At 51.0% G+C, this 56419-nt stretch carries 62 protein-coding genes and 1 tRNA gene (2 of these 63 cut by a window edge); 36 read left to right on the forward strand and 27 right to left on the reverse strand.

The annotated features are described in order from the left end of the window. A protein-coding gene (locus tag NTE_RS10470; protein WP_148700966.1) for a hypothetical protein crosses the window boundary here: on the forward strand, window positions 1–222 show its 3' portion. Its footprint begins 612 nt before the window's first position; the window shows 222 of its 834 coding nt (coding positions 613–834); its start codon lies beyond the left edge, outside the window; the stop codon is at window positions 220–222. A gap of 60 nt (window positions 223–282) precedes the next feature. Here NTE_RS10470 and NTE_RS10475 read toward each other — a convergent pair whose 3' ends face one another. From NTE_RS10475 to NTE_RS10485, 3 genes are all read right to left on the reverse strand, one after another. Beyond that, window positions 283–669, reverse strand: coding sequence for a response regulator (locus NTE_RS10475; protein ID WP_148700967.1), 387 nt, complete (start codon window positions 667–669; stop codon window positions 283–285). 132 nt (window positions 670–801) lie between these two features. After that, window positions 802–3435, reverse strand: a complete 2634-nt coding sequence (locus tag NTE_RS10480) for a sensor histidine kinase (protein ID WP_148700968.1) — start codon at window positions 3433–3435, stop codon at window positions 802–804. 198 nt (window positions 3436–3633) lie between these two features. Continuing rightward, window positions 3634–3783 (reverse strand): hypothetical protein, encoded by a 150-nt coding sequence (locus tag NTE_RS10485; RefSeq protein WP_226986959.1) that lies wholly within the window; start codon window positions 3781–3783, stop codon window positions 3634–3636. 102 nt (window positions 3784–3885) lie between these two features. Here NTE_RS10485 and NTE_RS10490 point away from each other — a divergent pair. Further along, window positions 3886–4039, forward strand: a tRNA-Leu gene (locus NTE_RS10490). Window positions 4040–4100: 61 nt separating this feature from the next. Next, window positions 4101–4592, forward strand: coding sequence for a DUF192 domain-containing protein (locus NTE_RS10495; RefSeq protein ID WP_158385424.1), 492 nt, complete (start codon window positions 4101–4103; stop codon window positions 4590–4592). A gap of 159 nt (window positions 4593–4751) precedes the next feature. Here NTE_RS10495 and NTE_RS10500 read toward each other — a convergent pair whose 3' ends face one another. Further along, a complete protein-coding gene (locus NTE_RS10500) occupies window positions 4752–5429 on the reverse strand; it encodes an archaellin/type IV pilin N-terminal domain-containing protein (RefSeq protein ID WP_148700971.1) in 678 nt (225 codons plus the stop codon). A gap of 193 nt (window positions 5430–5622) precedes the next feature. Here NTE_RS10500 and NTE_RS10505 point away from each other — a divergent pair, with 193 nt between their 5' ends. Next, window positions 5623–7311, forward strand: a complete 1689-nt coding sequence (locus NTE_RS10505; RefSeq protein ID WP_148700972.1) for a TrmB family transcriptional regulator — start codon at window positions 5623–5625, stop codon at window positions 7309–7311. 239 nt (window positions 7312–7550) lie between these two features. Continuing rightward, entirely contained in the window at window positions 7551–9830 is a 2280-nt protein-coding gene (locus tag NTE_RS10510) for a methyl-accepting chemotaxis protein (protein WP_148700973.1), read from the forward strand. Window positions 9831–9872: 42 nt separating this feature from the next. On the opposite strand, the gene NTE_RS10515 is transcribed toward NTE_RS10510, so the two are convergent. Together NTE_RS10515 and NTE_RS10520 are read right to left on the reverse strand one after the other, a co-directional pair. Continuing rightward, complete coding sequence (locus NTE_RS10515) at window positions 9873–10067, reverse strand: hypothetical protein (RefSeq protein ID WP_148700974.1); 195 nt, start codon at window positions 10065–10067, stop codon at window positions 9873–9875. 69 nt (window positions 10068–10136) lie between these two features. Beyond that, window positions 10137–10370, reverse strand: a complete 234-nt coding sequence (locus NTE_RS10520; RefSeq protein ID WP_148700975.1) for a hypothetical protein — start codon at window positions 10368–10370, stop codon at window positions 10137–10139. 133 nt (window positions 10371–10503) lie between these two features. On the opposite strand from NTE_RS10520, the gene NTE_RS10525 reads away from it, so the two are divergent. From NTE_RS10525 to NTE_RS10565, 9 genes are read left to right on the forward strand one after another with little or no spacing between them, the layout of a single operon-like run. Then, the gene (locus NTE_RS10525; protein WP_148700976.1) at window positions 10504–11586 is read left to right on the forward strand and encodes a methyl-accepting chemotaxis protein; all 1083 of its coding nucleotides are present in this window, start codon (window positions 10504–10506) and stop codon (window positions 11584–11586) included. 42 nt (window positions 11587–11628) lie between these two features. After that, on the forward strand, window positions 11629–11811 hold the full coding sequence (locus NTE_RS10530) for a hypothetical protein (RefSeq protein ID WP_148700977.1): 183 nt from the start codon (window positions 11629–11631) through the stop codon (window positions 11809–11811). After that, a complete protein-coding gene (locus NTE_RS10535; protein WP_148700978.1) occupies window positions 11808–12311 on the forward strand; it encodes a chemotaxis protein CheW in 504 nt (167 codons plus the stop codon). The genes NTE_RS10530 and NTE_RS10535 overlap by 4 nt, the downstream gene beginning before the upstream one ends. Before the next feature lie 32 nt (window positions 12312–12343). Continuing rightward, on the forward strand, window positions 12344–12724 hold the full coding sequence (locus tag NTE_RS10540; RefSeq protein WP_148700979.1) for a response regulator: 381 nt from the start codon (window positions 12344–12346) through the stop codon (window positions 12722–12724). 11 nt (window positions 12725–12735) lie between these two features. Continuing rightward, a complete protein-coding gene (locus NTE_RS10545) occupies window positions 12736–13860 on the forward strand; it encodes a protein-glutamate methylesterase/protein-glutamine glutaminase (protein ID WP_148700980.1) in 1125 nt (374 codons plus the stop codon). Next, window positions 13857–15470, forward strand: a complete 1614-nt coding sequence (locus tag NTE_RS10550) for a chemotaxis protein CheA (RefSeq protein WP_148700981.1) — start codon at window positions 13857–13859, stop codon at window positions 15468–15470. The genes NTE_RS10545 and NTE_RS10550 overlap by 4 nt, the downstream gene beginning before the upstream one ends. Before the next feature lie 18 nt (window positions 15471–15488). Beyond that, window positions 15489–16097, forward strand: a complete 609-nt coding sequence (locus NTE_RS10555; protein WP_158385426.1) for a chemotaxis protein CheC — start codon at window positions 15489–15491, stop codon at window positions 16095–16097. Window positions 16098–16111: 14 nt separating this feature from the next. Then, window positions 16112–16621 carry a chemotaxis protein CheD gene (locus tag NTE_RS10560; protein ID WP_148700983.1) on the forward strand — a complete coding sequence of 170 codons (510 nt, stop codon included), beginning with the start codon at window positions 16112–16114 and terminating at the stop codon, window positions 16619–16621. A gap of 8 nt (window positions 16622–16629) precedes the next feature. Continuing rightward, entirely contained in the window at window positions 16630–17463 is an 834-nt protein-coding gene (locus NTE_RS10565) for a CheR family methyltransferase (RefSeq protein ID WP_158385429.1), read from the forward strand. Between the two features lie 9 nt (window positions 17464–17472). Here NTE_RS10565 and NTE_RS10570 read toward each other — a convergent pair whose 3' ends face one another. Next, window positions 17473–19152 carry a type II/IV secretion system ATPase subunit gene (locus tag NTE_RS10570; protein WP_193354070.1) on the reverse strand — a complete coding sequence of 560 codons (1680 nt, stop codon included), beginning with the start codon at window positions 19150–19152 and terminating at the stop codon, window positions 17473–17475. A gap of 129 nt (window positions 19153–19281) precedes the next feature. Beyond that, window positions 19282–20193 (reverse strand): TrmB family transcriptional regulator, encoded by a 912-nt coding sequence (locus tag NTE_RS10575; RefSeq protein WP_158385432.1) that lies wholly within the window; start codon window positions 20191–20193, stop codon window positions 19282–19284. A 229-nt stretch (window positions 20194–20422) separates the two neighbouring features. On the opposite strand from NTE_RS10575, the gene NTE_RS10580 reads away from it, so the two are divergent. The 12 genes from NTE_RS10580 to NTE_RS10635 all read left to right on the forward strand — a co-directional run bounded on the left by NTE_RS10580 (window position 20423) and on the right by NTE_RS10635 (window position 29823). Next, complete coding sequence (locus NTE_RS10580) at window positions 20423–21079, forward strand: archaellin/type IV pilin N-terminal domain-containing protein (protein WP_148700986.1); 657 nt, start codon at window positions 20423–20425, stop codon at window positions 21077–21079. Window positions 21080–21404: 325 nt separating this feature from the next. Continuing rightward, window positions 21405–22097: an archaellin/type IV pilin N-terminal domain-containing protein gene (locus tag NTE_RS10585; protein WP_148700987.1), complete on the forward strand. Its 693-nt coding sequence runs from the start codon at window positions 21405–21407 to the stop codon at window positions 22095–22097. 16 nt (window positions 22098–22113) lie between these two features. After that, window positions 22114–23643: a hypothetical protein gene (locus tag NTE_RS10590; protein ID WP_148700988.1), complete on the forward strand. Its 1530-nt coding sequence runs from the start codon at window positions 22114–22116 to the stop codon at window positions 23641–23643. Further along, window positions 23636–24106 (forward strand): hypothetical protein, encoded by a 471-nt coding sequence (locus NTE_RS10595; RefSeq protein ID WP_158385435.1) that lies wholly within the window; start codon window positions 23636–23638, stop codon window positions 24104–24106. The genes NTE_RS10590 and NTE_RS10595 overlap by 8 nt, the downstream gene beginning before the upstream one ends. Before the next feature lie 36 nt (window positions 24107–24142). Next, the gene (locus NTE_RS10600) at window positions 24143–24682 is read left to right on the forward strand and encodes a hypothetical protein (protein ID WP_148700990.1); all 540 of its coding nucleotides are present in this window, start codon (window positions 24143–24145) and stop codon (window positions 24680–24682) included. Window positions 24683–24688: 6 nt separating this feature from the next. After that, the gene (locus NTE_RS10605) at window positions 24689–25393 is read left to right on the forward strand and encodes an ATPase domain-containing protein (protein WP_148700991.1); all 705 of its coding nucleotides are present in this window, start codon (window positions 24689–24691) and stop codon (window positions 25391–25393) included. 24 nt (window positions 25394–25417) lie between these two features. Beyond that, window positions 25418–26920, forward strand: a complete 1503-nt coding sequence (locus NTE_RS10610; protein WP_148700992.1) for a type II secretion system F family protein — start codon at window positions 25418–25420, stop codon at window positions 26918–26920. Between the two features lie 161 nt (window positions 26921–27081). Then, window positions 27082–27366 (forward strand): NitrOD5 domain-containing protein, encoded by a 285-nt coding sequence (locus NTE_RS10615; RefSeq protein ID WP_148700993.1) that lies wholly within the window; start codon window positions 27082–27084, stop codon window positions 27364–27366. Beyond that, window positions 27363–27656: a hypothetical protein gene (locus tag NTE_RS10620; protein ID WP_148700994.1), complete on the forward strand. Its 294-nt coding sequence runs from the start codon at window positions 27363–27365 to the stop codon at window positions 27654–27656. The genes NTE_RS10615 and NTE_RS10620 overlap by 4 nt, the downstream gene beginning before the upstream one ends. 7 nt (window positions 27657–27663) lie before the next feature. Beyond that, window positions 27664–28416 carry an RAD55 family ATPase gene (locus NTE_RS10625; protein ID WP_148700995.1) on the forward strand — a complete coding sequence of 251 codons (753 nt, stop codon included), beginning with the start codon at window positions 27664–27666 and terminating at the stop codon, window positions 28414–28416. 36 nt (window positions 28417–28452) lie between these two features. Continuing rightward, complete coding sequence (locus NTE_RS10630) at window positions 28453–29262, forward strand: MASE3 domain-containing protein (protein ID WP_148700996.1); 810 nt, start codon at window positions 28453–28455, stop codon at window positions 29260–29262. A gap of 183 nt (window positions 29263–29445) precedes the next feature. Continuing rightward, a complete protein-coding gene (locus NTE_RS10635; protein ID WP_148700997.1) occupies window positions 29446–29823 on the forward strand; it encodes a hypothetical protein in 378 nt (125 codons plus the stop codon). Window positions 29824–29855: 32 nt separating this feature from the next. Here the strand turns inward: NTE_RS10635 and NTE_RS10640 are convergent, their stop codons facing one another. The 4 genes from NTE_RS10640 to NTE_RS10650 all read right to left on the reverse strand — a co-directional run bounded on the left by NTE_RS10640 (window position 29856) and on the right by NTE_RS10650 (window position 32341). Further along, a complete protein-coding gene (locus NTE_RS10640) occupies window positions 29856–30707 on the reverse strand; it encodes a TrmB family transcriptional regulator (RefSeq protein ID WP_148700998.1) in 852 nt (283 codons plus the stop codon). Between the two features lie 122 nt (window positions 30708–30829). Then, on the reverse strand, window positions 30830–30958 hold the full coding sequence (locus NTE_RS17355) for a hypothetical protein (RefSeq protein ID WP_264357905.1): 129 nt from the start codon (window positions 30956–30958) through the stop codon (window positions 30830–30832). Window positions 30959–31020: 62 nt separating this feature from the next. Beyond that, window positions 31021–31767, reverse strand: a complete 747-nt coding sequence (locus NTE_RS10645) for a prepilin peptidase (RefSeq protein WP_148700999.1) — start codon at window positions 31765–31767, stop codon at window positions 31021–31023. A 187-nt stretch (window positions 31768–31954) separates the two neighbouring features. Then, complete coding sequence (locus NTE_RS10650) at window positions 31955–32341, reverse strand: hypothetical protein (protein ID WP_148701000.1); 387 nt, start codon at window positions 32339–32341, stop codon at window positions 31955–31957. Window positions 32342–32567: 226 nt separating this feature from the next. Between NTE_RS10650 and NTE_RS10655 the strand changes: the two genes are divergently transcribed. Next, window positions 32568–33017: a pyridoxamine 5'-phosphate oxidase family protein gene (locus NTE_RS10655; RefSeq protein WP_158385438.1), complete on the forward strand. Its 450-nt coding sequence runs from the start codon at window positions 32568–32570 to the stop codon at window positions 33015–33017. Here NTE_RS10655 and acs read toward each other — a convergent pair. Then, window positions 33014–34912, reverse strand: a complete 1899-nt coding sequence (gene acs / locus NTE_RS10660; RefSeq protein ID WP_420835307.1) for an acetate--CoA ligase — start codon at window positions 34910–34912, stop codon at window positions 33014–33016. The genes NTE_RS10655 and acs overlap by 4 nt on opposite strands. A 76-nt stretch (window positions 34913–34988) precedes the next feature. Next, on the reverse strand, window positions 34989–35912 hold the full coding sequence (locus NTE_RS10665) for a DNA adenine methylase (RefSeq protein WP_226987273.1): 924 nt from the start codon (window positions 35910–35912) through the stop codon (window positions 34989–34991). A gap of 166 nt (window positions 35913–36078) precedes the next feature. On the opposite strand from NTE_RS10665, the gene NTE_RS10670 reads away from it, so the two are divergent. Further along, complete coding sequence (locus NTE_RS10670; RefSeq protein WP_148701003.1) at window positions 36079–36339, forward strand: hypothetical protein; 261 nt, start codon at window positions 36079–36081, stop codon at window positions 36337–36339. Here NTE_RS10670 and NTE_RS10675 read toward each other — a convergent pair. Beyond that, window positions 36336–36563, reverse strand: coding sequence for a histone family protein (locus NTE_RS10675; RefSeq protein ID WP_226986961.1), 228 nt, complete (start codon window positions 36561–36563; stop codon window positions 36336–36338). The two genes, NTE_RS10670 and NTE_RS10675, sit on opposite strands and share 4 nt — an antisense overlap. 59 nt (window positions 36564–36622) lie before the next feature. Here NTE_RS10675 and NTE_RS10680 point away from each other — a divergent pair, with 59 nt between their 5' ends. Genes NTE_RS10680 through cgi121 form a run of 3 tightly spaced genes read left to right on the forward strand, consistent with a single transcriptional unit; the run spans window position 36623 to window position 38472 of the window. Further along, a complete protein-coding gene (locus tag NTE_RS10680; protein ID WP_226986962.1) occupies window positions 36623–37396 on the forward strand; it encodes a TatD family hydrolase in 774 nt (257 codons plus the stop codon). A 38-nt stretch (window positions 37397–37434) separates the two neighbouring features. Continuing rightward, the gene (locus tag NTE_RS10685; RefSeq protein WP_148701005.1) at window positions 37435–37686 is read left to right on the forward strand and encodes a 30S ribosomal protein S17e; all 252 of its coding nucleotides are present in this window, start codon (window positions 37435–37437) and stop codon (window positions 37684–37686) included. Between the two features lie 6 nt (window positions 37687–37692). After that, window positions 37693–38472 carry a KEOPS complex subunit Cgi121 gene (gene cgi121, locus NTE_RS10690; RefSeq protein WP_148701006.1) on the forward strand — a complete coding sequence of 260 codons (780 nt, stop codon included), beginning with the start codon at window positions 37693–37695 and terminating at the stop codon, window positions 38470–38472. Between the two features lie 3 nt (window positions 38473–38475). Here the strand turns inward: cgi121 and NTE_RS10695 are convergent, their stop codons facing one another. From NTE_RS10695 to NTE_RS10710, 4 genes are all read right to left on the reverse strand, one after another. Then, window positions 38476–39006, reverse strand: coding sequence for a THUMP domain-containing protein (locus NTE_RS10695; protein WP_148701007.1), 531 nt, complete (start codon window positions 39004–39006; stop codon window positions 38476–38478). Further along, window positions 38999–39607, reverse strand: coding sequence for an L-threonylcarbamoyladenylate synthase (locus tag NTE_RS10700; protein ID WP_148701008.1), 609 nt, complete (start codon window positions 39605–39607; stop codon window positions 38999–39001). The genes NTE_RS10695 and NTE_RS10700 overlap by 8 nt, the downstream gene beginning before the upstream one ends. A gap of 1 nt (window position 39608) precedes the next feature. After that, a complete protein-coding gene (locus NTE_RS10705; protein WP_148701009.1) occupies window positions 39609–41738 on the reverse strand; it encodes a hydantoinase/oxoprolinase family protein in 2130 nt (709 codons plus the stop codon). A 138-nt stretch (window positions 41739–41876) separates the two neighbouring features. Further along, window positions 41877–42350 carry a hypothetical protein gene (locus NTE_RS10710; protein WP_148701010.1) on the reverse strand — a complete coding sequence of 158 codons (474 nt, stop codon included), beginning with the start codon at window positions 42348–42350 and terminating at the stop codon, window positions 41877–41879. Window positions 42351–42654: 304 nt separating this feature from the next. Here NTE_RS10710 and NTE_RS17160 point away from each other — a divergent pair, with 304 nt between their 5' ends. Further along, on the forward strand, window positions 42655–43068 hold the full coding sequence (locus NTE_RS17160; protein WP_226986963.1) for a hypothetical protein: 414 nt from the start codon (window positions 42655–42657) through the stop codon (window positions 43066–43068). 179 nt (window positions 43069–43247) lie between these two features. Here NTE_RS17160 and NTE_RS10715 read toward each other — a convergent pair whose 3' ends face one another. From NTE_RS10715 to NTE_RS10725, 3 genes are all read right to left on the reverse strand, one after another. Then, complete coding sequence (locus NTE_RS10715) at window positions 43248–43529, reverse strand: hypothetical protein (RefSeq protein WP_148701011.1); 282 nt, start codon at window positions 43527–43529, stop codon at window positions 43248–43250. Window positions 43530–44424: 895 nt separating this feature from the next. Beyond that, window positions 44425–45009 carry a hypothetical protein gene (locus NTE_RS16650; protein ID WP_158385441.1) on the reverse strand — a complete coding sequence of 195 codons (585 nt, stop codon included), beginning with the start codon at window positions 45007–45009 and terminating at the stop codon, window positions 44425–44427. 1137 nt (window positions 45010–46146) lie between these two features. Then, entirely contained in the window at window positions 46147–46710 is a 564-nt protein-coding gene (locus NTE_RS10725) for a V4R domain-containing protein (protein WP_158385444.1), read from the reverse strand. A gap of 209 nt (window positions 46711–46919) precedes the next feature. Between NTE_RS10725 and NTE_RS10730 the strand changes: the two genes are divergently transcribed. Next, complete coding sequence (locus tag NTE_RS10730; RefSeq protein WP_148701013.1) at window positions 46920–47396, forward strand: Lrp/AsnC family transcriptional regulator; 477 nt, start codon at window positions 46920–46922, stop codon at window positions 47394–47396. A 53-nt stretch (window positions 47397–47449) separates the two neighbouring features. Here NTE_RS10730 and NTE_RS10735 read toward each other — a convergent pair whose 3' ends face one another. The 4 genes from NTE_RS10735 to NTE_RS10750 form a co-directional block, all read right to left on the reverse strand. Then, entirely contained in the window at window positions 47450–48340 is an 891-nt protein-coding gene (locus NTE_RS10735; protein ID WP_148701014.1) for a nucleotide sugar dehydrogenase, read from the reverse strand. Window positions 48341–48647: 307 nt separating this feature from the next. Beyond that, complete coding sequence (locus NTE_RS10740; protein WP_148701015.1) at window positions 48648–48908, reverse strand: Sso10a family chromatin protein; 261 nt, start codon at window positions 48906–48908, stop codon at window positions 48648–48650. Between the two features lie 255 nt (window positions 48909–49163). Beyond that, the gene (locus NTE_RS10745) at window positions 49164–50468 is read right to left on the reverse strand and encodes an Ig-like domain-containing protein (RefSeq protein WP_148701016.1); all 1305 of its coding nucleotides are present in this window, start codon (window positions 50466–50468) and stop codon (window positions 49164–49166) included. Window positions 50469–50723: 255 nt separating this feature from the next. After that, window positions 50724–51482, reverse strand: a complete 759-nt coding sequence (locus NTE_RS10750) for an Lrp/AsnC family transcriptional regulator (RefSeq protein ID WP_148701017.1) — start codon at window positions 51480–51482, stop codon at window positions 50724–50726. Window positions 51483–51976: 494 nt separating this feature from the next. Between NTE_RS10750 and NTE_RS10755 the strand changes: the two genes are divergently transcribed. Then, window positions 51977–52648, forward strand: a complete 672-nt coding sequence (locus NTE_RS10755; RefSeq protein WP_148701018.1) for an Lrp/AsnC family transcriptional regulator — start codon at window positions 51977–51979, stop codon at window positions 52646–52648. 1106 nt (window positions 52649–53754) lie between these two features. Here NTE_RS10755 and NTE_RS10765 read toward each other — a convergent pair. Beyond that, window positions 53755–53988: a hypothetical protein gene (locus NTE_RS10765; RefSeq protein WP_148701020.1), complete on the reverse strand. Its 234-nt coding sequence runs from the start codon at window positions 53986–53988 to the stop codon at window positions 53755–53757. 26 nt (window positions 53989–54014) lie between these two features. Here NTE_RS10765 and NTE_RS10770 point away from each other — a divergent pair, with 26 nt between their 5' ends. Together NTE_RS10770 and glmS are read left to right on the forward strand one after the other, a co-directional pair. Next, window positions 54015–54563, forward strand: a complete 549-nt coding sequence (locus NTE_RS10770; protein ID WP_148701021.1) for a hypothetical protein — start codon at window positions 54015–54017, stop codon at window positions 54561–54563. Between the two features lie 275 nt (window positions 54564–54838). Then, on the forward strand, window positions 54839–56419 hold the 5' portion of the coding sequence (gene glmS / locus NTE_RS10775; protein ID WP_148701022.1) for a glutamine--fructose-6-phosphate transaminase (isomerizing). The gene runs 186 nt beyond the window's last position; the window shows 1581 of its 1767 coding nt (coding positions 1–1581); the start codon lies at window positions 54839–54841; its stop codon lies off the right edge, out of view.

Genomic DNA, 56419 nt, shown 5'->3' on the forward strand with positions numbered 1-56419 from the left:
ACTCCGTGGGCTTTTCTCTCTGCGTCACTTGCAATATTTGCGGTCGCTGACGTGGGCTTTGCGTATTATACTGCCTCCGGCCTTGACGGCCTGATATGGCACTGGGATCCCCTGTACAATGCAAGCTACATCATCATGGCCGCGACGCTTTTCTGGCACAACAGGTTTTTCATATTCGACAAGGGCCGGGCAAAAAAGATCTGGCAGCAGGATAACCTGTAAAGAGAAAGAGAGAGCAACAGTAATTGACAGTCATAGCTGCTGCCGGCAGGACACCCTGGATTACGGACCCATATTTCTTTTTATGAGATCCAAGAACTGGGCCAGGTTAAATGGCTTTGTTATTATTTCGCTGACTCTTAATTGGCTTTTGGCAGAATCTATCTCTTCCTTGGAAGGATCAAATGCCGACATTACAACGATATTTACTGCCGAGTTAAGCTGCCTGATGCCGTGAATAAAATCAAGACCGGACATTTGCGGCATGCGAAAGTCCGAGATTATCAGGTCGTATTTTGTAGGGTTAGTCTGGAACCACTCGAGAGCTTTTTTTGGATTTGTAAATGAATCCACGATTATGTTTAACTCTTGGAGCATCTGCTCGATGACCGTCAGGATGTCCTTCTCGTCGTCAACTATCAAAATACTCTTGGTGCCTGATTGCTCCATGTTGAAAAACGACCCCCATGATTATACCATACATTCCCGTGCTTCTTGGTATTAAACATCCATCCTTGTCTCTTCCCGTATTTGGAAAAACTCTACATAAAAAGTTCTTTCTTCACGCGTATCTGCTTGCGCCTATGGTTTGTGTATGGGCAAAGTAAAGGCAAAAGTCGCTCCTTTTTCATCATTAGAGCTGTTGTTGTTCTCCGCCCATATCCTTCCACCGTGAGCTTCGACGATGTTTTTTGCAATGAAAAGGCCAAGGCCCGTGCCTCCCCTTTCCCTGTCGGCTGAAAACTTGGTAAACAGCCTTGGAAGCACCTCTGCGCTTATCCCTGCTCCGCAGTCTTTGACTGATATAACAACTGCCATGCCATCATCATCGTCGCTATCCTTTCTGTCCGTCATAATTGTAATGACATCGCCTTCGGCTGAAAACTTGATTGCGTTTCTAATCAGATTAGAAATGACTTCAAACATTCGCAGTTTGTCGGCCTTGACAAGCAGCGGGATAGGATTTCCTGATTCATCCGATAATGGCTTGAATTGTATGTCTATGCTTTGACCTTGAGGAATCCAACTTTTGGCATCTGCAATCATGTTTTTCATCTTCTCATTGATGTCCATCACTTCCATATCCATCCTGAGCGTGCCTGCTTCAATCCTCGTGGCGTCCAGGATTTCAGAAGACAGCTTTTGAAGCCGCCTGGCGTTTCTGTCCATTATTGCCAGCTGCGTGGTTGTAAGTTCTACGTTGGCCGCATTGCCATTGGCAAATCTGCCTTTTAGCAGCTCGATTACTGCCAGAATTGGCTGGACAGGCGTCCTTAGTTCGTGCGCGGCAATGTTGATAAACTCGCGCTGCAACCTGTCTGATTCCTGCAATTTTGCAACAAGGCGAGTTTCGAGCCAGAGGCTCTCAAATATCCTGGCATAAGAAAGGACGATGGATCTGCTGGTTGAAAAAACAGACGTTCCAACGGCATCAGCAAAGCTTTCTTTCTCGTCATCTTTTAGCTCAATAACCAGCGATGTCCTATTGTCAATGATTACAACAGTCATTCTTGGAGCGCCTTCTTCTATTGCTTTTTGCGCGGGCTTGATTGAAAGATCGTTAACCAGGATGCCTTGCGATTCCAAGTCAATAATATCTTGCTTGTTCGCATCTTCTTTGGCGTAAACCAACACCCTTACTCTTGTGCCTTTTTTTGATGACGCTTCTTTTAATGAACCGATTATCCCTATTCTTTTATCCCTTGCAAACGCGTTGGCTGTTGGCAGGATTAGCATGATTTCGTGACTGGCTTCGTTTACAATGGCCTTGTAGACGCGCTCTGTCTGGTACTGACTGGATATTACTTCAGTCTCTTCGTTGATCCCGGCTTCAATGTCTTGGATCCTTTTTCTGGCATCGGCTCCGCTTTTCCACAATTCTTCAAACACGGATTTGAAATGCTGGACATACAATGGCTCCGTGCTGGTCAACAAGGTTTGAACCATCTTTCCGCCATCCATCGTCTCGATTGTGGCGTTGTACATTTTGTCGCTGACTGCAAAGTACATTGACGGCATGTTTTTCACGTGTCTTATTTCCATGCCAATGTCAAGAAATGTCTTGACAATGTCAATGCTGTCTTTATCGATAAACATAGCCCACCTGATGCCTTTATGCTTGTCGTTGGCCTTCTTTGCCATCAGCTTTTTGTAGATGCCAAAAAACTGGTTGTGGACGAGATGCAGTGCGCCAGTATTTGCGGCAACCATTACTTCGCCAGAGTTATCATGCAGCGCGATGATTCTGCCGCGGATATCCTCGAGATCCTTCAGGACTTTGGTTTCTACAGGAAATAATATTCCTTCTTCAATTTCCCTGATTCTCTGCTCCGCAGGAATCGCCTTTTTCCAAAAGCTGTCAAAGATGTATTGCTGCTGCTCCACCATTTCCTTTGAGTTGCTATACATCAACGCTGGCACGGGCTGGGCCTCGATTACAGTGGTGGCCGAGATATACTCTGTTTCGCTGACTCCGAAATTGCCGTAAAATCCGTCCACATGGCGCACTTGCGCATATTCCATCAGCTTTTTGCAATAAGGGAGATTGTCACGGGTTATCTCTGTTACCCATCTTGTCTTGACGCCTCTCTTTTTCATGTTCTCATAGGCATCCTTGAATACTGAGATAGCAATAGACGGCGCGGTTGAATTCGCGCAGGCGTCCATCCTTTCACGGCAATTGAGAAAAAAATGCATCACCCTTTCTGTCGTATCTTTTGCCTCGCGCAGCACTTCAGTCTTGGTAGCTGGTATATTTTCTTCCAGTTCTCTTATCTTCTGCTCCGCGGGAATTGCGTTGCTCCAAAATATGTCAAAAATATTCTGTTGCTGCTCCACCAGCTCCGGCATGTTGCTATAGACAACTACATCAAATGGTTCTGAAGCCAGGCTTTGCTTGAAAGCTCCGGCATATTCGGACTCGCTGACTGCAAAGCTTCCAGTTATCCCCGCTAAATGTCGAAGCTCTGCGACTTCCATTACTTTTTTGCAGCGTTCAAGATTTTCTTTTGTTATCTCTGTAAGATACCTTATCTTGACCCCTCTTGCCTTGCCATCAAGATAGCCTTTTCGAAGTTTGTCGCTGGCGGAAAGTGTGGGTATTGTCTTATCCGCACAAACGCACCACGTTTTCTTGGCATTTGATTGAAACCGTCGTATGGCCTTGATCGTATTTTCGACACCATAGAACACTTCGGTCTTGACATCAGGCTCCAAACTCGTGTACTAACTAGGTTCAGTGAGAGCAAGATATAAGATCTTGTGACTAATTGTTCTAGGCCAAGGACGCATACATACACGCAAGCGTGTACACAACTAGTTACTGTCGTAAATGCAGACGTACATATACACACACCACGTATGCGGGCGGATTACCCGTTCTAATTCCTACTATTATTATTTAAACAATAAAAGTCAGGTGGTTTCAAGTTTTGTCACGACTTGAGAAAATCCACAATCCGTACACACCACCTTGGTGCCTGCAACGGTCCTGTCGCGAACTTCATGTACAGTCTTTGTATGGCACTTTATGCAAAGCCTGTTTACGGTCTCGGGTTTTGCCATTCTCCCATTAACGGTTGTATGTACTGCCACATTAACTTTAAGGCGCAAGCATGAAATAAGGACAAAAGAGCAAGGCACCTACGCACACACGCACTACTTCGTGGAGGGGTAGCGAAGCCCGGTCAAACGCGCAGGACTCAAGATCAGATGCGCGCACAGGCGACATCATTTACTCCCGCAACACCGACACACGAGCGCGGGATGGGTGATCCCGTCCCTCAGGGGTTCGTGGGTTCAAATCCCACCCCCTCCACCACATTCCTTTTAAAAAAATAAAAAACAAAGGTTCAAATCCTTTTTTTGGCCCACCCAAAAACGTGGCGCGCAAGTCGGCAGTCCTCATCCCGGTCATAATCGCCGCCGTGGCAGTGGGTGGGCTTGGGCTTGTGTTTATCCCGCAGGACATCAAAAACAGAAGCCCGGATTTTCCAAAGGGCACGGTGCGCATAAACGACGACGTGATAACGGTCGAGATTGCGCAGTCGATTGCAGAAAAGCAGCGCTGGCTCACTTTTAGGCAGGACATGCTGCCAACTGACACTGCCATGCTGTTGAAGTACGACAAGCCCGACCTCTACGACATATGGATGCTCAACGTAAACTATAACCTTGACCTGATATGGTTTGACAAGGATGGCAACGCAGTCTATATGAAAAAAGACGTTCCGCCGTGCGGAAACGTGCTTGACCAGCAGGGCTGCACGTACAAGACGACCAAGCCAGCGATGTACATTTTGGCAGGGACCGCAGGGTTTGCAGACGCGCACAGAATAGACATTGGCACCAAGATGAACATCATCTCAGCCTGATTATTATTATAATAACAATATTGTTCAGGATTTTCTGCACGAGAATGTTATATTTTACTTTCATATCAAGAGCGAGAGGAGAAGGACGGGCGCCGGCCATTGGAAGTCAGAAGGTGGCGCGGAGTGGCCGGCGCCCAGTTTGTTTGTGTGTTTATGCAGCTAGCCCAATTCAACCACCGTGTCAGAGATCGATGGAACCATCCTCTTTACAGAGAGGAGCGCACCGGTGGGCACGATTACTTCGGTATTGACGGTGTCCAGCGAAGTCGGCCGGTCGCTATTTTTGAACATCATGAGCACCACGGCGTTCTCACCGATGTCAAGGATGGAATTGTTGTTCTTGTTGACGGTAAAGTAGACTATGGCAGATGTCTCGTTCAGGCCGTTCCCAGCCCACGGAAGCTGGTTTATCATGCCGGCGTTTTTGGCTGCCACGATGGCTGCCGTGCTGTTGGAGTATGTGCCGTTTGTGAGTATTCCCCTGTAGGTGCTCTCAAAGACGAGGTTCTTGCTGTAGTACCTTATGGCGGTGTTGCCTGTCTCGACGTTTACAGACTGTCCGCCTGGCGAGACCTTTATGGGCACGGCGTAGTAGGTGAGCCTGTTCTGCGTAACGTTTCCGTGGCCCGTCACTCCGCCCGTGATTTCCATTGCGCTGCTTGCCTCGTCCAGTCCTGACGCAATCGTAGTCTTTGCCTTTTGCGTGGTTGAGAAACCCATGTTCAAGATGACAAACGAGAGAGCTGCTGCCACCATGACAAAGGCGATCAGCACTATTGCGGATTCAATGCCGATCACGCCACGCCTGAGCTTTTGCCTTTGTTTTGACTTCTTCATATGGCACTGGATTAGGGCTCTGCAGAATTAAGCTCAAGTATGTACTCCAGAACGAGCTAAAAAAGGCAGGTCCTACCACCACTACTCTCGCAACAGGCTCTGCTGCGCCTTGTGCGCGGACGCTCGTCGCATGTATATGAATATTCATGCAAACCTTGTAAAATGCGGATAGCCACCGAGAAAACATACCGGCGTGTCGCTTGAAAATGTTACCAAAAGATTTGTAGATCTTGGACTCTCTGAAGAAGAGGCTGCGGTCCTAAGAGACCTGTACCTGGCAGGAGAATCCAAGGCAGGAGACCTTGCAAGGTCGTCTGGGCTTGCCAGGATAAAGGTATACAGGATACTTGACAGGCTGCAAGAAATGAGCATAGTAGAGTCCACCATGGGCAGACCGGTCATTTTTTCTGCCATTCCTCCGGACAGCGCAATTGAAAGGCTGATAGAGCATGCGGCAAGGAAGCTAGAGACGATGCAGGTCGCACGTGAGGAGGTCATGAAGGAGCTTGCCCGGTTCAAGCTGCAGGCAAGGCCGCAGATTGAGGCCAAGTACAGGATAATCCAGGGCAAGCAGCAGATCTATCCGTGGATAGCCAAGATGGCCGCCTCTGCCGGCACGGAAATCCTAGCATATATCGAGCGGGAGGATCTGAGAAAGATCTACTACACGGACGTTCTTGAGGAGCTTTCAAAGGCAAGAAAGAGGGGAGTAAAGGTCAGGATACTGACAGACGTAGACTACTCGCTTGCAGCGACTGTCAAGGACTACGCTGGATATGCAGACATCAGACACACCAGGATTCCCGGAATGAGCATCCTGCTCGTCATTGACGAATCAGAGCTTGTGGTGTCGGCCACGACGAGGGCAGAAGGGGCGTCAGACGTGGCCCTGTGGATGAACGGCAAGAATTTTGTGGCAGGAATAAAAGGACTCTTGGGCGAAAGCTGGGAAAACGCCATCAGCGCCCAGACAAGGATAAACATCATGAAGGAAGGGGGCAAGGCCCTCCAGGACATCCTCATAGTCAGGGGCACGCAGTCGATAGGCGAGTTCTACAAGGGTATGCTTTCAAGGGCCAAAAAGAAGGTGTTGCACGTCTCTGTTCCGTACGATACCGAGTTTTTTGGACCCCTTGCAAGCGATGCGCTTGCGTGGGCGGGCAGAAAGGTGGACATGCAGGTCCTGACTGCAATCGACAACTCATCCCTTGGCGACGTAAAAGACCTTGGCGGCAACAAGTGCAAGGTCCGGCACATAGACGCAAAGGCAGGGGTCAACATCACAATCGTCGACGGAGAGGAAGTCATGCTTACGCCGGCGGCCGGAGGAGCGAAGAGCCGCAGCCAGAGCGCGATATGGTCAAACGTGCGCGACTATGTCGAGCATTACAGGATAATGTTTGACAACCTCTGGTCTTCTTCATCAACTGAAATGGCTGACAGGATAGCGCTTGTGGAGGCACAGGCAAAGGCCGAAGAGATGGCATTGCAAATGCGCCGGACGCTTGAAAGCGCGGGCTTTAAGATTCAAAAGGCGATAAAAGGCACAAGCGGCCTTGTGCACGAGTTTTCCATCGTGGCTGCTGCAGGAGAGCACGACGCGGCCGCTGCTGCCGTCGTAGTCGACATAGCCGGTATTGAAAAGCCCGACCTGCAGACGGCAGTGATAGGATTTGTCGTCAAGTGCATGGACATAAAGGCAGACCACAAACTCCTAGTCACGCTTTTTGACCCTGCACAGGTGCAGGCGCCAGCAAGGTCCCTCAACAGCGATATCACGATTGCAAGTGCACAAGACGCCGAAAAGACGCTCAGAAAGATGCTGGGAATGAAGCAGCAGCCTAAACAACAGCAGATTACCACGACAGCATTAATTGATTAAGTGGGTTCGTGTGCATATTTTTGCACGCGTTTGCATGTATGTCCGTACGGATTTTGACACAATCCCCGTTTTATCCTTGGGCCCGTAAATCATAGACGATATTACGCCATGAGTAAAGCCAGTCTCAAAGATACCATCGTACATCATCATAGACAACAACACGAAAAAATATCACGACAACAACGACAGCAACACGTTTTTGGGCTCAACGCCCTGCGTAAGGGAGGCGGGCACGAATAATGAAGAATCCTCTTTCTCACAGCCTGAACGGGCGTCTGATCTCCCTCTTTGTAGCAATGTCCGTAGTTCCGCTAGTGGCAATCGCCATGCTCAGCTTCAACGCCGCCCAGGGAGCACTGAGTAACAAGATAAGCAACGAGCTGCATTCGCTTGCGGTAAGCAGGGCAGAGGCAGTGGAAATCCTGAACGAAATGCGCGTACAGCAAGCGTCAACCTTTGCCGCAGGAGAAAAGGTACAAGACCTGTTCCAGCTCTACAATGCCAAAGAAGCAGGGACTGGCGTTGACGAATCGCAACTGAAAGAGGCATCGAACACCCTTCTTGGCGAATTTTCCGAGTTCAAGGAAGCGACAGGAGGAAACGACGGATTCTACAAGATAAAGATGGTTTCAATGAAGGGCACGGTATTCTTTTCCTCCGACAGTTCAGAGGTAGGAAAGAACCTTGCGCAGGATGCGACCTTCCAAAAGGCAAAGCAGCAGCCGGTGTCGTTTGTAGAGTACGACGCAGACAAGAAGGAGGGCGCCCGCACGGTACTGGTCCCGGTGACCGCACACGGCGGACAGGACGTAATAGGCGTGGTGTACACCAGCGTGCCAACCCACGTTGCATCGCAAATTCTTCTGAACAGGGAGGGTCTTGGCGAAACTGGCGAGACGTACCTCGTAAACAGCGAGGGCCTGATGATATCAGAGTCAAGGTTCGTCCAGGGGGCCGCATTTAACCAGAGGGTCAACACCCTGCCAGTCACGGAGTGCTTTGAGAAAGGCACAACTGTAAACGGCATCTACCCAGACTATAGGGGAATACCAGTCTATGGCGCCTCGGCTTGCGTAAAGGAAGCAGGCATGGTGCTGCTTGCAGAGTATGATGTCGCAGAGATCAACGCGCCAATCACGCAGCTACAGAACCAGTACCTCCTGCTTGGAGGGCCTATAATGGGAGCAGTAGGCGTCGCGGCGTTTTTCATTTCGCGGTCGATTTCAAGGCCAATAGCCGTCATCAGCAAGGCGGCGCAGCGTGTAAGCGAGGGCAACCTGACCGTAAAGATGGGCGAAATAAGGTCCAAGGACGAGATCGGCGTGCTTTCCAAGTCGTTTACCGACATGGTCGCAAGCATACGCGAACTTGTGAGGCAGGCCCAGGACAATTCAATCACCATCTCATCCACTGCAGAGCAGATGGCCGCGTCGACCGAGGAAGTGAACGCATCCATCAACCAGGTATCAACTAGCGTACAGCAGATCGCAAAGGGAACGCAGGACCAGGCCAAGAGGCTTGAAGAGAACAACAGGATCGCAGAAGATCTAAGGACTACCATGAAAGGCGTGTCCAGGTCAGCAGAAGAAGTCGCAGGGCAGGCCATGCAGACAGGCAAGACGGCGCAGGCAGGCCAAACGGCCGCTTCTGACGCGGCACAGAGGATGACAAAGATACACGACTTTGTCAGCAAGGCAGTATCAGACATCAAGGGAATAAGCGAAAAGTCTGCCCAGATTGCATCTGCCCTTGGCGTCATCAACACCATCTCTGACAAGACCAACCTTCTTGCCCTAAACGCCGCCATAGAGGCTGCCAGGGCAGGAGAGGCGGGCAAGGGCTTTGCCGTCGTGGCAGACGAGGTAAAGCGCTTGGCCGAAGGGTCGCTCAAGGCATCTGAAGAGATAGCCAAGCTGGTAGACGAAATCAAGACGACCATCGAGGCGTCGGTGCAGAACATCGAGTCCGGCTCCAAGGAAGTGTACGAGGGAACAGACATCATAAACAGGGCCCTCTCGTCCCTTGAGGCCATATCCACGGAGGCGCTGCAGACTGCCAAGAGGGTTCAGGAAATAGCGTCGAGCACCCAGAACCAGGTCAGGGCGGCTGAAAACGTCACCAAGCTGACCGCAGAGGTGGCATCAGTTGCCGAAGAAACCGCAGCCTCGGCAGAAGAGGTTTCAGCGGCGACAGAGCAGCAGACGGCCAGCATGCAAGAAGTCACAAACGCGGCGCAAGAGCTTGCCAAGATAGCCGAAAAGTCGCAGGGTCTGATAACCAAGTTCAAGACCGACCACGCGGATGACGAGCAGCAAGAAAAAGAAGAAAAAAAAGCAACCGCCTCTTCCGTCCCTGCTGCCTCTGCTGCTGAAGAAACAGCCAAGTCAGGAGGACGCAAGCCGCTCAAGCTAAAGGCTCCTTTTGTAGTAAAGAAGGAGGGCCAGAAGCCCATGCTTGGCCAGATCAAAGTATTACATGGAAGGGGAGGAGATAAGGAAGAAGAAGAAGCAGTGAACTAGGGGTAAAATAACCACAGTCCCTTTTTTCCGCAGTGCCAGGAATCAGGCGTCGCTTGAAAGCCTGGCACTATTGCGGTATTCCACGATTGCTTCTCGTATTGAATCAAGAAGGTGCTTTAGCGCAGAATTTGAAAGCAGATAAAATTCGTCCACAGGAATGCCCAGCTGCCTGAACTCCTGGTACATCATTTCCCGCTCACCGCTACTGTTACCACTATTACCATTTTCTTTCATCATCAATGCAGGCAACCAACAAAATCGTATATTTGAATTTTATTATAGTATTCTCTATAACAAACCCGTACACTAGACATGCCACTTCAAGTAGCACGACTCGTCGCTTGTCTGGGCCACATAGTCCCGGCAGTCCATGCTCGCCCGGAACTTTAGAGCGACAAACGCGACGGGGTTGCTCTGAGTATCTAGGCCCAGCCTGGCCGCCAGGTCGGCCATATGGTACATGGCTGTAAAGAACGTGTAAAACCCAAGGATGCAGTAGGCGACAAGGTACAGAATCCCACGGGAGGCGCTCTTTCTCAATGTACTTGTACGTATGTTTTTTGACAGCCCAATTGTTATATACTTTTTTACCGGGCCACTTGCGCGCGGCGGTTGTCAAACCGTATTAGACATACTTTTCTTTTAATCGCCATTTGTCTACTGCCAACCTTATATGCACGTGGAACATGCACAGGAAAACACCAGGGACAACTCTTCGCTAGAGACCGTGGCCAAGCTGTCTGAGATGCTTTCGTCAAAGACAGAGACTGCAATCAACGAGATTGACCACATCAACGGGGAAACTCAGGTCCTTGCCATAAACGCGTTGATAGAGGCAAGCAGAGCGGGGGAGGCTGGCAAGGCCTTTAGCGTTGTGGCCGAGGAGATGAGCAGGCTTTCTCGAAAAATAGTAGACACCACTGACAAGCTGAGAAAAGAAAGCAGGGGCACCATAAGTGAGCTAAAGAACCTTATCAAGATGCAGGCGACAAACATCAGGGGCGTACGGCTCTCTGATCTTGCCTTGACCAACATCGACCTCATAGACCGCAACCTGTACGAAAGGTCGTGCGACGTCCGCTGGTGGGCAAAAGACGCAAGCATGGTCGCGGCGCTATCTGAAAAGACGCAGGAAGGGCGCGACATGGCATCTACGCGCCTTGGGGTGATACTGGATGCTTATACGGTATATTTCGACCTGGTCCTGTGCGACATTGACGGAAACGTCATTGCAAACGGCAGGCCGCAGCAGTTCAGGTCGCAGGGAACGAACCAGCGCAACGCCGCGTGGTTTGAATCGGCCATGAGCACCGCTTCAAACGACCAGTTTGGATTCCAGGCGGTACACAGGTCTCCTCTGGTAAACGACCAGATGGCTGTCATCTTTTCATGCTGCGTCAGGGAAAACTGCCAGAGCAACGGCAAGGTGCTTGGCGTCCTTGGAACGGTGTTCAACTGGGAGGCGCTGGCGCAAGAGATCGTCAACAAGACTCCTTTGAGCAGGGAAGAAAAAGCCAACAGCAGGGTTTGCATAGTAGACGGAAAAGGCACCGTCCTTGCGGACACCGACGGCAAGGTGCTTGAAGACAGCATACACTTTGCCGGAGACGCAGAGGTGTATGGCACAAGCAAGGGTTTTGTGATGAAAAAGTACAACGACAACGATTCCTGCATCGCGTACGCGGCTTCAACCGGCTATGAAACCTATTCTTCTGGCTGGCATTCAATAGTCATCCAAAAGCTGAATTCAAGGTGATTTTCCACCATGCAGGTTATTTTTGCGCGGTCGGCTGGCGGTTTGTCACGTGCGCGATTTGACATACTTGGCCATATTAACGCCAGCGCCTACAGGATAAACGTGAGTGAGATGGTCGTCGTCGGCAGCAACAAAAGAACGATAACGCGTATAACAAACAACAGCAAAAAGATGCGTCATAATCGCACCCCGCACATGCTGAAGGAGGGACGGCGCACATCATGAGCGCAGCGTCAACGGCCCTGGCAGCGGCGGCAGACGGCTCGTCGCAGATTCTAGTATTCAGCCTTTTTGAAGAAGGGATGTCAAGGAGAATGGACTATGGGGTCGAGGTGGGCCAGGTCCAAGAGATCGGGCTTTTGGAAAACATCAGCATGGTGCCAAACGCTCCGGCGTACGTAAAGGGAGTCATGAACCTGCGCGGCAAGATAATCACCATAATTGACGTCAAGCAGAAACTTGGCTTTCAGGCCATAAAGGAGGTCAACGCCTACACAAGAATCCTGATAGTGGGAGTGGGTTCGACACTCACAGGCCTGCTTGTGGACGAAGTGGACGAGGTCATACGCATATCCGCAAGCAACATCGAGCCAAACCCTGCCAGCGTTGCGGAAACGTCCCCGTACGTCAAGGGGATAGCCAAGATCCAAGACAGGCTTGTCGTCATACTTGACCTGAAGATGCTGCTTGGCGAGGGCAATAGCGGCGGCAGCCAGGCAACATAGAACACACATACAGGAGGGGCAAAAAAGACAAAATGTCATCAAGAAGTTCGACAAAAATCCTCGTGGTTGACGACGCTCTCTTTATGAGGACGATACTCAAAGACATACTCCAGTCCAACGGTTTTACAAACATACTTGAAGCAGGCGACGGCGCTGCCGCTATAGACGCGTACCGCAAGAACAAGCCAGACCTTGTCACGATGGACATCAACATGCCCGGAACAGACGGCATACAGGCGCTCAAGTCGATAATCTCGATAGACCCTACGGCCAAGATAATCATGGTCACTTCTGTTGAGCAAAAGCAGATCATGCAGGAGGCCATCAAGGTCGGCGCCAAGGACTATGTGGTCAAGCCGTTTGACAGGGCAATGGTGGCTGCGGTGCTGAACAAGGTCATGAGGGGCAGGTGACTGGCAGGAAAATGATGACTTCGTCATCCACAGCCTTTGCAAGCGGCAATAGTAGCAGTAGTAACGACAAGATTCAGGTCATGATAGTCAACGATTCGATGTACATGCGCAGCCTGTTTAGCGACTTGATATCCACAAGCCAGAGGCTCCAGGTGTCTGACACCGCAAACGACGGAGTCGATGCCTTGAGGAAGGTCCGCAAGAGCAGGCCGGATGTAGTGCTCCTTGACTTGGAGATGCCCAACATGGACGGGCTTTCGTTCATAGAAAACGTCATGCCCGCAGACCCTCTGCCAGTGGTCCTTGTGAGTAGCTACGGGCAAAAAGGAGCGGACGTGGTCTTTGACGCTTTGGAAATGGGCGCAGTGGACTTTGTGCCAATACCGCAGGACGACCCAGAAAAGATGCGCGACCTCCGCAGCACGCTTGTATCAAAGTTAGAGATAGCCGCGCAGACAAAAAACCGCCTGCGGCTGAAGATGGCAAAGGCTGCGCGCAAGCAAGCAAGCACGGCTGTACGTGCTCGTACGCCGCCTTCTTTAAAGACTATGGCCAATGGCCATGAAGATTCTGCAGTTGTGGTCATTGGCGCTTCCACAGGAGGCCCAGGCGTGGTAGGCGAAATAATGTCCAGGCTTTCTGCAGACTTGCCGGCAGGAGTCCTCATAGTGCAGCACATGCCCGAAGGATTCACAAAGAGCTTTGCAGACCGCCTTAACGGGATTTCCAAGATGCCAGTACGGGAGGCAAGAGAAGGTGACGCCATCAGGCCAGGCACGGCGCTGCTTGCGCCGGGGGACTACCACCTGCTGGTCAAGCCGTCTCGCGTAGTGGAGCTTAACAAGTCTCCAAGAAGGTTCGGGGTCAGGCCGGCCATAAACATGAGCATGGTTTCTGCCTCGCAGGTGTATGGCCGCAAGACTGTCGGGGTGCTGCTGACAGGCATGGGGCATGACGGAGCCTTTGGCATGAAGATGATCAAAAGAAAGGGCGGGATGACTGTCGGCCAGGACGAGTCTTCTTCGGTCGTCTTTGGCATGGCCAAGGCGGCGGCAGAGATGGACGCAGTGGACCGGCTGCTTCCAACAGAGTTGATACCAGAAGAGATCGAGAGGATGGTGGCAAGCGTACAATGAGCGACGACAAATCTGCGTACAGGGACCTCTTTGTGCAGGAGGCGCACGAACACGTGCAGAACATGAACCAAGCGCTCCTAAAGCTCGAAGAAGATCCAAAGAACAAGGAGCACCTAGATTCCGCTTTCCGCTCGGCCCACACGCTCAAGGGAATGGCAGCGACTATGGGCTATGACCAGATAAAGGAGCTTTGCAAGGCAATCGAGGAGCTGTTTGACAAGTTCCGCAAAGGCGAAGAAAAGATGTCGTCAGAGATGGCCAGCTACCTCTTCAAGTGCTTTGACGCCGTGCAAGAGATGGTAGACGACGAGAACAAGAAGGTAAACATCGAGCAGTACCTAAGCGACCTGCGCAACCCCGCGGCGATGGGCGGCGGCAACGCCGCAGGCCAAGAGGGCGCCTCTCAACAGCAACAGCAACAGCAGCATTCTGCCCTCCCCCAGACCATAAGGGTCAAGATGCAGGATCTGGACGCGCTCGTGGACCTCGTGGGCGAGCTTTTGATAGCCAAGATGCGCCTTGAGCAGATGGTCGGCAACACCACGACTGACAACAGGGTGCGGCATACCTTTATGAGCCTTGGAAGGCTCGTCTCTGACCTGCAGTACCAGACCATGAAGCTGAGGCTGGTGCCGGTTGAGCAGATCTTTAACAGGTTCCCCCGCATGATAAGGGACCTTTCTTCAAGTCAGGGCAAGAGCGTAAAACTGGAAATTGAGGGTCTTGGGATAGAGCTTGACCGCACCGTCCTTGACGCCATCACCGATCCGCTCCTCCACATGCTGAGAAACGCCGCGGACCACGCCATAGAAATGCCGGAAGAAAGAGAGGCCGCCGGCAAGCCTCAGACTGGAACAATCAAGCTGATCGCTTCAAAGGTGGGCGACAGGGTCATGATAACCGTTGAAGACGACGGCAGGGGCATAGATCTTGAAAAGGTCAAGGCAAAGGCAATAGAGAAAAAAATAGTCACCAAGGAAGAGGCAGACTCGATGTCAGAGCAGGACGTCCTTGACCTGCTAGGCACCCCGGGCCTGTCCACCGCAAAGCAGGTCACCGACATATCCGGCCGCGGAGTCGGCATGGACGTCGTGTTCAGCCAGATCGAGTCAGTTGGAGGCCAGGTCAAGATTGAAACCAAAAAGGGCCAGGGAACGCGCTTTACCATGATAATACCACTCAGCCTTGCCATAATAGGCGGGCTTTTGGTCACGATAAGCAACGAAAAGTACGTGCTGCCACTGTCAAGCGTCATTTCCACGATGCGCGTGGACAAAAAAGACGTCAGAATAGTCCACGGCAAAGAAGTGATACTGTTCAGAGAACAGGTGGTCCCTCTGCTCAGGACGGGCAAGACCTTGGGGATATCCCAACAGCAACAGCAGCAGGCTGACAACAATAATGATGATGACGACAACCGCTACCTGACGGTTGTAATAGTAAACAAGAACGGCAGGCCGTACGGCCTTATCGTTGACGAGTTTGAGAGCAAACAGGAGATAGTCGTAAAGCGCCTGGATAGTTCCAGTGCCCCATCTTCAGTGTCGTCTGAAGCTACGATACTTGGCGACGGGAAGGTGGCGCTGATACTGGACCCGGCGCGGCTGTAGATATGGAGGATAATGGTCATGATGACATCACTAAGTGAAATGGAACTGAAAACACTGAAGGAACTGCTGAACTCGTACATACGTACAAAGACGATGCCGGCATTTTCGATGATCCTGGGCGAGGAAGTCGAATACTCTGTGCGCAGCATGAACATGCTGCACCTGCAGGACATTGACGGCATCCTCCTGCCGTTCATGAACCAGGAGATGTGCGCTATCTACCTGAGGGCGGAAGGAGATGTGCACATAGGGATGCTCCTCTTCATGCAAGAGTCCCAGGCGCTGACCCTTGCCGCGCGCCTTTTGGGCAAGGAGGCAATGGACCGGCTGGACACGCTTGGCAAGTCGTCGCTTGCGGAGGTGGGCAACATACTCTTGGCAGGGTCGTTCCTGAATGCCATCTCAAATTCCACAGGGTTCAGGATAGACTGCTCGGTGCCCGGTTTTGCAATCGAGTCCCTCGGAGCGATCCTTGGCGACCCGATATCAGAAATTGCGGCAAGGACAAACAGCCTTATTCTTGCAGGCGTCGAGCTTCGCAGCCTGAAAAGCAATGTCAGGGTCTACATATTCCTGTTCTTTGGCCCAGAGGACATAAAGAAACTGCTTGCACATGCGAAGGAATGAGGGTTTGAGTCCCCATGGATGCAGAAACCAGTGTAGGGATGGGAGAGCTGTACGTGGCTGACAAAAAAGACACTGTTCTTACCACCTTTGTCGGGTCGTGCATAGCCCTGTGCCTCTATGACCCGCGGTCCAAAGTCGGTGGGATGGCTCATATCATGCTCCCAGAAAATGGAAGCAGAAATAGCTATAATGATTCTCCTTCTTCTGCAGATGAAAGCGCCAAGTACGCAGACGAGGCACTTGAAAATACCCTTAGGATGATGGTCGAAAAGGGAGCTCTGCCGGGCAGGCTTGTAGCCAAGATTGCCGGCGGCGCCAAGATATTTTCGCATGAAGGAAGCAGCGACGACATGTTCAGCATAGGCTCAAGGAACACAGAGTCCATCAAGCGTCTCTTGACCCAGAAAGGGATCAAGATAGCAGGGGAAGACGTCGGGCTGAACCACGGCCGGTGGGTCAGGTTCAACCTGAATTCTGGACGCGTAGTCGTGAGCATGAGAAACAGCGGTGAAAAGGTGCTATGATTCGCGGCATGACATCAGCTTCAGCAGCAAAAGCAGGCGCGGATCTGGGCTCAAGCATGGTGGTAGAAAGGGTGCTTGAAAGGGGAGTAGATCTCAGGCAGTACAAGGAGAATTTTTTGAAAAGGAGGCTTGACATAAGGCTAAAGGCAAGGGGCATAAGCGACTACTCGCAGTACGCGCTATTGCTGGACAGCGACCCGTCAGAATTCCACTCGCTTTTGGCAACGTTTTCCATCAACGTGACGGAATTCTTTAGAGACGTCGACTTTTACAACGCATTTTATTCCCATATAATACCGGACATGCACATTGCGGCAGGAGGAAGAGGCGAAATCAAGGTATGGAGCGCCGGCTGCGCGTCCGGCGAGGAAGCCTATGCCCTTGCAATCATGTTTTCAGAGGCTGCAGAAAGCCTTGCAGGATTTAGAGGAAGAATAATAGCCACCGACTTTAGCAGCAAGTCCATCGAAGCCGCCAGGCTTGGAAGATACGATGCGGCCAGGCTGGCAAACGTGCCGGAAGACATATTGGCAAAGTATTTCACGCACCTGCCAAACGGCAAGCACCAGGTATCTGAAAAACTGAAAAACATGATCGATTTTGACATTGGCAATCTGGCTACCATGAATGCCCCGCAGCAGGTCGACGCCATATTTTGCAGAAACGTCCTGATGTACTTTGACAAGGACATGCAGCTCAAGATCCTGACAAAGTTCCACAAGAGCCTAATAGACGGCGGCTACTTCATCCTGGGCCAGTCAGAAGCGGTGATGGGCGAATCGTCTGCCTTGTTTGAGACGGTCATGCCAAAGGAAAGGATCTACCGCAAAAAAAGACGATAGTGCAACAAGTTACATCTTGCCAAGTTCTTTATACGCCGCTTCCAGCCCGATTTCCCTTGTCTTTACCAGGTGGTCGTACACTTCGTAATAGTTGAATATCTTTTTCTGAATTAGCCTTTCAAGAAAAGCCGCACGCAGTTCCAGCTCGTCGTACAGGAGGCCCTCGTCTTTTCGCGCCATTCCCCTCTTCAGGAGCAACTTTGAAACAAACAGGTTGCTGCTGCCCCTTCCCCTGAACGTAACAGAATCGGTGGACGGATCCCACGTAAAGATCGGGATAAACATCACCGAGTCGCTTCCGCTGTTGTAGCCCACTATCTCGTTTATCGACAGCACCCTCCTTATCGGCTTGCCTTCCTTTCCCTGCACGGCAGCCTGGAAGAGCGCAATGTTTAGGTTTTCGACGTTGGGCTTGGGCACCTTGATGGGGTCGCCTGTGAGCCTCTGAATAAGACTTGACATCTGCGCTGCGTGGAACGTGCTGACGACAGGATGGCCGGTCTGCATGGCCTGAAAAGCAATGTTGCCCTCCACACCTCTAATCTCGCCCACAAGTATGTAATTTGGCCTCTGCCTGAGGGCGGCCTTTAGCAGGTCAAACATGGTCACGCTAGAAGAGGCGCTGCCCGTGTCCCGTGTGACCTCGCTTATCCAGTTGTTGTGCGGGAGCGTGATTTCGGGCGTGTCCTCGATAGTGACCACCTTCCAGGTGGGCGGTATGAACAGCGTTATGCCCATCATGGTGGTTGTCTTGCCGGAGGCCGTCTCGCCGTTGATAAAGCAGCTCATCCCCTCGCTTACCATCATCCACATGTATGCGGCCTCTCGCTTGTCGAGGGTCTTGGATGAAATAATCTGCGTAATAGAGAGGGGCACGCTGGCAAACCTTCTGATTGTGGCGTTTGTGCCCTTTCTGCTGACGTCCTTGCCAAAGACGATGTTGATTCTGGACCCTTCAGGCAGCGTGGCGTCGATGACAGGCCTTGCATGGGACACGGTCTTGCCAAACTGCTCCGACATGCCTATGACCAAGCCGTCAATGTCGTCGTTTGTGAGCCACACAGGCGACTTGAGCGGCCCAAACACCTTGTGCACCACAAACACGTTGCCCTGACCGATGATAGAGATATCCTCAAGGTACGGGTCTGTCAGAAAAGGCTCCAGCAGGCCTAGCCCTGCGCGCTTGCGTATAAAATGGTAAACAAGACTTGTAAAGTCTTTCTCGTACACCGGCAGGGTTTTGGCTTTTGGGTCTAGCTTGCCATAGTCGACTTCGGCTTTTGAAATGGTGCATATCTTTTTGAGGAATTCTTCAAGGTACACCATCTTTTGCTGGAACTCGCTTGCCGGCTCTGTCGCGGCAGAGTTTATCGCAAAGTTCCTGTCAACGGCCGAAGAGAGAAGCACGTTTGGCTCCGGCGGGTCCACGATCACGTATTCCGTGTACCCGTCGCTTGTCCCGATGCTGTTGATGTGTATGCAGATCTGGTCTGTGACAGGATAGATAAGGTTCAGGACCTTAAAGTTCTTCATGCCCCCGTCCAGCTTCTCGTAAAACGTCGGCATGGGTATGCCTGTGCCTGAAAGTTTTTGGAGGTAGTCTGAAAGGTGTGGAACTCTCCGGGCCAGTTCAAGCAGTTTCTTGTCAATTATAGTAGAAGAAGAAGAAGCCTGTGCTGCCAACTCCATTGCGACGACGATGCACTCCTATATGAGAGACCAGACAGCGGGGTTAAAACAAATAGTATGTAAAAAATCAGCCACAAAAAGAGGCAGGCATGGCGTGCACACACACGTGTGTGTGCACGTGCATGATAGTCAAGCGCCACCAGTCTTGTTGAACATGAACTTGAAGGCCGCTATCAGTGACTGGTTGTTTGTGTAAAAGCCGCAAGACTCTTGCTTTTTGCTCGGCGCCGGGCGGCTGTTCAGCAGGATTATCATTTCCTGATCGTCGACTATGACAAAGTCCACCGGCGTGCTTGCGCCATCGACCACCTTCAGGCCCACTGCCCGCATGTCGACTTCTGTTTCGTCGTTTATGAATTTCGATATCTTGGCACACGACGTGTGGAGCCTGACCTTTACCCCCTTTTCTGCCAGACCGAACAGGGCGTCAGTCATTTCAGAATAATAAAGGTCGACCATGTACCTGTCAGAAAGGAGCACAGAAGCTTCAGTTTTTGCCGCAGACAGCATCCTGGCTATCTTGGCGTGCACCGGGTCTTCGCCGACTATGACCTGGTAGCTTTCCTTTCCGCCCTGCTCTGGCACCACCATGCCCTCGACTATGCTGTTGATTATGTTCTGGTGCTCGTCCTTGTTTTCCGACACGGCGCGAAGAGCATTCTGCTTTGCCCTTACCAGGCAGTCGACTGCCTCTGTGTACGGCAGGGCATAGTATTTCTGCGGCCTGTCAAAAGTGGAAAGGACGACTCCCTTTGAAAGAAGGTTTGAAAGGTAGTGGTACGTTTCCGTGCGGCCTATTCCAGTATACTTGGATACATCAGTCGCAGTAGAATGCTTGCGGATCATAAGAAAGAGCAGGATCCTTGCTTCGTTCAGGCTGAGATCCAGCTTTTGCAGATCAGGCAAAAGCTTTTTCTGGACGGTAAGGAAGTACTTGGCAAACGCATAGTCAATCTTGTTGCGGCCATAGATAGAGCTGTCCTCGATTTCAGACAAATCAAGGTCGACGTCATAGACCTTTTTGATTGATGATGAAGCCATTATAGAAGGCCAATCTAGAAAAAAATTATTTAATACTTTGTAAGTTGAATAGCTACATACATGAAAATACGTCGCGTAGCGTATTTTGTTCGTCATTTGCCTAACTTTTAGGTGGTATTTTGCAGTTTGCAGGGTTTGCCAGCGAAAATGCCCTGTACACAAGACTTTACACTTTGGTAAATTATGTTTTATATAACGAAAGTTAAGAACAAGATACCATGCTGTATCGTTGATTCCAAGGCGCGGCGTAACAGGCGTCGAGTCAGCCATAGTGCTGATAGCGTTCGTAATAGTTGCCGCGGCAATAGCGTATGTTGTCCTAAATTCAGGATTCCAGACTACTGAAAAAGCCAAGAGCGCCATCACGTCTGGACTTTCAGAAGCCAGTTCGGGCATTGAAGTTGCCGGCGCAGCGACCGGAAAGGGCAACGTGACAAACGCAGTGGTGGCGGCCTATACCATACCTGCCAAGCTGGCAGCGGGCGGCTCGTCAATCGACATTGCACCGGACAAGATGATCATCAGATACTCTAGCAAGGCTGTGTCGTACGACAACATCTATTCCGGGATCATGAGCAACACCACGTTTGCCTCCATGGACGACGCCATCCAGCAGGCCAAGGACGAAAACATGATTGTAAGAAAGCCCGGAGAAGGCGCAGGACCGGCCAATACTGCGGCCATCGTCTACTTTACTACAAACACCAACAACAACAAAGTCCTCGACCCTGCAGAGCAGATAATGATCCTTGTAGTGTTCAAGGACGCAGAAAGGCCAGCGGCGCTTGATGTTGCGAGGCTCGAAGTGATCCCTGCTTCAGGTGCCCCGCTAAGCGTGGAAAGAACGATACCGCCTGTAGCAGATGCAGTGATAAGGCTGGATTAGGCGCGCAGGCTCTTTTCTTTGAGTATCGTTATTTGTGCAAACAAGTTGTTAAAAGGAAGTCCCGACCGATAGAGGGATATGTGTGTAGTAGCATGGTGGTGTATGAACAAGTCGGTCGGGACTGTTCCTGGTTGGCTGTTCAGACAGGATAGATAAACAGAATGTGCAATTAAAGGTGTTTTATGTCAAAAACCTACATACAACAACAACTGTCGTTTTTTTGCCCGCAGGCGTACAAGCCTGCATATTTCGACGGTGCATACGCAGCGGTAGTATAATGGCGAACATACTCTAGGTTTTAACATCAACCCCCTATACAGGGTTCATGGAAGTCAGAAGGACTCCAAACAACAACAGAAACAGACACAATAGGCGCGGAGTAGTGGGCATTGAATCTGCAATAGTTTTGATAGCATTCGTTATCGTTGCAGCAGCCCTGTCTTTCGTCGTCCTAAACATGGGATTTTCGACAACGCAGAAGGCAAAGAGCACAATCACGTCAGGACTTGGTGAAGCAAGCAGCGCGATTGAAATCGCAGGCCAGGTAACAGGCAAGGGCAACACAACTGCATCAAAGGTTGATGCATACACCATACCCATCAAGCTGGCGTCCGGCGGTTCGTCAGTCGACATCACGGCGTCAAAGACTGCAGTGAAATACTTCAGCAAGAGCGTAACCTACGACAACATCTTCAAGGGAACGCTGACCAGCGGAACATACACAGACATCAACAGCGCACTTACTGCAGCCAAGACAGCAGGATACATCAACGAGATCCCAGGCGTAGGCGCAGGTTCCAACTCGACTGCCGCATTCATCTACTTCACGGCCAACGTGAACAACAACTCCATCGTCGACGCAGGGGAGCAGGCAGTTTTGGCCATAGCGTACAAGAACGGCGACAGGCCAGCAGCACTGGACACGGTCAACACCGAAATCATAGTTTCGGCAGGTGCACCGCTGACAGTGGTAAGAAGCGTGCCAACAATCACTGACGCAGTGTTGAACCTCGGTTAAGGGAGCGGACCACAAAATGGTCTTCCCATCCAACTTTTTTTTAAAACTCAAGCCATCGTCATCATCAGCATCTCGATTAAAGATATCCGGCGCAGGCTTTAGAGGAATGATTGCTGGCGCTGCTACGGGAGCGTTCTACGTTGCCGCTAATTTCATGATTCCAGAACACTTTGCATTTGGCAAATTTGATCCGGCCTATATCACAAGCCCTGATAACGCCGCTTCGGCGGTCGTACTGTTTTGTCCTGCAATAGCAGGCGCAGCAGGCTTTGTTCTGCCGCCACACATCAAAAATATACTTCAGATATTCAAAATTGTGCCACGCCGTGGAGAGGCAACAATGGCTTCAGGCTCAGCTACGGCGGAAGCAGCAACGGCGGCTCCTTCTGCTGCCGCAGGGCAGCAGGCTGTTGAAGTCGTAACGGCGGCTCCTGCATCTGCCGCGCAAGAGCAGGCAAGCGCACAGCTTGCGCCACCGCCGCCTCTGCAAGCGCCCAACAACAACAGCATGGAAGACACGGTAGCCATGATAGAAGACATGGTGACCAAGAAGGTCGGAGAAGTCGTGACTGACGTGACCAGCATGAAGAATGAGGTAGCGTCTTTCAGAGACGACATAAGCAAGCTGAAAGGTGACATACAGAACCTCACGTTGTCGTTTGAATCGTCCCTGACCGACCTGAAGGCATTTCAGGCGGAGATGGTGAACCCCCTGAATTTCATGCGCAAGTACTTTGAGACGATGGACATCAAGAACCTGTCAGACCCCATTCAGGGCTTGCCCCACGTCGAACTGCCGGCAGCAAAGGTTCAGGGCCAAAAAAAGGAAGAACAAACGGCAGCAGTAGAGGAACAAAAACCAAAAGTTCATGACAATGACGACGATAAGCAACAAACCGATATTATTCCGGCCGAAAAAAAGCCCCTTGCGGGCTACGAACGCGGTGATGATGACAGCGACGTTGCCACCTCGAAGGCCTCGCTTGAAAAACTGCTACAACAACAGGCGACAGCAGAAGCCAGGGATGGAGAAGCAACGTTTCAGCAGCAGCATCAGCATCTACTTTCGCAGGCTGAAAAACTTGGAGATGAGGTTTCAATGGTAACAGGCTACTACAAGCAAGGCAACGAGAACGGAAATGGGAATGGAAATGGGAATGGAAACGGTCACGCAAACCCGCTTTTTCAGGGAAACCTAACCCTCGGCAAATTGATGTCGATGGTCTCGATACTGGACAAGCTGCTGTGCGACATGGGACCTGACGAGCTTGAGGCGCTGATCGAGCAATACAGGCAGTTTGGCCTCAAGGCAGAAGACGAAGCGGCGATATACAAAGTCGTAGGCATGCTGAAAGATTTTGGCATGTCTGCCGATGAGGCCATGATCAGGCTCTACAGGCTGGGCCAGATAATGGGCATCAAAGACGCCCAGGCAGATCTAGAGTATGCCAAGCTAAAGGCAAGGTCAAAATCTGCCAAGAATGCACCAGCCGCCGCTGCGGCGGCAAGCCGCGCAGGGACGTACAGGAGGAACGCGGATGGTTAGCGCGGGGATAACTGAGGGCATACTGCTGGTTGCCTCAGTCATCGTGGCCGCTTCTCTGTCAGGGATGGTCATAAGCAAGACCGGCGCCCTGAACTCGTCGTTTACGATCTCTGCCGAAGCGCAGAAAGACGTGATCCTGACAAAGATAAAAACGGTATATGTTTCGGGCAACAGCTCGTCGCCGGCCGTGACGGTGTGGGCCAAAAACATTGGCAGCACCCCGATAACCAACACGGACAAGCTGGACGTGTATTTTGGCAAGGTAGGATCGACAGCCAAGATACCCTACAATGCAGGGTCCGCTCCAAAATGGGCCTATAGCGCAAACATGACGCAGTGGCAGATCAAAGACACCGTCCAGATAGACATCACCACCGCAAGCAACCTCTCTCCAGGCAGCACATACGTTGTAAGGCTTGTGGCGCCAAACGGGGTTACGGACGAGTACCTGTTCTCAACTTAGCATATGACAATGATAGGGATGGGCTGAAAAAAGAAGATGGGCATAAGCAACGCGGTGTCTGGCGGGATAATGATGATCACTATGGTGTACGTCATGCTGACCATACCGGGTATGCTTGACAGAGATGCCGCGATGAGCAACACCATCGCCCAGAGGGCAAGGTCAGACGACGCAGAGCTAAAGACAGGCATCAGCATCACGTCAATATCGCTTGTGCCGGGAGGCTCTGCGATAAGCGTAGAGCTTGCCAACGACGGCAGCACCAAGCTGTGGGAGTATTCCAAGTTCACGGTGATAGCCGCCTACGACGCCAACGTCACGGGGAACAGGGCCAGGACTACAGAGGAGTTAGAGTACGGCGGCATTTCCGCCACGCCTGCGCAGGCAGGCCAGTGGGTCATCTCCTCTTTTGACTCGTCGATGGATTCGTACGTCGACCCGCAGGTGGTAAACCCCGGCGAGCAGTTTACCATCAAGCTAAAGCCCCAGAACCCCATATACGCGTCAAGCCCCTCTGCCTACATAACCGTGTCCACGCAGAACGGCGTGACTGCAAGCAAGGGAGGTACGCTCTAGCACGGCATGATAAGCACGGTTTCTACCAGCAACGAGGAAGTCGACAGGCAGTTTGGCGGAGGGCTCCCGCTTCCGTCGCTTGTGCTCGTGGAAGGCGAGCACGGCACGGGCAAGAGCGCGCTCACGGCGCAGTTCATGAAGGGGATGCTTGACTCAAAGCTGAAGGTGCTCTACATCACTACAGAGAGCAACATCAAAGACTACATTGCCAAGATGAAAAAGATAACGTTTGATTTCAGCCACCCCTTCCTGCAGAACAGGCTTTCAATACTGCAGGTGCAGGCTGACGGCATAACATGGTCTGAAAACCTGTCCAAGTATCTTCTTCCGGTTGTGAGCAGGTACATGAGTATAAACCTGAAAAAGTACGACGTGACGGTCATCGATTCCCTGTCCGTCCTTAGCATGCACTCTGACGCAAACACCGTTATGGACTTTTTCACGCGCTGCAAGTACCTTGTCTCAAACGGCATGTCCATCGTCATGACATTGCACCCCGGCGCCGTCAGCGAGGACGTTGCGCTGCGCATAAGGTCGACGTGCGACGGCTACCTGAAGATCCAGAACGCCATCGTGAGCGGCAGGAGCGTCAAGGTCATGGAGGTGGTAAAGCTCATAGGCTCATCGTCGCAGGTAACGTCGCAGTTCAGCTTCGAAGTCGACCAGAACTTTGGGATCAAGATAGTGCCAATATCGATGGCCAACGCATAAGAGGAGAAAAAGAGAGAAGAGACAATGAAAGCCGGCCTTGACCTGAAAAAAATCCTGCCCTTTCTTCCGGGCCAATCCAAGTCGAGCAGCACGCTTGACGAGACGCTGGTGTACTTTGTGACGTTTCTTTTCTCGCTGGCCACGGCAGAGATATCGCCGGCAAACCTGCTTAAAACCGCCGGCTCTGTTGGGTACGGAACTTATTCAAAGACGGTGACAGAGATCTACAACCTCGGCCTCAGGTGGCAGTACGGCATTGCAACTGCAGCTGGCATTGTCGCATCCCAGATGCCAAACGAGGAGTTCAAGCTGTTCCTCATGAAGCTGGAGCAGGTCATAAGGCTAGGAGACAGCCTGCGCGACTTCCTAAAGAGCGAGATGGCGGCCGTCGTCAATGCCTATGCCGCGGCGTACGAGAGGAGCATGGAGTCGCTCAAGCTCCTTCTTGGCATGTTCTCCACTCTGATGTCTACGGCGTCTTTCATGATAGCCGCGATGATGATAATGTCGATGATAGGGGGCGGAGACAGTTCTACGATAATCGTAGTCGCGTTTGCCACGATATCAGGCCTTGGAGCGTTTGCGTTTATGATGTACATGATATTCCCAAAGGACAAGTTGATGAATGAAAACGGGGAGCACCTGAGGCAGTTCAAGAAGATCTTTTTGCCGTCCGTGGGTGCAAGCGTGGCTATTGGCGTTGCTCTTTTGTTTGTCCCGCAGGTCCCAAGGGAGATTATCGTAAGCGCCGTTGGAGGACCGCTCATCCTGCCGGGCTTTATGGCTAGGAGGGTGGAAGGCAGGATCAAAAAACTGGACGAGTCGTTCCCTTCTTTCATACGCCACCTCACAGAGATATACTCAACCGTGGGCTCTCTTGGGCAGGCGCTCAAGACAGTAATGAAGAGCGATTTTGGCGGCCTGTCGACGCACGCAAGGTCCATGCTGAACAGGGTGCTGAACAGGGTCACGATGGAGCACGCCTTTGACCTCTTTTCCATTGACACGGGAAACGAGCTTATCACGGCAAGCAACAAGGTAATCTCAATCTCGATGGTCAAGGGGGCCAACATGATAGAGGTCGGAGAGACGCTGGCGCAGCTTACGGCAAGATTCAATGACCTGAGAAAAAAGAGGCAGCAGGTGTCAAAGGCTTTCGAGACAACAGTGCTCATCCTGCACGTCCTGACGGTGGCCGTCATGAGCTTTATGAAGGGCGTCTTTCAGTTCTTTGCAGACATATTTGGCCACCTTGACAAGAGCATGGGAGCAAGCGTCATCCAGCCAATTCCGCCAGACACAATGAACATTGTACTGCCGCTGATGATAGTCGCCCTGGCGTGCATAAACGGGCTTGTGATCAAGATCTCCCAGGGAGGGCTGTACAAGACGATGTGGTTTAACATCGGCCTGCTGCTTGTCATAGGCGGCGTAGTGTCGTTTGGAGTGCAGCAATTCGTAGGCGAGATGTTTGGCGACATCATTGGCGCAAACCCATTTGGCGACCTTGCCACTCAGGTCCCGTGACATACGCATACATACACATAAAAAAAGAAAAACAGTAAGAAGGCCATACGCACTTTTTTGCTGCTGCATATTTTTCTTGCGCCCTCTTCTACCGCCACCTCAAGTGTATGTAAATCGCTTGACTTGCTTGAGGATATAAAATCAGAAGTAGAATTCATGCCATGAAGGAGATAATGGACGCGGTGACTGACACGTTCAGCATTTTCGGGCCTAACACGTCAAAGGTCCTGATGTTTCATCTTGAAAACCAGTTTGGCCTAAAGCCAAAAGACATTCCAGACAAGCCGGAACGCTTTCACGCCATTTTGCAGCAGCTTTTTGGCAACTACGCGGCTTCGCTTGAGGTGGCCATCTGCAAGCAGATAAGGAATTCCAATCCGTCGCACAATTCAGAATTCGTGCGGTTTTTGGAGCACCACTCGCTACAGGAGGTAAAGGCAGCTTGAGCACGTCCATTGACATTGTCAACACAATCCTGTCGTCAGTTACGACGGTAGAACTCATGAAGCTCTTCCAAAAGAATCCAAACCTCATAGACACGATGGAAGGCGTGGCCAAGAGAATAGGGCAGACCGCGATGCAGGTTGAAAACGACGTCGACAAGCTGGTAGACCTTGGCGTACTTGTCAAGATTCCATCTGGCAAGACGACAGTGCTCGTGCTTGACAAAAAGAGGGCCCATGAAATAGACACCAAGATTGAGAACATGCTTGGGCGACAGCAGGGAGGTGCCTGAAAGAAAAATGGCAAAGGGCCGCGCACCGACAGGCATTTCAGAGTTTGACGCCATGCTCAACGGCGGGTTCATGAAGGGAGACTGCGTCCTAGTAACTGGAGCGGCAGGAACGGGTAAGACCAACCTTGCGCTGCAGTTCCTGTACAACGGCGTGGTAAAGTACGGCGAAAACGCGGTGTACGTCACGTTTGAGCAGATGCCGGACCAGATTTACCGCGACGCAAAAAACCTTGGCATGAATCTGGAAAAGCTCGAGGAAGAAAACAGGCTCAAGGTCATTTCCACGTCGCCGGACGTCCTTGTCCAGAACCAGGACATGATCTCCGAGTTTTCATCCGAACGCGCTGAAAGAATAGTCATAGACTCGATAAGCTACTTTGAGCTGTCCCGCAAGAATTCCGTCAGAGACGAGATATACACGCTCATAAGATACCTCAAGACAAAGGGCGCGACGTCGATGCTCCTGCACGAGGCGCAGGCAGACACTGCACACGGCTTTGGGTCCTACGACCACGGCCTCAGTTTCCTGGCAGACACTGTCGTCGTGCTAAAGTACGTGGAGATCGAGTCGGCCATCAGGCGCGCAGTTGCAATACTAAAGATGCGCGGAAGCGACCACGAAAAGACGCTCCGTGAGATCAGGATAACGTCCAAAGGGATCGAAGTCGGCGGATCGTTTGAGCAGTGGGAAGGAGTGCTAAGTGGAGCCCCGCACAAGTCCTTTGCCCTCAGGGTATCAAAGGCGTTTGGCGGGATCTGATACACTGTGGTAGTAAAATGATGGGATGCCAATATCATGCTCTCATCCCACCAGACTCAATCAAGGAAATGGCAGGCATTTGTCTTTGCGCTGGCAATAGCAGGCTCCTCTGCAGGCATACTTGCTGCAACAGTCATTGCAGGCGATTTTGAAAGCCGCCAGGCAAGCAGCGTGCTTTTCCTGGCTTCAGGAGCCATGGGCCTGATAGTATTCTTTCAAGAAATGTACGCGTTTTACGTCACAAACAGCAGGAGGATCCTGTGGATGTCTGCAGGGTTCTTTACGCTTGGCATAGGCATGATAGGAAACGCCATAACCACTGGCGGAAGCCTGGATGCCGCCCTTGACTCGTACGTAAGCGCGTCAGAGCTGTTCAGGGGGACGAGCGAGTTTGCGGCGGCAATTTTCATCCTACTTGGCACCTTGCGGTCAGACAAGAGCATCCGGGAGAACATGGAGTTCAAGGCGTACATCCTAGTCGCAGTCATCATGGTCACCACGGCGTCAATCATAATCTACATCTCTACAATCCAGGAAAGCCTTTCCGTGCCGCTTTACAGCAGCCAGTACGGGTGGAGCCCCTTTTCTCTGTACATAGAATTGCACGTCTTGATATTTTTCGCAGTGACCTGCACAGTATACGTCAGCATCCGCAAAAAGAACAACAACAGCCAGATCCTCTTTTGGTTCATCATCGGTTTTGTTCTTTTGACGTTCTCGGAGCTGTCCTTTACCATCGACAAGGTTCTCGACCTTGGCGCGTCCAGCTCCCTGATATGGATGGGAAGGCTTTTCCTGCTTGCAGGCTTTGCTACTTTTGTACTAGGCCTCAATAGGACCCGCTGACAGCAGAAGAGCGGCAGTAGCTAGTCAATTACGTCATTATAAGGACATTTTTCGGACATTAGGCATTAAGCGTGAGTGCATAAACTGATACTATTCTTACCGATTAACATACTATGTTTAAATGTAGATTTAAATAATGGTTCGTATAATCATTTACATACAGAAATGGTGGACGAGGTGCGGTTGGCGGCTCTGGTAGTTATTGTCACCGTAGCTATACCCGTATTTCTCATTACAAGCGGGGCCAAGACCATGCTGTCCGGCTTTTCTCTGCCAGTGCCCCGTTCTGCTGTCGCAATGTCAAGCGACAGCAATAGTAATCCACCATCATCGTCATCTGTAGAACATTTTGCAAAAAATAACCCGGAGCAGGCGCTTTACGCCATGTATGACTCTCAAGCGGCAGAAGAGCTGGACCGCTGTTACGACTCTTCTTCAGATAAAGAACTGTGCGACGGATCGGTGGACCTCATAGTTGACAGCTGTACAAACTCGCAAGTGGACCTGACCGTGTGCCACGATCCGAGAATAGAACAGATTGTAGCCTCCAAGAAGGCCTGATTCGCAGGTACATAGAGCATCATCATCTCGCTTTACTTGGTATTTTCAAAGAACGTCTTGAAAACGCTGATTATTGGCAGGTTGTTGGTGTAAAAGCCGTGTGGCTTTATCTTGTCAGACTTGCTTGCGCCAAGCAGCATCACTACAATGTCCTTGTTGTCGATTAGCACGAAATCCACCATCTTTTCTTCAATGCCGCTGTTTACCACGATGTTGCTACCCTCAAGGTTTGTGCCGATGTAGTCCTGGATGTTCTTGCAGGACGTTTGCAGGTGCACCGAGATGCCCCTCTTTGTCAGCGCCGTCAGATCATCTACGATGCCAGTGTGGTAAAAACTGGCAAACGTCTTTTCGCTGACAAGCAGCATAATCTCCTCGTGGGCATCAAGGATCACACGCTTGACCGTCGAGATTATGGAATTTTCCCCGCTCAGTATCTGGTAGCTCTCTTTTTCTTCAATGGACGAAAGCGACATGCTGCGGGACAGCCTTTCTAGCATGCTGCAATAGTCAGCCTTGGATTCGGCAAGTCGCTGCAACGCCCCGCGGCGCGTCTCGATCAAGTGATCCAAGGCCTTCTCGAGAGGAAGCGCATAGTATTTCTGCGGCCTGTCAAAAGTGGAAAAGACTACGCCTTTTCGCATGAGGCCGGTTATGTAGTTGTAGGTTTCGGTGCGACCGATGTCATTGTAGCGCGAGATGTCGGTCGCAGTGGACTGTTTGCGGATTATTAGATAGACTAGAATACGGGCCTCCTTTGCGCTCAATCCCAGTTCCTGCAGGCCCGCAAGCACTTCATCATACATTGCGTAAATTGACGGATCGTAGGTAGAAGTACCGAATTTTTGCAGGAATCCGTTCAACTGCCCGAGGATCGGCTCCATTTTTAGGAACTAGTCAAGGTAAATCAAAGTATTTAAGCTTGAGCTTTTCATGAGATTGAAAGCAATAGTGTAGAAAGGGCCCTGTACGCGCCCAACATGCGGCGGGGTACATGGTGCGGTCGTCAGTTGTAGAATTCGCCGGGGATATGTGCAGTCATTTTCTGCCAGCATTCAACGCAGTAGTTCAGGTCGTCATCCTGAAAGATCTCTGCCTCTTTGTCGCACATGCAGCATCGCTCGTCATATTCCATGAGAAATCACTTGCAGTCTGGTTACTACAATGTTTGCACGTAAAAACAAAGACATATGCGTATTACAAGATCCCTGCAAAAGAAGAAAGGAGAGCAATTGCCAAGTCGCCTATGAACACCATTGCCGCAAGGCCTGCAAGCATGTATACAAGGAATGGAATGCCGGGCATGACCCAGACGCCCACTTGAGATTCAAAAGGCGTATCCTCTGCAGGCTTTAGTGAAAAATCAAATTTCCTGACGCCTCCGCAGTTTTTTTCCATCAAGAAGGCAAAACCAGAACCATTGGAGCGGTGCCCAAGCAGGACAGCCAGCGCTTTTCTCGTGGTTGTCTCCCCTTCCATGCCGGCAAAAAGTGAGGATCGGTGCCTCGCTCCGTACTGCGCGTTTTTTACCATGTTGACAACCAAGTGCGTAAAAGACAGAATGGCTGCATTTGAGAGCAGCATGAGCGGCGACAGCGGGTGCGCTTGTCCTTTCGCTGAAATGCCTTCCAGAAAAAACCTGCCGTCATACGTAGGAAGGAGAGCAGCAAAGACCACCAGCGCAAGGGCATCGGCACCGCCAAACAGCCCCGTCCGGTAAAGCAGGTAGGAGGCCGCACCGCCAAGGCCCATCGAGAGTGTGGCAATCGTAATGTCCATTTGCCGAAAGTCAAAAAAGTAGAGCACGGCTGCGACGGCTCCAAACGCCACCCACAAGCGATCATCCACATACCGCTGCCTCATGTCCATGGCTGCGGCTATTCCAAACATGCCAAAGGCTATGCAGATGCGCACTAGTGCAAGGTCGGCAGTACCATCCATCATACAATATGGTGCTTCTGGTACTCGGCGTGCTGCCTCTTAATGGCCTGCACGGACTAGATTTGACACACACGCATATACGCGCACAAGGCAGTTTCAGGAACCGCCTTTGGCAGGGCTGAGACATTTTGTGGTTGTTGTCAATGGGAGGGCAGAAGCGACGAGAAAGAGAATCAGGCCTTGACTGTTTTCAAAATATTCCCTTGGAACCCATCACAAATGGCGATATCTTGTTTTTCATCACCGAGACGACATCCGACCCTGAATCCAAAAGCAGCAGGACAAAGAATTTCTGGTTTCCAACAACTATGGGCAGAGTGACCCGGGCGATGTCGTCATGGTACGTCACCGTATACTGTATTCTGCCCAGCCGATTTTCAAAGTGAGCCAAAAGTATTGCTGCAATAGTCATCTGTATCGCGTACTGCATGGCTTCCTTTTCGTCGACAAAGGGCGTCTCCCGGTAAGTCATGGCGACAATATCGCCAATGTGGTCCACCAAGGCGAAAAATATTACTGCAGTATCCAGAGCAAGAATCTTTTCGCAAAATTCATGGAACCTGTCTTGTGAAGCCATCTGATAATACCTTTTATCTTACTAGTTCAGCTGCCGCTGCGGCAGCGGCGGCAAGATGGCATATTCAGAATACGCAAAGAGGTTTTTTGTGATTCCAAGACGAGACGACATCATCATAAGCATTTGTCGAACATGGAGCAATTACCTTGGCGATTAATAAATCAAGTGATAGTATAACGCATAGTGCAGCATTAATTAATTAAAGGCATCAGGGCCACTGCAGAATGTGAAGTTTACGCTTGCCGACGCCCATGCAAGGCAGTTATCCAGAAAACAAGTCGCGCAACTTTTTGCACGGCCAAACCTGCTGAGGCTCGCATTTCTGGATGAAAAGGGCAGGCCAATGGTCCACCCCGTCTGGTACTACTATAGCAGGGGCAAGTTCTATTTTGCCACCGACAGAAATGGCAGAAAGGCAGGCGCCCTCCGCAAGAATCCCGACGTCTATTTCCTTGTCGATGAAAACCCATCAGGCGAGCCGCCGCTTGGCGTCAGGGGCAGGGGCACCGCCAAAGTGATTGACGATTCGAAGTACGCGACCAGAGTCACGAGGCGCTGCGTGAAAAGGTACCTTGGCACGACAAAGAGCAAGAGCGCCAAGATGGTGATTGCAATGGGCCCCGATTCGTGCGTGGTAGAGGTAACGCCAAGTGCAATGGCGAGCTGGAAGTTCTAGCCTACTGCTTTTTTCAATTCATCATAGGCGTGCCTTACCTCATCAATGGCAGCCCCGTCCTCAAGCGTGGTGATGTCGCCTATCTTGTCGCCACATGCAATCGCCTTTAGCAGCCGGCGCATTATCTTGCCAGAGCGTGTCTTTGGAAGCTTGCCGACAAAATACACCTCGTCAGGCGTCGCTATCGGCCCCACGGTCTTGCGTATGTGCTCTACGATCTCTTTGCGCAGCGCATCAGGTGCCGCTGTCGTCCCTTCCTTTACGACAAGAAATGCGATTATCGACTCGCCTTTTGTCGTGTCAGGCTTGCTTGCCACGGCAGCTTCAGCTATGGCCCTGTGCGACACAAACGCGCTTTCAAGCTCCATCGTGCCAAGCCTGTGACCCGCCACTTTTAGCACGTCGTCTGCCCTGCCAAGGAGCCACAGGTAGCCGTCCTTGTCCACAAGCGCATAGTCGCCTGGATAGTAGACGCCTTCAAACTTGCTCCAGTAGGTTTTCTTGTATTTCTCGTCGTCGCCCCACAGCGAAAGGAGCATCCCCGGCCAAGGCTTTCTCACCACGATGTAGCCCTTTGTCCCCGGCGGTACTGGATTGCCGTTGTCGTCAACCACCGCCGCGTCGACTCCGGGCACGGGAAAGGTTGCAGAGCCGGGCTTCATCGGCACAAAGTCGATGCCGGTGCAGGCAGAGAGCATGATGCCTCCGGTTTCAGTCTGCCACCAGGTATCGATTATCGGCCGGCGCCTTTTTCCAATTGTCGTAAAGTACCACTGCCACACCTCCGGGTTTATCGGCTCGCCCACCGTGCCAAGCAGGCGCAGCGACGAAAGGTCAAACGAGTTTGGCACCGCGTCGCCATACTTCATGTACATGCGCAGCGCAGTCGGCGTCGTGTAGAGGATGGTTGCGCCGTGCTTTTCTGCAACAGCCCAGTACCTGTCCGGCCTTGGGTGGTCCGGCGCGCCGTCGTACATTATCTCCGTGACCCCGTGCATCAGAGGCGCGTACACCATATAGCTGTGGCCCGTCACCCAGCCAATGTCTGCGGTGCAAAAGAATATGTCATCTTTTTTAAAGTCAAAGACCCACTTGGCGGTGGCGTACAGGTGCACCAGGTAGCCGGCCGTCCCGTGCATCACGCCCTTTGGCTTGCCAGTCGTTCCCGAAGTATACAGTATGTAAAGCGGGTGCGTGCTCTCTACCATTTCCGGCTCGCAAAACGCCGGCACTTTATCAATGGCCTCGTGCCACCACACGTCCTTTGGCCCCATCCTCACCTCGTTTCCTGCACGGCGCAACACCACCACGTGCTGGACGGAGGGCGTCTGTACAAGCGACTCGTCTACGACCTTTTTCAGGTCGACCAATTTTCCCTTGCGAAAGCCGCCGTCTGCCGTCACTATCACTTTGGACTGCGCGTCATTTACTCTATCAATTAGCGCCTGCGAGCTAAAGCCTGAAAAAACTACAGAGTGAGTCGCCCCAATCCTTGCGCACGCAAGCATCGCCACGGGGAGCTCTGGCACCAGCGGCATGTATATCGTGACCCTGTCGCCCTTTTGCACGCCAAGGCTCTTGAGGACGTTTGCAAACCTGTTGACAAGCCGGTACAGCTGGAAATACGTGAGCGTACGGGACTCGCCGCTTTCGCTCTCCCAGATGATTGCGGCCTTGTTCTTGACGTCTGTAGCAATGTGCCGGTCAAGGCAGTTGACAGAGGCATTGAGAAGGCCGCCGGAAAACCAGCGCGCAAAGGGCGGGTTCCAGTCAAGCACGCGGTCCCACGGCCTGTGCCAGTCAAGGCCCCGGGCCTGCTTTGCCCAGAATTTTTCCGGGTCTGAAAGCGCTTCCTTTGACATATCCTCCAGCGCCGTGCCGGGCCGGACAGTCACCTTGACTCCGCTTGACTCTTCGTACAGCTTTGAAGGCTTGCCTGACGACAATCACCAACCAAAAGCCGAATTTGTTTTAAAAACGGATCGCTTGCACGGCGGCAGTAGTAGCAGGAGCGGCAAGGCGCGCCCTGCAGACATCCTTCTTTTTCTTTCTGGCGCGCACGACGGCATTTGGCGATGATGACAATATCATCAGTTCGCGCTGGCCCGTCCGGCGCGATGCGTTGCAGTTTATCAGGCGCTCGACCCTTGCAGTCTTTATCGTAAAGTCGCCGTACAGGTCGCGTATTTTGCGCGTGTCGGAATTAGAGAGGATTACAGCGCATCCAAGGTCGTGCAGGCGTACAAACTCGCCGGCAAGCTCCACATGGTCATGCCAGCCAAAACTCTCACGGGTGTAATCTACAAAGTTTGCAGTCTTGGTCAGCGGCAAATAGGGAGGGTCAAAGTACACGACGTCGCCTTTTGCGCACGACCTCGTTGTCTGGGTGTAGCTTGCGTGTGTTATCCTGACGCCGTCGCGCGCAAGCACGCCGGCGGCTGAAAAAAGCGCGTCTCGGTTGCATATCGTCGGGCGCTCGTACGTGCCGTGCGGGACGTTGAACCTGCCGGACCGGTTAACGCGAAAGAGTCCGTTGTAGCAGGTCCGGTTCAAAAAGATCATCCTTGCGGCCCGCTCGACCCCGCTTGTAGGCTCTAGGTCGCGTACAGAGTAATAGTACCTCTCCCGTCCTGCATAGTAGTTTTGCTGGTGCTCTTGCAGCAACTCGACCAGCTCGGCGGTCCTGTCGCGCACCTGCAGGTACACGTTAATCAATTCGTAATTGGAATCAGAAAGCACTGCTTCAAAGCGCGGCCTTGACTGTACAAGGTGAAAGAACAGGGCCCCGCTTCCGAGAAAGGGCTCAAAGTAGCGGTCGAGCCTTTCAGGGCAGAACTGGGCAAGCATGTGCACAAGACGGCGTTTGCCGCCAGCCCATTTCAGAAAAGGCCCCACGTTTTCCAAGATGCATTGAGATGTGTTTTCAAGCTTAAAAAAAGCCGGGTGCAAACAGTACGATCCCGGGCGATCTAAACCCTGACTTGCGCACAACTTTTGTCCTAAAACATACTGACTAGTGCTTTTATACGTACAGCATGGACAACCCAGAGTCTTTCAAAACTTGCCAGAGGGGGAGGGTGGTGACGACAGTGTCCAGATAAGCGGAGACAGGCTCAAGGTGCTCCTTGAAAGTGCGCTTGCCATGTTTGGCGGTCCAGGCAAGGAGTACATAATGGAAGACCTTGCCCGCCACGGGATTACGTTTGACAGTAAATCGCACTACACCCTCGTACAGATAAAAAACGCCCTTTCAATAATCCTCGGCGAGGATGGCGCGGCTCTTGTCACGGACAGGATGTGCAGGGAACTAGGACGCGCCTAGAGACGTATGACGTTCTTTGACGCAAGCCGGATGTCTTCGGGTTTTATCGTCTTTCTGCCGGCGTGTATCGAGAATTCTGCGGCCTGCTTGGCTATCCTCTCTGCCGCCTCCTCCAGAACCTTCCGAAGCTCGTCTGCCGCGTCGTCGCTCACGCGCTCGGCGCCGGACTTTTTCATTATGCGGTACATGGCCGCAAGGCCAAACTCTGGACCTGATGAAGACACAGGTCAGGGATGGCGGCCGTCTGTTAAAAGTTTTAATTCCATTTCGCAGGCATGCAGCCGTGTTGCTGTACGACGCGCACGTGCACCTGACAGACAGCGAGTACTCTGGCTATCTCGATCACGTATTTTCGTCTCTTTACGCAATGAGGATTGTAGCGTGCTCGGTCGCAGTCGACCTAGAGACCACCAAGAAAAGCTTGCGGCTGTTCAAGGACCGCAAGGATGTCATAAAGCAGTTTGTCGGCATCCACCCCGAGTTTGCCGCCAGAGAAGACCTAGACAAGTTTGTGCAGGTGGCAAGGGACAACATGGCATCGATTGACGGTATTGGCGAGATAGGGCTGGACGGCACGTACGAGGCAGAAAGAGGCGTCCCGTACGAGAGGCAAAAGCAGGTGTTTCATGCCATGCTTGCGCTTGCAGAATCTGAAGGCAAGCCGGTGTCGATACATTCCCGGCGGGCCCTTGACGACATACTTGCCATCCTGCCGTCTTTTCGCCTAAGGGGTGCGCTCTTGCACTGGTTTGCAGGAAGCAAAAAGCAGCTTGCCAGGTCGATGGACATGGGCCTGTACGTGTCGTACGGCCCGGCGCTTGTCTACTCTGACGACAAGAAAGTGCTTCTGAAACACACGCGCCGTGACCGCTTTCTTGTCGAAACAGACGGGCCGGTCAGGTATTCGAGGTGTTTTGAAGGCAAGCCGGCGCTTCCCACGTCGTTTCTGCCAAGCGTCGTCGCCTCTGCCGCCGCAGTCTTGGGCGTCTCGTACGGCGAGGCCGCGGAAACGACAGCCCGAAACACAGAAGCGTTCCTTGGGTCACAACAATTATAAATTATGTCGCACTCGCCTCCTCCGTAGAGAGATATATAATGAACCGAATAAAGCGCATTTCCACCGAGCTCCTCCAAAAGTACCCTGACAAGTTTGGGCTCGAATTTGACGCTAACAAAAAGGCCCTCAGCGAAGTGGCCGTCGTCAAGTCCAAGGTCCTGAGAAACGAGCTTGCAGGCTACATAACCTCCCACCTTCGCAAAAAGGCGGCGCAGGAAAAGGCATCCTCTGCCATGGCTGAAGAAGAGGAAGCGGAAGAAGCAGGGACCGAGGAAGAATCGACCGAATAAGCGCATATGATAAAAATCAGGCTGCTGGGCGGCGCAAAAAAAGCCGTCGGCAGGTCTTCTCTCGACTTTGACAGGAAGCAGGCATCTGTTTCAGAGATTTTGACGTTTTTGCAAGGCATCTCGCAAGAGCCAAGGCTCTTGCAGGCAGGCAACCTCATTATAGCGGTAAACGGAGTCGACTCGCAGGCGCTGTCCGGCCCAGACACCATGGCCAAGGAGGGCGATACGGTTACAATAGTCACGGTGGTGCATGGCGGGATGGAAGACAACAGGTTGTCGTTGTGGAATGTCCTTGTGGCTGGCGTGTACAAGTTAGACGATAAGGACACAGGCAAGCTGCTTGACAGGCTGCGGGCGGAAAATCCGAAAGTGATGGTGCAGGCAGCCGATGCGGCCGCAGTTTACGGGCGCGACCACGCGCTTGGAGCCCTCGACATTGTCCTTGAAGCGATGGCAAGAAACATCATGATTGCAAACAGGCCGGAGACAGAGGTGCTGCTGCGCCTTGCGTGCACAGACCAGATAGCAGAGGCCTTGAAAAGGGCGCGCCTTAGAGAAGGCGAGGCAGGATGCTTTATTGCGTTTTCAACTGACGCGCAGGCCTTGAAAAAATTTGGCGAGCAGATCTCGCACGAGTTTACGCTTGACGACTCGGTCATTTTGCAGAGCAGAGAAAAAAGAAAAGCGCTTGCAAAAACAGTCGGCATTTCCCAAGAGGTTGATGACGACAAAGAATTCCTTGATTTGCTGCTAGAGCGTGCAGCGATACTGATAAGGAAGAACTAGTTGTCACTCGCCTGACTCGCGCTTTGCGACAACAGAGCTAAAGAACTTGTCCGGCGTTATCACCGAGACGCCGGCGTGCCTGCCCACGATTTCAACGAGCACCACCCATGACGGGTTTTCAAGGTCAACCTTGCGCTTGACCTCCTGCGCGACATAGTCGATTATTTCACGAGAGTGCAAGTCGCTGTGGCGCTTTTCCACCATTATCTTGAACGACGCGCCCTCAGGTATCCTTGCCGCCATCGACCCCACAGCGCCTGAAATGTCCTCAAGCTCGGCAGGCACGACCTTCTCTATCGGAAGCACGCGCATGACGTAGCGGATTTCCCACGGGTCAGAAGCCACAAGCTCTTTTAGTTTTTCAACGACCGTAACAGGATGAATTGACGTTCTGGCAAGTATGATTCCTGCAACCCGGGTTATCTGGACCTCGGCGTCGGGGTCGCCAAACGCGTCAAGGAGGTCGAGAATTTCGTCAGACGCGTCCTCTTCGCGGAACCTCGGACTTGACACTAGAAGGTTAAAGTCATTCATTTTCTCCAAGCACCTTTTCAATTTCGCCGGCGCTTATTGCGCCCTGCCGGATTATCCTGGGAATTCCAGTTACATCAACTATGGTAGACTCTAACCCGATGAGCGCGGCCTTGTCGACAAGGAGGGCGTCATAGCCTTCAATCGCCACTTCCTGCGCGCTCCTAGGCGACGGCCTGCCGGAAGGGTTTGCGCTCGTCCCAACAATGTACTTGCATATCGACAGAAGGTTCAACAGGCACTTGTTTGCAGGGACGCGGACCGCAAGGCTTTGCCTGCCTGCCAGCACCCTGTCAGAGATCTTGGGGTCTGCAAGCGGGGCGACAATCGTAAGTGCGCCGGGCCAGAATTTTTTTGCAAGCGCCCTGCCGGCCTTGCCCAGTTTTACTATTTTCTCTGCGTCCTTCATGCTTGCGGCAAGCACGGGAAGGGGCTTGTCCTCCTGCCTTCCCTTTATCTCAAATATCCTCGCAACAGAAGAATCGCTGTACGGGTCGCACCCTATCCCGTAGACGGTGTCTGTCGGAAAAACAACCACCCCGCCTTCTTTTACAATGGATGCGCACCGGACCACCCCTTCAGGGCAGTCGAGGATCTCTGTCAACTCATTGCAACCTCACGATTGCGGCCACGTCTTTGGCGGCCGCCTTTTTCAGCTCGTCACGCACTGCCTTTGCGACGTGCTCTGGCGCGGTAAGGCTTGAAAAGTCCATCAGTTTTACGCCGTCCAGTATGTGCACCTGCGGCGCAAGGTCCTTGCCGCTGTCCCGGTGCTCGTGCAAGAGCTCGTCCACCCTGTCGGCCACGTCGTCGGGCGCGCCATTGAATATTGCCGCGTTATCGACTGAAAGCCGGACGCGGCCGTACTTGTCAAGGACAAGCACCGGCTGCTTTTTTGATTTCAAGAACAGTTTTTTCTTGCTCATCTCGCAGGCAAAAATGTGGTAGTTCTTCATGTCAAATATGCGCTGGACGCCCTCGTTGACGCCAAACAGCTCGCAGGCAAGCACGTGCGCCTCGCTGTCGCCTATCTCTGGCGCGTTTGCGGTGCCTATGTCAAGCGACACGTTGCCCATCGCAGTCACGCGCAGAAGCGAGCGCTCGCTTATGAACTCTGACTGTATCGTTATCGATTCTGGAAGTGCGCCACGCTCAAGGGCCGTTTTTTTCACCTGCTCGGCAAGCTCGGTAATGTCTTCCGGCTTTGGGTTGCTCACCGTCTTTTCGACCTCTTCGTGTATCATGGCCGCCGCCACGCCTATTGACGAAATGACCTCCGCGTGTTCGGCTATCTTGTGGGACAGCTGCATCTTGCGCGCGACGTACGGGACCAGCACGGACGCGCCGCCCCCGCCCCCAACAAAGACAATCCTCTCGCGCTTTAGCTTGTACTCCTTTACCATGGGCTCGACTATGTCCAGCACTTTTTTTGCAGAAATGTCAAGTATCATGCCTGCCGCCTGCTCCATCGTCGTGCCTATGCGGGATGCAAGGATTGAAAGGGCGGTTTTTGCAGACTCTACATTTGCATAGGCATAGTCGCCCTTTGGAACAAGGCCGAGCGCGTTTGCCGCACACGTGTTTGTTATCGCAAAGCGCTTGCCGCCAGCCTCTATTGCGACATAGTCTATCGGGTCGCCTTCTTTTGGGCTGAATGTAATTATCTGCCCGCCTTCAAGCTCGTCCGGCTGCGCAAAGCAAGAATACGGCAGGCCGGCAATGTGCGCCGAGCGGGGCCCCACGTCGGTTATCTTGCGGCCCGACCAGCGCACGAGCGAGCCTCCTGCGACGCCGGCGACCCTGACATCAAGGGACCGTATGCACGTGGGATGCTGCGTTATCGTGACGTACCGGATCTCCGGCCGGCCGTCCTTTATCACGCAGACGTTGGTGGACGTGCCGCCCACCTCGATAAAGACCCCGTCGATTACCCGCAGGTGCAAGAGCGCGCCGGCGACGCTTGCCGCCGGTCCCGACAGCACGGTGATGATGGGCTTGCTCTGAAAGGTGCGCATGCTGGTGACGCCCCCGTCGCCCTTCATGATGAGCACCGGCGCGGTTATGCCCTCGTTTCGGACCGCAGACTCGACGAATTTTGCAGTGCCGGTCGCCTTGGGCAGTATGCCGGCGTTGATTGCTGCAGTAAGCGTCCTTATCTCAAGGCCGTAGATGCCTGTCAGCTCGTGGCCGGCGGTCGCCGGCACGTCTGACTTTAGCATGACAAACTGCTCGTTTGACGGGTCGTCTACCCCGTACGCCTCGCTCACCACTATTACCTGCGCGCCTTCTGATTTTAGTTCGGAAATGGTTTCTTTGACCTCATCGTCCTGCAGGTATTTTGAAGTGTCAAGGAACCGGTAGCAGGTGTGCAGGTACTTGTTTGGCGCAAGCTCGATGTCGCGGACGTTGGTGCGCTTTATCACGTTTGATTTTTCAAGGCCGACTCCCATGCCGACGATTCCGACCTTGGCGGTGTCGCCTTCCAAGAGCGCGTTTACGGCCTGCGTCGTGCTGTGCGAGATAAGTTCAATTTCCGAGTTTGTGATGGCGTGCCTTTGCATAAGCGTCTTTAATGCCTGGACGATGCCGGTAGAGACGCCTTCTCCTGAAGAGTGAGTCGTAGGCACTGTCACCTTGCCGATGATGCTTCCCTCGACCATGTCAATTGCAACGGCCTTGGTGAACGTGCCCCCTACGTCGATGCCAACCCGGATCCTTCTTGCTGCCGCATGCATAAGATGTTAGGCAAACCTAACCTCGCCTGCTTGTAATTTAAACCCTGTGCGCGCAGGTTCTGTATCGCTGGCGTCGGATCGGTATTGAAAATCTGGCTGTAACAATTCGTCGGATGCTATTACTCTGATTTCAATTGATTAGACCTTTGGCAAAATTCTATTATATACACACGCCAAGACCAAAACAGTAATTCCTAATACACTCCATATAACGACCATTGGCAAACCCGCATTATAAGCAGCCAGCCCATGCGCACATATCGCTTCTTCGGCATTTGCCATGCACTGCTTACCGAGATATTCGTTTCCCATTCCCCATCCTGTCAGTCCTAAAAAAATAATTGGGATAGGGGCTAGAATAGCAAGAACCGACGCCACACGAGGCGAACCTTTAGGGTTAAGGTTAGCATTCTTTTGGTTTCGAAGATGTACCGCCAATAAATAAAGCCCAATAATAATAGGAGCCAATAGGATGACTCCAAGGAAAGAATTTGTAAATACACTGAAATTGCAAAAAGCATCATTCTGCTCGCCTAGGTATTTTCTGTCAATATCACAAAGAACAGTTGCGAAGTAGAATGTTGATAGTAATACAGTTACGCTTCCACCCAAATAAAATACAATAAACCATGCAGACTCGAATGACGTAGGTAATTTCAACGATCTTTGCAACAATCTTATGAACTACATCTTCTGTGATAAACCTTGTAATGTTACATACTAGTAGGAAGTGACAACTTGGAATTAATTTTGCATTTAGTTAGTATTTTGGTTCTGTATAATTATCGTTGGACACCATTTCATCCCATTGTTGAACCAACCGACGCGAACGATACAGTACCTGCGAAGGATTACTGTTATCTAAAATGCGACAGCGAGGATAAATAATCAAAACAACTAGCACCATTCACCAATAATGCCTGCAACAAGCAAGGTCAGTATCGGCTGGCAGATAGTTTTTACCTTCGTACCGATTCTAAACCTTTGGGCATTTTATCGAGTCAGAAAATTAACCAAATTTGTATTGTATGTAATAATACCTGCATTAGCCGCGTTGATTATTATTGGCACACTTTTTGTCTATTTTACTTCGAAACCACTGATTGATAGTTCAATAAATGACGCCAGTGATAAGATAATCAATGGTAGTGCTACATTACCACAAATAAACGTCGAACATGTGCGACCAGAACCTTGGCCCGGTGTATTCCGAATGACTACCCTTGCTGCACAAGTAATAAGCATTGGCCTTCAAGTCTGGTCTATCTACCTTGTAATAATCTGGTCAAGGCAACATAACAATCAATTTGATAAGCCATCCGTGAGATAGGTCATAGAACGATGTGTTATAATGACAAAATCAAACGGTAACGATACAGAACCTTTTTCTATGAAGAATCCGGCCTTTTCGGGCAACTCGTAAAGAATTTCTGGCCGTCAAACGGCAAAGGTAGCTGCTGGATCAAGATGCAGGGTCGGTAAAAAGAATAGGAAAAAGGGATTCTATTATTATGGAAAGCGAAAGCTTTCTGGAATCCCATAGACTGCCAAGACATATTGCTGTCTGGCAACGCCGCCAAGCCGGACAAACGCCTTTTCTACAATCTCGTCCTTTATCTCGACAACAACAAAGACCTGCTCGCCACTTACTAGCCTCTTTTCCACTTCTTTGAGGTTCATTCCCGACGTGTCCACGTGTGCCGTTATGTCCCAGTTGTCTAGCTTTGACGCTATGAACTGGAACGAGTTGTTGTCGCCGCCTCGATGTTTCACTTCTGCGAGGGTCTTCATATACGTGTGCCCTCGATAATTATGGCAACGGCGTATATTAGCTTGCGGCTCTTATCACCCCAAGTTACCAGCTCGTACCTCGAAGTTAACAGGCCGGGGAAATGATCCCAAGAATTACCAGTGTATGAGAAGGGGTTCTGGTAAGTTGTCGGGTGACGGACTAGGGTGTCAAGTGTCGGGTGATGGAAAACAAATCTTTCAATTGTAAAAGTATATACAGAATATTTTTCTATGTCTTGAAAAATAAAGTACTTCTTGCACAAAACGCTTAGGATAGTGCTAGGGATAATTCTCATTGTGATAGCATCTGGCTTCTTCTTGAGCTATTTGTCATCTTTTCTAAATAATCTCCAGAAGGTAAGCTTAGGTAGTATCATTTTGGGCACTATCGACGGGCTGCTTCTTGCATTAACTGCAGCTGGAGTCTATGGCGGATATCGCTTGATCAAGTCAGGAGTTTGAATTACCCTCTATAGCGATCTTGAAATCTAAGGTTTGCTTGCATTTTGAATTACTGTGATCCATTTATTTTCACCCTCCAATCTTTATGCCTGCTATCTCCGCAGGTGTCTTTCCGTTCAACCCTTCATGCTCTCTAAAGTAGTTATGATAGAGCTGATAGCCGGGCAGTGCAACCGTATCCATCTTTTTCAGGCCACGCATGACCTTTCCCTGTCTCTTATTTCGCCGTTCATCCTCTCCATTTTGTTATTGCTATGATCGCCTGCTAGGTGAATGCGGCGCATGTGCTTTGTACGCGGCAGGGTGTGAGTCCAGTACTCCTTTTGGTACGCGTTGTGGAAGTTACCCGCGCCGTCAGAGATTATAGTCGCTGGCTTTGAAAAAAAGAGAAAGAGGCAAAGATCACCCCTTTTGGTATTCCTAGAGCGGGCGACTAGTAGTTCTTGCCTTTGTAGTCATCGCGGTTGTCGTACCTGCTGTAGTCGCTGTCGTGCCTGTCGTCCTTGGAGTCGTGCTTGTCATAGTTGTCGTGGTTGCGGTAGTCATCGTGCTTGCTGTCCTTGTAGTCGTGACCGTTGTCATGGCTGTAGTCATAGTGACCAGAGTAATCGTGGCTGTCGTGGCCGCTGTTGTCATCACAGTTGTCATCGCCGTTGCTGTCATAGCTTGACCAGTGATAGTCGCCGTTGTCATCGTTGCTGCTGCAGTCACAGTTGTTGTCATGGTTGTAGTCGCTGCTATAGTCGTGACCATTGTCATCATTGTTGTCATCGTTGTTGTCGTTGCAATCGCAGCTGTTGTCATCATCTCTGCTGTTCTTGTCATCACCATAGCTTGACCAGTGATAGTCGCTATTGCTATAGTCACAGTTGTTGTCGTCATCATGCCTGTTGTCATCGTGGCCTGAGGTTGCAAATGCGGCCGTCGGCAGTCCTATTGCCGATGATGCAAGTACAAAGCCCATTGCCAAGATTGCAACAGTCAGCACGTTCTTCTTATTTCCTGTTAGACTTGACATTACGACGAGGCAGACCTCCATCACTTTAAGGGCTTGATTAACAAGGGAATGTTATTACCTTACCCAATTTTCTAATCCCTATCGCACTCTATGTAAAACTACAAGAGACACAGGGGTATAACGTGCCTCGTTAGAAGAACTGAGTTAAACCATTGTTTTATCGAACGATGTGGGGTATTGTTGTACTGTGTGGATGCATCTTCACAGAAATGTCGTCGCCGTTGCAAAGGCATTGAGGGGCCTATTCCTGTGAGTTGTGACATCAATACTGGATGGGCCCCTCTTTATTCTCCATCAGCCCGAAAGCATTTTTCCGGTTCTGCATAGTTGCCGCCGGACAGGCCCTGAAAATTAGGCTGTAACGATTTGTCTGATGGCTTGAATAGGAATTCCTTCGGCTGCAAACCGTCAGGTGATAGGTTAAATCATGGTTGAAGCTATATTATCTACTTGCCATTCAGCTTTGTAACATACTGCAAGATTTGCAAGCTGGATAGGCAGTTTGCGCTTTATCAAACCGACATGATGCAAGATGGCCAAATGTTAATGCATGGCACTTGCGTTATTTGCAATAATGAGGCTGTCAAGAATATGGGGGAAGTCATCTCGATTCAAGCAAGGTGCCCCAAATGCAGAAATGAAGTTGGAATAATTACTTTTGATGGCGATCCTACAGAGCCGCTGAAGGGCTGCTCGATATGTGGTTACTCTGAACAGCTTGATGTTATAGAAATGAGGTGTGGCCGTGAGAACATTCGTTAGGAACTTGTCTTTTGCCTGTGAAAATCCATAGCACGCAAAGATACTTTTTGTGTGCACTTCCTCTCACTTTCAGGCAGAGTTCATCTGTGCGCCCGCTGCCCCGTGAGACCAGAAGGCTAACAGGATGGCGGGGCAGCGGGGCATATGACTCTGTCAGATCCCCAAGAGCAGAGGGAACTGGCAAAATGCTATAGAGTTATGATCCATAATAGACTGCAGTTCAGGTCAGGCTTGGATTTTGCAATTGTCGAACAACAATTGCGGTTATTCTTGAGTTAAAAAATCACAGTTTGAAGTGAATGTTTACTACCCGACACTTGACACCTTGTAGAACACAGAAGATGAATGGAATCCTTGCAGGTTCTATGTGGTGTACTAGTCGCCGGGTCTCCGCGTAAGGACAAACTCGCAGTAATCGTCGCCGCAAGCCAAGCATTTTGTCTCAAGACAGTTGTAGCCGGTTGAAAATGTCCCTTCTGCCATCCCTGCAAGCAGACCTGACAAAAAGAAACAGCTTGGGTTGCCAGTCTCGCTTTTGGCCGCCTTTGCAAAGAAACTGTCATGGACTTTGACAGTGGCCTTGCGCGGGGGCGCGTTGTCCTTTAACTTTAACTCAGATACCTCAAACCGGCCCCAGCCGGACATCAGGACATAGTACGTAAAAAAGTCGATGTCGTTTCCCCTGGTCTTGGACTTGGCCTTGCCCTGAAATCCCATGTCAAAACCGTATTCCAGCCCAAGTTCGTACATCACCAAGGGCCCGGCATCTTTTAGCAGGTCCAAAATGGAGGACCTTATCTTGTTCCAGAACCTTTCGTTTACCAGTATCGCCCGGCAGCCAAACGCCGAATCTTCGATGACTTTGGTTTTTTGGGAAAAGTGGTAGAATGGGTTTTCTCCAGAGCCTATACTAGCGGGGTCGGTAGACCCTCCAGACATGCGAAGCTGACGCAATACCATAGTTGCAGCATATTCTAATATAAGAACAGCACTGTGCAAATTCTATTACTTTTTTCTGTTACAAATAACCTAAAATGCTGAAATAATGATATTCATATGGAGTTTTGCACATTTTCATAAATTTCTGAAATTATCACAATGATATTGCCTTAATAACAAGCTGTGCCCATTCTGTAAAGGAGATCAGTATGAAATCTCCTATAGCTTTAACCGAGATAGACCGCAAGATCCTGAAAAGCCTAATTGCCCCAAAAAATGTCAGGGCATCGTCAAAAACAATGTCAGAGCAGCTAGGGATTCCGCAAACGACTTTGCAGCGGCGAAGAAAAAAGCTGGAAGAGTTTACCAGCAACCAGTGCTTTCTGAACCTGAGCAAGTTTGGATGGAGAAAGGTAGAATTTTTCCTTTCAACCAACAGCGGCAAGACAATGGACATTGCCAGGATCCTGCTTCAAAGAGACGAGGTCATGTATGTGAGCAGGAACATTGGCGAGCGCACAATAGACCTCAGAGTCAAGACAATAGTCAGGACAAATGCAGAGATAGCAAGCCTTCTGGAAGAAATCAAAAGCATAGAAGGGGTCAGGGACGCCGTGTGGACAGAAACCGTCCAGGTCATCGGAAAAAAGGACCAGCTCCCAGACTCCATTATTTCGCAACTATAGCATGAGTGGCGCCTAGATAACGCGTGGGCGGTACGTACAAGCCCTCTCTATAGCTACAGCTCTGTCTTGGCCTTGCCCAGTTCTACCTGCGGAGCTATCGGCTTTTGGCTCAGGTAGAACCTGTACTTGTGGTCCACCATCTTGGCAGCAGACACGATGCTTGAATCCAGCGCGTTCTTGGCTACCGACAGGAACATCTCTGTATCTTTTGGCAGGCAGTGGCCGCCAATTCCCTCCCGGGCTTCGAGTATCTTGATGTTCCACTTTGTGTTTACCGCTTTTCTCAGCTCGTCAAAGTCAATGCCGGCAGATTCGCTCACCATCTTCAGCTCTTCCGCAAAGGCGATTTCAAGGAACCTGTACGAGTTTTCCACTATCTTGGTCATCTCGGCGACCTCGATGGCGCTTACTTCATGGAGTGGTATACCAAGCATCTGGCCGTAGAACTTTTTACCCTCTGCCATGCAGCACGGCTCGCATCCGCCAATCACGCGTGTCTGGTTCACGCCGTGCTCCTTCTTTTCAGGACCATAGTACCTGTGGGGAACGTGCACCACGTGCATCTTGTGGTTCAAGAGCGCAAGCACCTTTCTGGAAGTCCCTTTTGGGATGGTGCTGTCGATTCCCACAAGCGCGCCCTGCCTGCCTTCCGTCGCTATCCTGTACGCGACTTCCATTATGCCGTCCTGGTACGGCGTGAACATGTCATTTGGCTGATGGGTCGATATGCATATCAGGTAATAGTCGTAGCCGGCAAAATCTGCGGCTTTTTTGTCGATTATGCCGTCTTTGATGGCGCGCTCGACTGCCTTTTCGCTGATATCAAAGCCGTCCACGCGCAATCCACCAAGCGAGCGCAGGTATTCTGCGTTGCTGTATCCTATTTGACCAAGTCCTATGACGAGTATTTTTTTGTCGTGACCATTGTTGTTGCTCTCATGCATATGTAGCTTCGCGGCTACTAGTCGATTTCCGTATGAAAGACTGATGACCGAATTTTCACATCATGATGCTCCCGTGCAGTCAAGGGTGCCCAGACATGTGACTGTTTTTATCAGATTATTGATAATAAATCCCAACAAGCACCCAAAGAAAAAGCCTGCGGGGTAAAGTTTAACACCACTCTAGAATAGAAATATGAAAAAAATCAGCCTGATCGTCCGCAGAAGGGTCTCGGAGATCCTGTTGATCAGGCCGCCGGCCGTGATGATGGCCGATGACGATGGCGGTGTGGTCCTTTCGGTTAGTTCCCTAGCTGCTGATGTTATCGTCGTTCAGGATCTGGCTGGCTGCCAGGGATGCCTTGAGGAACGCCTTACCCTTGTCCGTCGAAACCCACCTTCGGTCTTCTTCCCTTATGAGCTTCTTTTCGAGAAGGTACTTGTGGTAGAACTGCAGTTGAGCGTAACTGAGGCGGGATTTGTACATTATCGCAGTCCTACTTTCGGGTTCATCAAGGCCGGAAAGGATCTCCGTCAGTATTTCATCTCTGCTGCGGTTTTTCATGTACATATTTCTAACCAGAATATGAATAGGCCGGTTCTAAGTGATATGGTCACTTTTGTAGCCAAGAATTGGCGAAAAAAACGCCGGCAATACAGATAATGACTGCAGATACCATTTTTGTAGCATAATAGTGGACGCGGCTTTTGTAATCAGCGTGCAGTAAAAAGAGCTGCAAGCTGCGGGGTGTTTTTAGCTCCAGGGAGGCGATTATTGAACTGCATGCAGGTGGTGCGGAGCTTTCCGGTGATACATACGTGCGTATCATGGCCCAGGCTGGACAATCACGTTTGTTGTTTTCCAGTACGTGTTTCCTGCATTATCCGTTACCCTCACTATTACCTGGTGGGACCCGCTGGTTGTGAACGTCACGTTGTACGACCACGATGACCAGTCGCCGGGCGTGTCTGGAACAGCCTGGCCGTATCCAGAGACGTCCGTCCTTACTTCCACCTTCTGCACACCTCTGGCAAAGTCAGTGGCTGTGCCGGTCACGTGAAGCGGACTTGAAACCACTGCCCCTTCAGACGGGTTTGTGGTGATCTTGTCTTTCGTGAACGAGACTGTAAACGTCACCACCTTCCACTTTTTGTTCCCCACATTGTCAGTGGCCTTGGCCAAGATGGTTTTTTCTCCAGGAGTGTCGAACTTGATGCCGTCGTAGCTCCAGTTCGACCAGTTGTCCGGCCCTGCAGGCGTGGCCATGCGGTATCCAGTCAAGCCCCACGCGGCAGTCCACCTTACTTCGACGCTGGCGATATTGCTTGCGTCAGAGGCGGTGCCCTCGACCCTGACCGGCACCCCAAACGAAGAGCCGTTGAGGAGTTGTCCGTTGGCAGGTGCGGTGATCTTTAGCTCCGGGACTGTTACGTCACCAGCAAAAGAGCTGTGATGTACTGGAGTAGTAGCTTGGATGATTTCAAAAGGCTCTGTGCAGGAAGCAGCAGTGTTTCCGTCAAGGGCCGCAGTGACGCTATAAGTTCCAGGTGCAAGGCCAGACAGATCGATGGCAGGAGCCGCTGTCCCGTCGGGCTTTGTCACAGAGGAAAATGAATGGCTACCCGGCGACACTTGCCACACGATTGTCCTGCCAGATACAGGCTGCAGGCTAGAGTCGAGAAGGATGGCTGACCAGCCCGATTGCGAATCTTGCGAAATGCTTGCAGGCACCGAGCAATCAAGGACAAGAGAATCAGGATTGGCTGTTGCTGTTTCCGGCTCGACGCTGACACCATCAGGCAGGGGCGGGCCTGTGACAACATTATCAACAAGAGTCATACCATCGCTGATTGCGACTTCTTTTTTCGTTCCGGTTTCTGTTGTTTCAGCAATTGGCATAGTAGTTGTTGTGGCGGTGTTTTCAAGCATGGCAGCGGCATTCTGTACGTCATTATTGCTGGCAGAACCTTCTTGTGACTCGCCTGAAGATGTTTCGCTACTGGCCGGCGCAGAGTTTGATGCTTTATTATCCTTCAGTAGAGGACCGCCGTATGCAATTAGTGCAAGCACGACACCAGCAGCCACTATAACCGAGCATAGCGCAGCTTTGTCACCATTTGCAAGTGCCATAGGCATATTGTCTTTGGATTCTTGTGATAAGCGTTGGAGCTAAAACCGCAAAATTGATTGAAGTTCTAGGTCAAGTCGTGACCATATGCAGGGTAAAAACCTCGCAAAATGCGAGCCCTTTTTACACATGACTGCCAGAACGACGCAAAAAGTAATTAAGCATGAATAAAATTGTGCGATAATAATAAAGAGAAAATGAGGGACAGGTATATGAGCGAGCAGTGCGTGTGTGCACGCATACACACTTTTTGTCGATCAGTCGGCTTCAATAACGCGTTCGGCAAAGTCGGTGTTTTTACCCATCGGCTCTATCAACTCTATCCAGAACACGTTTCCAACGCCGTTTATCGACTTCATTTTTTCCACCATGTTGAGAAGCTCTGCGTTATTGCGAAAGATTATTTCCACCATCAGGTCCGCCGAGTTCTCGCCCAGAATGCGATTGACCGACTTGACGCCATCGGACAGAGACAGTATCTCCTTCCCCACAGCAGCAGTCATCCCGTTCCTTGTGGATATGAAAAGCGTGGCAGTCCTCCAGCCGAACCTTTCCACCTTGAGCGTGTACGACATCTCCAGGAGGTTGGCCTCCAGCCGCTTGCGCCTCCTCTGCACTGTACTGAGAGGAATGTCAAGCTCTTTTGAAAGTGTGAGTGACGACACGCCGCCAGTGGACGAAAGCAGCGCTTTTAGGATCTTCTTATCGACCGTGGAGAGGATGGGCGGGCTACTGGGACCGCCACTGTGGACCTTGGGATATCTCTGCTCTGTAGCAGCTGTCTTGATGTTTTCCAGCAAGCGTGCCAGAGTGTTTGTAGGCACAGAGCTGAATACGTTATCTGTGACACCCATTTCCCGGAACTCGGCAAGAATCTCATCTCTCGAAGTAGCCTTTTTGAATGGCGAAGTCTCGTGTTTTATCATGTCAGCGACATCCTCTTGGCGACCCTCCAGCATGCCCTGATCCACGAAAGGATTTTTTAGGATAGCCGACGAGTCGTTTTCACGCTTCATGTCTACCAGTAGCCGGCTGTAGATAAAAGTCAGACTTCCTTTTCAGGTTGCTTGGGTGAGTAAAATAGCCACTATCTTTAATTTAGATAGAGAAAAAAAACCATTTTGTATTTATTATTATGGTTATCCGCCAAGCGACACATTAAATAAAATTAGCAGGTAGATGGAATTACCCATGATGACACTACTTTTTGGCACTTATTGTCAAAATACCATAATATAGTGATTAACAAAAGCTTGTTCCGGAAAACACAAGCTTGCTAATGACCCGGAAAACCGGCATATAAGATACAAGACAAGGCGGAGAGAATAATTTAACCATTATCCGGCTTTGAATCGAGTCGAATTAGCCATAAACGTGAGGCCAGATGGGCTACAGGGGAATATACTTTCTATAGAAATACCTTCCGTAACATGATACTAGCCAATAGGTGTCAACACGATGTACGGACGCAAACACGCAGCAGCACAATTGCAGGAGAGCTTGAGCAGAATTGATAGTCCAGCACGAAGCCCAGATCGAGCCAAGTTCAAGATTTGAGATACTTGAAAACCTGGAAAAACTTGGCGTGAACCCTGAAATGCTTGACCAGCTGTCAATCCCGGCGCTGAACCACCTGCTAAAGACCCTTCAAAAAGCCGCAAGTTCCAGCTCTGTCCAGAGCAGGCCAGGAAGGCGCAAGTCGCATGAACTTTCTCGAGTCGTTTCCCCTGCGGACAAGAAGATCCTAAAAGCGCTGCTTTCGTCCACTGGCGGCGTGTCGTCACTCACACTTTCAAAAGAGCTTGACATTCCTCTCAGTACAGTGCAGAGGAGGCGCAAGCGGCTGGAGGCCAACCTCCTGGAGATGTCGTACACGCTCAAGGTGGAAAGGTTCGGCTGGAGGACTGCCACGCTTTTCATATCCACAAGGAACGGGATGACTGCTGCTGTGGGGAAGGAGATACTGTCCTGGAAGGACAGCGTTTCTTGCGTCAGTCGCACGATGGGCGAGAATTCTATCGACCTCAAAGCAGACATTGTGTTCAAAGACAACGAAGAACTCGTTGAAACGATAGGGCGCATAAAGGCGATAGAAGGCGTCGAAAAAGTGTCATGGACTGAGCAGATTAGAGCAGTGGGCCACAACAACAATTTGATATCGTACATCCTAGACAAGATATGATGAAAGAGAATAGCGCGTGTCAAAGACGCGCCTTTCTCTTCTACCAAAAAATAATATTTCATACAGCACAACAACAAACAAAAAGACGCTCGCCGGCGCACATACGCGTGCTGTGTTTTGGTCCAGGAAAACTGCAGGCAGATGACTTTACTGGAATCTTTTTCCGAAAAATCTTTCCTTAATGACCATAGTGTTGTTATAATTATTATCAAGAATTTCATGGCGTATTATGACACATGCGTGCAGAGACATGTGCAGCGCGCTCTATGTTAGAAAGGAGAAGGAGAGAGGGCGCTACGAAACAGGATGCAAATATTGCATGATTTGCGCCATTTGGGTGAGGATTGATGGAAACTTTTGCCCATGTTGCAAGACCCAATTGCGAACAAGACCTCGCACGCGCAAAGGAAAAGAGCGCCTGAAGCAGATCAGATCCTGCCAAGACCCACCATTATTGCCGCTGCCGCAACGGCAGCCAGGCAACCTTGGCAATGATAATAACAACAATGCGTTATTTTTCTGCCAAAGATAGCAGTGCAAGGCACACGTTTGCAGCGGCTGTCGTCATCTAGAAAAATCCCCACTGGCAGAGAAATTCAAAGCCAGTACGAGGCAAGATGATGCCGTCGTCACCTGTTCAAGGGATGGAGGAGAAAAGATAACGGCATGGGCGGTGTGGAACGGGGGAGGGAGTAACACCGCCTATGCCTTTCTTGCGGCTAGAAGCAATGTCATACAAGTAGTATAAATCCTACCAAGTAATTTGGTTACCTGAAATTATGTCATTTCTATTTCACAGAAAACAATTCAGGAATGCCATTATCCTTGACCAGTAAAGAAAGAGCACATTCATTTTTTCTGCAAACAATGATTCTCATTGCCAAAAACGCTCGTGCAAAATAAGCAACCTGCTTTAATAGCTACAAACCATAGATGCTCGCGTGCGCGCATCTAACGAGATAAAGTGTCCAATATGCAACAGCAAAATGGGTGAACTTAACCCGGATAAAGCACCCCTTTCCAGTACGCTGGTATACACTATAAACAAAGACAGGCGGTTTGCCAGGACCGTTGTCTACATGTGTGCGTCCTGCCGGAACATACAGTCATTCCTTCTGGAAATACCAAGACCAGAATAGTGTAGAAGATACTACACAGACAATACCGCACAGCAGGGAACTTTTACAGCCAGAAGGAGTGTATGCATATTTTTTGCCACATATTTTGTTGCCACGCCTTTTTAATCTGGACTGCAGGCCCTGCATAAAAAAACCATCTAGTAGATGTTTAGATGCGGCAAGAACCATGTTATTTGCAAGAATGGAACCTTTGCTTATCAATCCGACAGCCCGCCTCCGTACATACATTGGTCCAGAAAAACTTGCAAAAAGCAGTCATTGCAGGAGGGACGGCGGCGTTGGCAGTTGCGATTGTAGCCTTCGCACTGGTGTTCTTTGCGCAAGGGGCCAAACCAAGCGTCCCGGCATCTGAAGAAGTTGATGATAATAATGATAATTATAACAACGGTAGCGCCAGTGATAACACAAGTACTACTACTACCACCGTTGTCGGCAAAACGGCATCAGCCACCAGCCTAGAGTGCCACAACGACTCGCAGGCAGGAACGACAACAATAGTTATTTCCGCCAAGCTTGCTGACAAGTCCAGTGGCCATGGCGTCCCGGGCAAGCAGGTGATATTTACAATCTTGCCGGGAAACCCCGTTGCAGTGTTGTCAACTGACAGCCTAGGACAGGCCAGCGTATCGCTGAACGCATCGGAATTTAGCGAAGAAAGGTCTGCAGTATTCATATTTTTTGATGGCGACGAGGAGTACGAGTTTTCATCGTGCAGACTGGACATCGTAACACCCCACGCTTCGCCCGGCGAACCTGCCGCTGGAGCAAACAGCTAATATAATAATGCACTCAGGCTGTTGTCGCTACTGCCGATTGCAAGATAACGTGCGTGCGCGTTCCCTGCAGTTGTAGTCCGGATATAGATTTCCAGCCTAGATGAATCATCAATCCTTATCAAAAAAGACAAACGCAGAAGGGATACATCATCTCAAGGCGCCAAAGTTGGCGCGTACATCCATCAACTTGCATAGCCATGACGGATTAATGCTGGCTAATTGTCCCGGTTGAAATCATTGCATTCATAGTACATTTGCCGAGTCATACCACAAATATGTGCTCCATACTAGGATACAAGGGAAGCAAGGACGCCGCTTCGTTGCTGGTAAATGGCCTCAAACTCATGGAATATCGCGGATATGACAGCGTGGGAATAGCGACCCTCCACGACGACAAGATAGACATTGCAAAAGGCGTCGGCAGGGTCATAGAGGTCAGCAAGAACCTTTTCATGGAAAACATGCAGGGCACGACAGGCGTGGGGCACACCAGGTGGGCCACCCATGGCGGGGTGACTGACATCAATGCCCACCCGCACACATCCTGCGATGGCAAAGTAGCGGTGGTGCATAATGGCATAATAGAGAACTACAAAGAACTAAAGGAGGAGCTGATTGCTGCCGGCCATGTTTTCAAGAGCCAGACAGACAGCGAAGTCATTGCGCATTTGTTTGAAGGCGCAAAGGGCGATACCCGGCAGGCCATGCTTTCCGTTTGCAGCAGGCTGCGCGGATCTTATGCTTTTGTTGCAGTATTCAAGGATGGGACGATAGCAGGGGCAAGGTGGGAGGAGCCGCTGATAGTAGGCATTGCAGATTCTGAATATTTCCTCTCAAGCGACGTCCTTGGGTTTATCAAGTTTACAGACAGGGCAATGTTTCTTGAAAACGGCGACATTGTAGTAATCGACGGCAAGAGCCTCCAGCTTTATGATGTAGACGGCAAGCCGGTAAGCAGGGCAGTGTCACCAATCGCGTGGGAGCTTGGAGCGGCCGACAAGGGAATATACGCGCACCATACTCTCAAAGAGATTAACGAGCAAGGCAGGACCATTACAGGCGCGCTGGCGGCAAACCAGCAAAAGCTGGGCGAGTTTGCGCACATGATTTCTAGCGCCAAGCACGTGTACCTGACTGGAAGCGGCACAAGCAGCCATGCCGCAATGGTTGGCAAGCAGCTGTTTTCCAAGTACGCAAAAATAAAGTCAGACGTGATAATTTCAAGCGAGTTCCAGTATGCGCTTGATATGATTGACTCTGGCTCTGTCCTGATTGCCATTTCGCAGAGCGGCGAATCTGCAGACGTCCTCCAGTCAGTCAAGAACGCAAGGCAGAGAGGCGCAAAAATCCTTTCAATAGTCAACGTGTCCACGTCGTCGCTTGCCCGCGCAAGCGACATGTTCCTGGACATCGGCTGCGGGCCGGAGATCGGAGTAGCTGCGACAAAGAGCTTTACGGCGCAACTGGCGGTGCTTTATTCCATCGCAGGCCAGCTATCACAATCATCAGAGAACAAGGAAATCTTTCTTCATAGCAATAAGGACATCGCTTCTGCAGTAGACAAGGCCCTTGCACTGTATCCTGCAGTCGCGCACGTGGCCGAAGTCCTCAGTACAGTCAACGACATTTACCTGCTTGGAAGGTTCCTCCATTACCCTATTGCGCTTGAAGGCGCGCTGAAACTCAAGGAACTTGCGTACGTACATGCGGAGGGAATCGCCGCAGGGGAGCTCAAGCACGGCCCGCTTGCGCTCATGGACAAGGGAACCCTTGTGGTCCTGATAAACCCGACCGACAATACGTTTATGGACACGCTTTCAAACGCGCACGAAATGAAGGCAAGGGGAGCCACCATT

Source organism: Candidatus Nitrososphaera evergladensis SR1 (assembly GCF_000730285.1).
Taxonomy (GTDB): Archaea; Thermoproteota; Nitrososphaeria; order Nitrososphaerales; family Nitrososphaeraceae; genus Nitrososphaera; species Nitrososphaera evergladensis.

What these genes read in the sequence shown, in the direction of transcription:
- NTE_RS10475 (WP_148700967.1), bottom strand. Translation starts at nt 669, where the DNA reads ATGGAGCAATCAGGCACCAAGAGTATTTTGATAGTTGACGACGAGAAG.
- NTE_RS10485 (WP_226986959.1), bottom strand. Translation starts at nt 3,783, where the DNA reads ATGGCAAAACCCGAGACCGTAAACAGGCTTTGCATAAAGTGCCATACA.
- NTE_RS10500 (WP_148700971.1), bottom strand. Translation starts at nt 5,429, where the DNA reads ATGAAGAAGTCAAAACAAAGGCAAAAGCTCAGGCGTGGCGTGATCGGC.
- NTE_RS10510 (WP_148700973.1), top strand. Translation starts at nt 7,551, where the DNA reads ATGAAGAATCCTCTTTCTCACAGCCTGAACGGGCGTCTGATCTCCCTC.
- NTE_RS10515 (WP_148700974.1), bottom strand. Translation starts at nt 10,067, where the DNA reads ATGATGAAAGAAAATGGTAATAGTGGTAACAGTAGCGGTGAGCGGGAA.
- NTE_RS10525 (WP_148700976.1), top strand. Translation starts at nt 10,504, where the DNA reads ATGCACGTGGAACATGCACAGGAAAACACCAGGGACAACTCTTCGCTA.
- NTE_RS10535 (WP_148700978.1), top strand. Translation starts at nt 11,808, where the DNA reads ATGAGCGCAGCGTCAACGGCCCTGGCAGCGGCGGCAGACGGCTCGTCG.
- NTE_RS10540 (WP_148700979.1), top strand. Translation starts at nt 12,344, where the DNA reads ATGTCATCAAGAAGTTCGACAAAAATCCTCGTGGTTGACGACGCTCTC.
- NTE_RS10545 (WP_148700980.1), top strand. Translation starts at nt 12,736, where the DNA reads ATGATGACTTCGTCATCCACAGCCTTTGCAAGCGGCAATAGTAGCAGT.
- NTE_RS10550 (WP_148700981.1), top strand. Translation starts at nt 13,857, where the DNA reads ATGAGCGACGACAAATCTGCGTACAGGGACCTCTTTGTGCAGGAGGCG.
- NTE_RS10555 (WP_158385426.1), top strand. Translation starts at nt 15,489, where the DNA reads ATGATGACATCACTAAGTGAAATGGAACTGAAAACACTGAAGGAACTG.
- NTE_RS10560 (WP_148700983.1), top strand. Translation starts at nt 16,112, where the DNA reads ATGGATGCAGAAACCAGTGTAGGGATGGGAGAGCTGTACGTGGCTGAC.
- NTE_RS10565 (WP_158385429.1), top strand. Translation starts at nt 16,630, where the DNA reads ATGACATCAGCTTCAGCAGCAAAAGCAGGCGCGGATCTGGGCTCAAGC.
- NTE_RS10570 (WP_193354070.1), bottom strand. Translation starts at nt 19,152, where the DNA reads ATGGAGTTGGCAGCACAGGCTTCTTCTTCTTCTACTATAATTGACAAG.
- NTE_RS10575 (WP_158385432.1), bottom strand. Translation starts at nt 20,193, where the DNA reads ATGGCTTCATCATCAATCAAAAAGGTCTATGACGTCGACCTTGATTTG.
- NTE_RS10585 (WP_148700987.1), top strand. Translation starts at nt 21,405, where the DNA reads ATGGAAGTCAGAAGGACTCCAAACAACAACAGAAACAGACACAATAGG.
- NTE_RS10590 (WP_148700988.1), top strand. Translation starts at nt 22,114, where the DNA reads ATGGTCTTCCCATCCAACTTTTTTTTAAAACTCAAGCCATCGTCATCA.
- NTE_RS10595 (WP_158385435.1), top strand. Translation starts at nt 23,636, where the DNA reads ATGGTTAGCGCGGGGATAACTGAGGGCATACTGCTGGTTGCCTCAGTC.
- NTE_RS10600 (WP_148700990.1), top strand. Translation starts at nt 24,143, where the DNA reads ATGGGCATAAGCAACGCGGTGTCTGGCGGGATAATGATGATCACTATG.
- NTE_RS10605 (WP_148700991.1), top strand. Translation starts at nt 24,689, where the DNA reads ATGATAAGCACGGTTTCTACCAGCAACGAGGAAGTCGACAGGCAGTTT.
- NTE_RS10610 (WP_148700992.1), top strand. Translation starts at nt 25,418, where the DNA reads ATGAAAGCCGGCCTTGACCTGAAAAAAATCCTGCCCTTTCTTCCGGGC.
- NTE_RS10615 (WP_148700993.1), top strand. Translation starts at nt 27,082, where the DNA reads ATGAAGGAGATAATGGACGCGGTGACTGACACGTTCAGCATTTTCGGG.
- NTE_RS10625 (WP_148700995.1), top strand. Translation starts at nt 27,664, where the DNA reads ATGGCAAAGGGCCGCGCACCGACAGGCATTTCAGAGTTTGACGCCATG.
- NTE_RS10630 (WP_148700996.1), top strand. Translation starts at nt 28,453, where the DNA reads ATGCTCTCATCCCACCAGACTCAATCAAGGAAATGGCAGGCATTTGTC.
- NTE_RS10640 (WP_148700998.1), bottom strand. Translation starts at nt 30,707, where the DNA reads ATGGAGCCGATCCTCGGGCAGTTGAACGGATTCCTGCAAAAATTCGGT.
- NTE_RS17355 (WP_264357905.1), bottom strand. Translation starts at nt 30,958, where the DNA reads ATGGAATATGACGAGCGATGCTGCATGTGCGACAAAGAGGCAGAGATC.
- NTE_RS10645 (WP_148700999.1), bottom strand. Translation starts at nt 31,767, where the DNA reads ATGATGGATGGTACTGCCGACCTTGCACTAGTGCGCATCTGCATAGCC.
- NTE_RS10650 (WP_148701000.1), bottom strand. Translation starts at nt 32,341, where the DNA reads ATGGCTTCACAAGACAGGTTCCATGAATTTTGCGAAAAGATTCTTGCT.
- NTE_RS10685 (WP_148701005.1), top strand. Translation starts at nt 37,435, where the DNA reads ATGAACCGAATAAAGCGCATTTCCACCGAGCTCCTCCAAAAGTACCCT.
- cgi121 (WP_148701006.1), top strand. Translation starts at nt 37,693, where the DNA reads ATGATAAAAATCAGGCTGCTGGGCGGCGCAAAAAAAGCCGTCGGCAGG.
- NTE_RS10695 (WP_148701007.1), bottom strand. Translation starts at nt 39,006, where the DNA reads ATGAATGACTTTAACCTTCTAGTGTCAAGTCCGAGGTTCCGCGAAGAG.
- NTE_RS10705 (WP_148701009.1), bottom strand. Translation starts at nt 41,738, where the DNA reads ATGCATGCGGCAGCAAGAAGGATCCGGGTTGGCATCGACGTAGGGGGC.
- NTE_RS17160 (WP_226986963.1), top strand. Translation starts at nt 42,655, where the DNA reads ATGCCTGCAACAAGCAAGGTCAGTATCGGCTGGCAGATAGTTTTTACC.
- NTE_RS10715 (WP_148701011.1), bottom strand. Translation starts at nt 43,529, where the DNA reads ATGAAGACCCTCGCAGAAGTGAAACATCGAGGCGGCGACAACAACTCG.
- NTE_RS16650 (WP_158385441.1), bottom strand. Translation starts at nt 45,009, where the DNA reads ATGTCAAGTCTAACAGGAAATAAGAAGAACGTGCTGACTGTTGCAATC.
- NTE_RS10725 (WP_158385444.1), bottom strand. Translation starts at nt 46,710, where the DNA reads ATGTCTGGAGGGTCTACCGACCCCGCTAGTATAGGCTCTGGAGAAAAC.
- NTE_RS10730 (WP_148701013.1), top strand. Translation starts at nt 46,920, where the DNA reads ATGAAATCTCCTATAGCTTTAACCGAGATAGACCGCAAGATCCTGAAA.
- NTE_RS10735 (WP_148701014.1), bottom strand. Translation starts at nt 48,340, where the DNA reads ATGCATGAGAGCAACAACAATGGTCACGACAAAAAAATACTCGTCATA.
- NTE_RS10740 (WP_148701015.1), bottom strand. Translation starts at nt 48,908, where the DNA reads ATGTACATGAAAAACCGCAGCAGAGATGAAATACTGACGGAGATCCTT.
- NTE_RS10745 (WP_148701016.1), bottom strand. Translation starts at nt 50,468, where the DNA reads ATGGCACTTGCAAATGGTGACAAAGCTGCGCTATGCTCGGTTATAGTG.
- NTE_RS10750 (WP_148701017.1), bottom strand. Translation starts at nt 51,482, where the DNA reads ATGAAGCGTGAAAACGACTCGTCGGCTATCCTAAAAAATCCTTTCGTG.